36 protein-coding genes and 1 tRNA gene are annotated in these 42,271 nt (G+C 65.1%); 14 read left to right on the forward strand and 23 right to left on the reverse strand.

Annotation, left to right across the window (positions count from 1 at the left end):
* From QE494_RS14905 to QE494_RS14920, 4 genes are all read right to left on the reverse strand, one after another.
* The coding region (locus tag QE494_RS14905; protein ID WP_300044414.1) for a glycoside hydrolase family 5 protein at positions 1-635 on the reverse strand (635 nt) is incomplete at its 3' end.
* Between the two features lie 293 nt (positions 636-928).
* Positions 929-1,447: a gluconokinase gene (locus tag QE494_RS14910; RefSeq protein ID WP_300044415.1), complete on the reverse strand. Its 519-nt coding sequence runs from the start codon at positions 1,445-1,447 to the stop codon at positions 929-931.
* Positions 1,444-2,394 carry an SMP-30/gluconolactonase/LRE family protein gene (locus QE494_RS14915; RefSeq protein WP_300044416.1) on the reverse strand — a complete coding sequence of 317 codons (951 nt, stop codon included), beginning with the start codon at positions 2,392-2,394 and terminating at the stop codon, positions 1,444-1,446. The genes QE494_RS14910 and QE494_RS14915 overlap by 4 nt, the downstream gene beginning before the upstream one ends.
* Positions 2,391-3,212, reverse strand: a complete 822-nt coding sequence (locus QE494_RS14920) for an NAD(P)-dependent oxidoreductase (protein WP_300044457.1) — start codon at positions 3,210-3,212, stop codon at positions 2,391-2,393. The genes QE494_RS14915 and QE494_RS14920 overlap by 4 nt, the downstream gene beginning before the upstream one ends.
* 37 nt (positions 3,213-3,249) lie before the next feature.
* Between QE494_RS14920 and QE494_RS14925 the strand changes: the two genes are divergently transcribed.
* From QE494_RS14925 to QE494_RS14950, 6 genes are all read left to right on the forward strand, one after another.
* Positions 3,250-4,320, forward strand: a complete 1,071-nt coding sequence (locus tag QE494_RS14925; RefSeq protein WP_300044417.1) for an aldose epimerase family protein — start codon at positions 3,250-3,252, stop codon at positions 4,318-4,320.
* 31 nt (positions 4,321-4,351) lie between these two features.
* Positions 4,352-5,269: a LysR family transcriptional regulator gene (locus QE494_RS14930; protein ID WP_300044418.1), complete on the forward strand. Its 918-nt coding sequence runs from the start codon at positions 4,352-4,354 to the stop codon at positions 5,267-5,269.
* Between the two features lie 183 nt (positions 5,270-5,452).
* Complete coding sequence (locus QE494_RS14935) at positions 5,453-6,481, forward strand: tripartite tricarboxylate transporter substrate binding protein (protein ID WP_300044419.1); 1,029 nt, start codon at positions 5,453-5,455, stop codon at positions 6,479-6,481.
* Positions 6,482-6,512: 31 nt separating this feature from the next.
* Complete coding sequence (locus QE494_RS14940; protein WP_300044420.1) at positions 6,513-8,183, forward strand: arylsulfatase; 1,671 nt, start codon at positions 6,513-6,515, stop codon at positions 8,181-8,183.
* A gap of 248 nt (positions 8,184-8,431) precedes the next feature.
* Positions 8,432-9,586 carry an LLM class flavin-dependent oxidoreductase gene (locus tag QE494_RS14945; RefSeq protein WP_300044421.1) on the forward strand — a complete coding sequence of 385 codons (1,155 nt, stop codon included), beginning with the start codon at positions 8,432-8,434 and terminating at the stop codon, positions 9,584-9,586.
* Between the two features lie 47 nt (positions 9,587-9,633).
* The gene (locus QE494_RS14950) at positions 9,634-10,536 is read left to right on the forward strand and encodes an aldo/keto reductase family oxidoreductase (RefSeq protein ID WP_300044422.1); all 903 of its coding nucleotides are present in this window, start codon (positions 9,634-9,636) and stop codon (positions 10,534-10,536) included.
* Positions 10,537-10,664: 128 nt separating this feature from the next.
* Here QE494_RS14950 and QE494_RS14955 read toward each other — a convergent pair whose 3' ends face one another.
* The 5 genes from QE494_RS14955 to QE494_RS14975 form a co-directional block, all read right to left on the reverse strand.
* Entirely contained in the window at positions 10,665-12,785 is a 2,121-nt protein-coding gene (locus tag QE494_RS14955; protein WP_300044423.1) for a TIM-barrel domain-containing protein, read from the reverse strand.
* A complete protein-coding gene (locus QE494_RS14960) occupies positions 12,782-13,813 on the reverse strand; it encodes an ABC transporter ATP-binding protein (protein WP_300044424.1) in 1,032 nt (343 codons plus the stop codon). Before QE494_RS14960 ends, QE494_RS14955 begins: the two co-directional genes overlap by 4 nt.
* A gap of 33 nt (positions 13,814-13,846) precedes the next feature.
* Positions 13,847-14,896, reverse strand: a complete 1,050-nt coding sequence (locus QE494_RS14965; protein ID WP_300044425.1) for a carbohydrate ABC transporter permease — start codon at positions 14,894-14,896, stop codon at positions 13,847-13,849.
* Positions 14,896-15,873, reverse strand: a complete 978-nt coding sequence (locus QE494_RS14970; protein ID WP_300044426.1) for a carbohydrate ABC transporter permease — start codon at positions 15,871-15,873, stop codon at positions 14,896-14,898. The genes QE494_RS14965 and QE494_RS14970 overlap by 1 nt, the downstream gene beginning before the upstream one ends.
* Positions 15,874-15,942: 69 nt before the next feature.
* Positions 15,943-17,214: an ABC transporter substrate-binding protein gene (locus QE494_RS14975; RefSeq protein ID WP_300044427.1), complete on the reverse strand. Its 1,272-nt coding sequence runs from the start codon at positions 17,212-17,214 to the stop codon at positions 15,943-15,945.
* A 78-nt stretch (positions 17,215-17,292) separates the two neighbouring features.
* Between QE494_RS14975 and QE494_RS14980 the strand changes: the two genes are divergently transcribed.
* Positions 17,293-18,243, forward strand: a complete 951-nt coding sequence (locus QE494_RS14980; protein ID WP_300044428.1) for a S9 family peptidase — start codon at positions 17,293-17,295, stop codon at positions 18,241-18,243.
* Between the two features lie 39 nt (positions 18,244-18,282).
* Here QE494_RS14980 and QE494_RS14985 read toward each other — a convergent pair whose 3' ends face one another.
* From QE494_RS14985 to QE494_RS15005, 5 genes are read right to left on the reverse strand one after another with little or no spacing between them, the layout of a single operon-like run.
* Positions 18,283-19,404: a Gfo/Idh/MocA family protein gene (locus QE494_RS14985; protein WP_300044429.1), complete on the reverse strand. Its 1,122-nt coding sequence runs from the start codon at positions 19,402-19,404 to the stop codon at positions 18,283-18,285.
* 12 nt (positions 19,405-19,416) lie between these two features.
* Positions 19,417-20,685, reverse strand: coding sequence for an MFS transporter (locus QE494_RS14990; RefSeq protein ID WP_300044430.1), 1,269 nt, complete (start codon positions 20,683-20,685; stop codon positions 19,417-19,419).
* A gap of 12 nt (positions 20,686-20,697) precedes the next feature.
* A complete protein-coding gene (locus tag QE494_RS14995) occupies positions 20,698-21,582 on the reverse strand; it encodes an oxaloacetate decarboxylase (RefSeq protein WP_300044431.1) in 885 nt (294 codons plus the stop codon).
* A 55-nt stretch (positions 21,583-21,637) separates the two neighbouring features.
* On the reverse strand, positions 21,638-23,128 hold the full coding sequence (tcuA, locus tag QE494_RS15000) for an FAD-dependent tricarballylate dehydrogenase TcuA (protein ID WP_300044432.1): 1,491 nt from the start codon (positions 23,126-23,128) through the stop codon (positions 21,638-21,640).
* Between the two features lie 34 nt (positions 23,129-23,162).
* A complete protein-coding gene (locus QE494_RS15005; RefSeq protein ID WP_300044433.1) occupies positions 23,163-24,578 on the reverse strand; it encodes an MmgE/PrpD family protein in 1,416 nt (471 codons plus the stop codon).
* A gap of 102 nt (positions 24,579-24,680) precedes the next feature.
* Between QE494_RS15005 and QE494_RS15010 the strand changes: the two genes are divergently transcribed.
* The gene (locus QE494_RS15010; RefSeq protein ID WP_300044435.1) at positions 24,681-26,111 is read left to right on the forward strand and encodes an MmgE/PrpD family protein; all 1,431 of its coding nucleotides are present in this window, start codon (positions 24,681-24,683) and stop codon (positions 26,109-26,111) included.
* A 40-nt stretch (positions 26,112-26,151) separates the two neighbouring features.
* On the opposite strand, the gene QE494_RS15015 is transcribed toward QE494_RS15010, so the two are convergent.
* Entirely contained in the window at positions 26,152-26,817 is a 666-nt protein-coding gene (locus QE494_RS15015) for a GntR family transcriptional regulator (RefSeq protein ID WP_300044437.1), read from the reverse strand.
* Positions 26,818-26,873: 56 nt separating this feature from the next.
* On the opposite strand from QE494_RS15015, the gene QE494_RS15020 reads away from it, so the two are divergent.
* From QE494_RS15020 to QE494_RS15030, 3 genes are all read left to right on the forward strand, one after another.
* Positions 26,874-28,229 (forward strand): MmgE/PrpD family protein, encoded by a 1,356-nt coding sequence (locus QE494_RS15020; RefSeq protein ID WP_300044439.1) that lies wholly within the window; start codon positions 26,874-26,876, stop codon positions 28,227-28,229.
* Positions 28,230-28,274: 45 nt separating this feature from the next.
* Positions 28,275-29,255 (forward strand): tripartite tricarboxylate transporter substrate binding protein, encoded by a 981-nt coding sequence (locus QE494_RS15025; protein ID WP_300044441.1) that lies wholly within the window; start codon positions 28,275-28,277, stop codon positions 29,253-29,255.
* A 344-nt stretch (positions 29,256-29,599) separates the two neighbouring features.
* Positions 29,600-30,187: a hypothetical protein gene (locus QE494_RS15030; protein ID WP_300044443.1), complete on the forward strand. Its 588-nt coding sequence runs from the start codon at positions 29,600-29,602 to the stop codon at positions 30,185-30,187.
* Between the two features lie 173 nt (positions 30,188-30,360).
* On the opposite strand, the gene QE494_RS15035 is transcribed toward QE494_RS15030, so the two are convergent.
* Positions 30,361-31,389 (reverse strand): LacI family DNA-binding transcriptional regulator, encoded by a 1,029-nt coding sequence (locus tag QE494_RS15035; RefSeq protein WP_300044445.1) that lies wholly within the window; start codon positions 31,387-31,389, stop codon positions 30,361-30,363.
* A 361-nt stretch (positions 31,390-31,750) separates the two neighbouring features.
* Here QE494_RS15035 and QE494_RS15040 point away from each other — a divergent pair, with 361 nt between their 5' ends.
* Positions 31,751-32,725: a tripartite tricarboxylate transporter substrate binding protein gene (locus tag QE494_RS15040; protein ID WP_300044447.1), complete on the forward strand. Its 975-nt coding sequence runs from the start codon at positions 31,751-31,753 to the stop codon at positions 32,723-32,725.
* Between the two features lie 193 nt (positions 32,726-32,918).
* On the opposite strand, the gene QE494_RS15045 is transcribed toward QE494_RS15040, so the two are convergent.
* From QE494_RS15045 to QE494_RS15060, 4 genes are all read right to left on the reverse strand, one after another.
* Positions 32,919-34,118, reverse strand: a complete 1,200-nt coding sequence (locus tag QE494_RS15045; protein ID WP_300044448.1) for an acyl-CoA dehydrogenase family protein — start codon at positions 34,116-34,118, stop codon at positions 32,919-32,921.
* A 4-nt stretch (positions 34,119-34,122) separates the two neighbouring features.
* Positions 34,123-34,965, reverse strand: coding sequence for an enoyl-CoA hydratase-related protein (locus QE494_RS15050; protein WP_300044449.1), 843 nt, complete (start codon positions 34,963-34,965; stop codon positions 34,123-34,125).
* Positions 34,966-35,084: 119 nt separating this feature from the next.
* Positions 35,085-36,182 carry an acyl-CoA dehydrogenase family protein gene (locus tag QE494_RS15055; protein ID WP_300044450.1) on the reverse strand — a complete coding sequence of 366 codons (1,098 nt, stop codon included), beginning with the start codon at positions 36,180-36,182 and terminating at the stop codon, positions 35,085-35,087.
* A gap of 39 nt (positions 36,183-36,221) precedes the next feature.
* A complete protein-coding gene (locus tag QE494_RS15060; protein WP_300044452.1) occupies positions 36,222-38,360 on the reverse strand; it encodes an acetate--CoA ligase family protein in 2,139 nt (712 codons plus the stop codon).
* Between the two features lie 93 nt (positions 38,361-38,453).
* Here QE494_RS15060 and QE494_RS15065 point away from each other — a divergent pair, with 93 nt between their 5' ends.
* Entirely contained in the window at positions 38,454-38,672 is a 219-nt protein-coding gene (locus QE494_RS15065) for a hypothetical protein (RefSeq protein ID WP_300044453.1), read from the forward strand.
* A gap of 4 nt (positions 38,673-38,676) precedes the next feature.
* Here the strand turns inward: QE494_RS15065 and QE494_RS15070 are convergent, their stop codons facing one another.
* The 3 genes from QE494_RS15070 to QE494_RS15080 all read right to left on the reverse strand — a co-directional run bounded on the left by QE494_RS15070 (position 38,677) and on the right by QE494_RS15080 (position 39,472).
* Positions 38,677-39,009: a type II toxin-antitoxin system RelE/ParE family toxin gene (locus tag QE494_RS15070; protein WP_300044454.1), complete on the reverse strand. Its 333-nt coding sequence runs from the start codon at positions 39,007-39,009 to the stop codon at positions 38,677-38,679.
* Positions 39,009-39,284 (reverse strand): type II toxin-antitoxin system Phd/YefM family antitoxin, encoded by a 276-nt coding sequence (locus tag QE494_RS15075; protein WP_300044455.1) that lies wholly within the window; start codon positions 39,282-39,284, stop codon positions 39,009-39,011. The genes QE494_RS15070 and QE494_RS15075 overlap by 1 nt, the downstream gene beginning before the upstream one ends.
* 112 nt (positions 39,285-39,396) lie before the next feature.
* Positions 39,397-39,472: transfer RNA gene (locus tag QE494_RS15080), tRNA-Thr, on the reverse strand.
* Positions 39,473-39,608: 136 nt separating this feature from the next.
* Here QE494_RS15080 and QE494_RS15085 point away from each other — a divergent pair.
* The coding region (locus QE494_RS15085) for an AMP-binding protein (protein WP_300044456.1) at positions 39,609-42,271 on the forward strand (2,663 nt) is incomplete at its 3' end.

Genomic DNA, 42,271 nt, shown 5'->3' on the forward strand with positions numbered 1-42,271 from the left:
GCCGCGCCGGGTGCCTGACCCAACGTATCCCGCGCTTCTCCCTCCGGCTCATTGAGCAATTCGAACAGCAGGCGTGGCGGCCGGTCTCGGTAGCGTGCGGCGATCTGCCGCCACAGGTTCACCAGCCGTGCCTCGACCACCGCCGGGTCCACCGCAAACTCGTTCGGGTGTCTCGAACCGCCAGTCAACTGCTTGTAGTGGTGCATGTCCAGGATGACAAAGCCGCCGCCAGCCAGCAGCCGTTCGATCGCCGCATCCACTCGGCGAGCGAAGGTCTCGTCCAGACGCGCCTGTGCGTCTGGCGAGGCATGGTTGCTCCAGCGCACCGGCAGGCGAACCGTCTGAAAGTGGCGGGTCGCCCGGTCGAGTAGCGCAGGCTCCAGCCGGAGGCCCCAGTCGCCTTCGCGCGGCGCGTCCAGCGCATTGCCCAGGTTCACGCCGCGGCCCAGGGCGTGGGCGACCTCGCAGGCCTGGCGGCTGACCGCGTGACAGGCCTGCCCTGCGGCGTGCCGCGGTGGTGGCCTGGGTTCCTCCAAGGCCCAGGCGGAGGCCGCGCTCAGGGCCAGCAGGGCCGCGACCGCTGCCAGGCCCCATCTTTCCGCGCCAGTCCCGCAGAGAAGGTGTCTGTTTTTCATCGGCCGACGCTAGCGCAAGCGCGCCGGCAGATCGCGTCGGCGCGCGCCGCGATATCGGGTAACCCAAGCCGCCACTGTCCCTACCGCGAACAGTTTCGCTGCCCGCTTTTGCGTTTCCACGGCGACCTTGAGGCACTGGGAAAGCGGGGGGCTGGCAACCGCACGGGCCTGCGCTGGTGCTGCTCAATATTGTCAATCACAACCCGAGGGTCGTGATTGACGCGCTGATTGGCTGATCACTCAGCGAAAGTCCAGTAGGACCTTCATCGCCTGCGTGCGCTTGCAGAGGGGCGTCAAGGCGCAGGTTGCGCTGCCATGTGCCGAGTGATGCCCAGCCAGGCAGCGATCGCGTCAAGCTGCTCCTGAGTGGACTGCAAGCCAGACACGCGCAGCACGTCCGCCTCACCCACCGGCGACTCCAGGGCGGCGAACTGAGAGTTCACCAAGGTGGTAGGAAACAGGTGCTCGGAACGACTGCCCACACGCTGAGCGGCGGTCTGGATGTCGATCTCGATGTACACAAAACGCAAAGCGGGATCGGCCGCGCGCAGCAGGCTACGGTACTTTCGCTTGAGTGAGGAACAGGCCAAAACAACACGGCTTTGACGGAGCGCCAGTTGCTCGCCCAAGGCGCGTAGCCAGGGATCACGGTCAGCATCTTCCAAGGGGATGCCGCTGCGCATCTTCTCCTGGTTGGCCGCAGGGTGGTAGTCGTCGCCCTCCAGCATTTCGCAGCCAAGCCGCTCGGCCAGGTGACGCGCCAGCGACGACTTGCCGCAGCCGGCCACGCCCATGACAACCAGATGGGTCACGCCGCGCCCACTGGCGCAGAGGCCGTGTGCAGACTCGGCTTCCACCCGCTGAACGGCACCTCCGCAATCCCCCGAACACCCGGCCGCAGCATCAGCACCGCACCGTCCAGGCTCGCATCAAAACCCGGCGCGGGCTGCGCCGGTGGGATGCTGGTGACAAACAGCCACTCCATGCTCGGCCCACCAAAGCTGCACATGGCCGGCTTGCTCACGGGCAATTGCAGGGAGCGGTCTAGGCGGCCCTCAGGGGTGAAGCGGTGCACCTGGCCGGCGTCGTTGCCGCAGATCCAGTAGCAGCCCTCGGCGTCGACCGCCGCACCGTCCGGTCGGCCGGGGTACAGGTTCATGTCGACGAACTCGCGCTGCCCGTGTGGCACGCCGTCGTCGCCAAGCTCAAAGCGCCAAATGCGTTGTACTTTCGGGTGCGAGTCTGAGAGGTACATCACCCGTCCGTCAGGGCTGAACCCGAGGCCGTTGCCGGTGAGTAGACCTCGCACCAAGGGCTCTGACAGGCCGTTCGTGTCAAAGCGAAGCAGCACGCCGTCGGCAGCAGCCAGCCCCATGTCCATCACCATGGTGCTGGCCCACAGGCGACCCTGGCGGTCACAGCGACCGTCGTTGAAGCGCATGCCAGTGCGTGGGTGGGTCATGGTTTGCAGCAGGCGGGCATCGGCCTTTTCGCCCGCCTCGGGCAGGTCGACCGCGAACAGGCCGCTTTCCATGCCCGACACCAGGCCGCCACCCGCGCGCAGGGCGATGCAGGCCACCCGCTCGTCGGTCTGCCAGCTGCGAGTGCTACGCGTCGCCCAGTCGAACCGGCGGATGAAGCGGCCCTCGATGTCCACCCAGTACAGCGCCTGCTCGGCGGCGTGCCAGACCGGGCTCTCGCCGACCCGGTCGCGGGTGGTGGAGACAACATCGACCGCGGGTGTGAGGACCTGGCTCATTCGAAATGGCCCGAGCGCACGAAGGCGCCGCCCTGATAGAGGTTGGCCGGATCGCTCAGGTCGAGTGTGGGCTGCACTGCCTCGACCTGGTGGCGGAACGCGTCGGCGCTGTCACGCGGCCGGTAGCCAATGTGGCGGGCCTTGGTGTTGTCATAAAAGGCGGTGGCGTTATCCGAGATGCCGTAGATGACGCTCCAGCCCACCACCGGTGCGGTGAGGCCCGCGACCACCAGGCGCTCCAGGTCGTCGTAGGAGAGCCAGGTGGCCAGCATGCGGCGGTTGGCGGGCTCGGGGAAAGAAGAGCCGATGCGCACCACCAGCGTCTCAATGCCGAAGCGGTCCCAGTACAGGCGTGCCACGTCTTCACCGAAGGCCTTGGACAAGCCATATAAGCCGTCGGGGCGCGGCGCGCTGTCGGCGTCAACCACCTGGTCTTGCCGCCAAAAGCCCATCACGTGGTTGGAGCTGGCGAAGATCACCCGTTTGACGCCGTTCTTGCGCGCGGCCTCGTAGAGGTTGTACAGGCCCACGATGTTGCCGGCGAGGATAGGCTCCCAGGCCTGCTCGGTGGACACGCCGCCCAGGTGCACCACCGCGTCGACGCCGTGCAGCAGTTTTTGCGCGGCCGCTGCATCGGCCAGATCCATCTGCACGCATTCCTCACCGGCCTGCGCCGCATCAAGGGGCGCGATGTCGGTCAGGCGCAGCGACTCGCAATAGCGCTTGAGGCGCGGCCGCAAAACGCGGCCCAGTCCGCCAGCGGCACCCGTTAGGAGCAGACGTTGAAAGGTGATGGGTGTGACGGGTTGGTCGAGCATGGCCATGTGTCGGAAAAGAGTTCGGTTATCGTACGACATGGCCATCCCCACCCCTTCGCCACTGGACCCTTCGAGGTTCATTCATGGCGAGTCAGGCCAGAGTGTTTTGTTTCCCATCGCCACGCCCGGCGGGCTGCGTGCCGCCGTGTGCGCGCATGGCGCGAGGCTGCTGCAACTGGTGGTGCCAGACCGTGAGGGCCGTCCCCGGGATGTCGTCCTGGGCCACGACAGTCTGGAGCGGGTGCTGGGGGGCGTTCCCTCACTGGGCGCCTTCATCGGCCGCTATGCGAACCGCATCGGGCAGGCCCGCTTTGCGCTCGAGGGGCGCAGTTGGCAGTTGCCGGCCAATGATGGCCAGCACTGCATCCACGGCGGCCCCAGGGGCAGCCGGCACCAGATGTTCCGCTTGGTGTCCCAGTCCGCGCAGGCGGTCACCTTGGGTTGGACGTTTCGCGAAGAAGAGGACGGATTCCCGGGCGACGTCGATCTGGCCGTGTGCTACGCGCTCTCAGACCCCGGCACCTTGTCCATCACCTGGGAGGCACGGGTCACGGGCCGATCGACCGTCCTCAATTTCACCCCACACCCCTTCTTCAACCTTGAGGGAGATGGTTTGGGAAGCGCGGGCAGTACGCTTTTGCAGACCGATGCCGCGCAGGTTCTGCGGCTCGATGCGACACGCTTGCCCACCGGTGACATCGACCCCGTGGCCGGCGGCCCGCTGGACTTCCGGGAAGGACAGACGCTGGACGCGGCAAGGCAAGTCCTGGGCACCGGCATTGACCATTGCCTCGTCGTGCCGCCCGGCGCAGACGGTGGGCTGCGGCGCATGGCGCGTGCGCACGCAGCCGGCAGTGGCCTGTCGATGGAGGTGTGGTCGGACGCACCGGCCATTCAGGTGTACTCCGGCCACGGGCTCTCAGGGGAGCTGCCCTCCTGCCGGGGCAAGGAGGGCCATATCTACGGCCCTGGCGCGGGCTTTTGCCTGGAGCCCCAGCAGTTCCCCGATGCGCCTAACCAGCCGAATTTCCCGTCGGCCGTCGTGCCCGCCGGTGAGACCCGACGCGGCACGGTTCAATACCGCTTCAGCGCGGGTTCCGCCCCATAAGCTGCGCCTAACCCGTGTCCAAATGAGCGCCATGAAATCACCTCTCTCCGTTGACCAGTGGCAACTTTTTTTGCAGATCGCCGAGCGGGGAAGCCTCACCGAAACCGCTGCGGCGCGCGATGTTGCGCAATCGGCGATCAGCCGGCAACTCGGTGCCATCGAGCGGGCCTGCGGCGGCAAGCTGTTCGAGCGCACTCCGCGAGGCGTGCGCCTCAATGAAGTCGGTCAGAGCCTGTACCCACGGGTGCAGGCCTGGGTGCAGCAAGGCCAAGCGCTCACCGAGGATGCGACGGGGCAGCTTCGAGAGCCGGCGGGGCTGGTGCGCCTGGGCATCATCGAATCGCTCGCCGACGAGGTTTGTGCACCCGTCCTGGCCGAGACCCGGAAGAAGTTTCCCGAGATCCGGCTGCACCTGGTGCCCGGCATGAGCGGCCGCATCTCCGAGAGCCTGGAGCGCGGCGCGCTGGACATCGCCTTGTTTTCCGAAAACACCCGCGGGCGAAGTGGCCGGGGCGATGCCGTCGGGCGCATGCCGCACGTGCTGGTGGGGCCGCCGGGTGATCGCCTCACCGCCAAGAAGGAGCTGCCGTTCGAAGCGCTCCATGACCTGCCTCTGGTCGTACCAGGGCAACCCTACGCCTTCCACAGTGTGCTGGAACACTGGGCCCGGCGCAGCGGCATTCGGCTGAACGTCCAGCTCGAATGCGACGCACTGCATCTGCAAAAGCGTCTGGTGGTGGCGGGTGGGCTCTACGCGATCATGGGTCTCACCGCGGTTCGCTCGGAAGTAGCCACCGGGCAATTGCAAGCCGCACGAATCGTGCGGCCCAGTCTGGACCGCAACATCGTGCTGCGCGTCTCCACACAGACGGTGCCCTCGCAGGCCACCTTGGCTGTGCGGGACATCGTGCGCCGGCAGGTCCGGAAGGTGTTTCCTTCCCACGCCTAAAGGGCGGTGGCGCCTGTTTGCATCTGCTTGCACGTGCTTGAAGCTGTGTCTTTGGTATATCTCCAGAGGCATGACCTGCCTGCCCTGTCAGGTGCTATCAACCTCCTGGGTCAGGGCCTAGATTGCTCGCAGGGGCCGAACCAGGCCTTCGCCTGCCCTCACACCTCTGTTTGGACTTAGACCATGCCGCTGAAAAACACGCCTTCCCAAGCCCAGTCGCTCGCAGCCTTCCTTCCTTCCAGCCAGCGCCGCACCCTCTTGGGCGCGATGGCGACGACGGCGGCAGGTCTTGCACTACCCGCCTCGGGCTGGGCCCAGGCGGCCTACCCTTCGAAGGCGATTTCTCTGATCGTGCCCAACCCCCCGGGTGGCAACACGGACATCCTGGCCCGCATCTTTGCGGCGCCGCTCGCCAAGGCCCTGGGCCAGCCGGTGGTGGTCGACAACCGGGGTGGCGCCGGTGGTGTCATCGGCATCACGGCGGCGGCCCGCGCCGCCCCCGACGGTCACACCATTGCCCTGGGCAACTTGAGCGACCTGGTCGTCAGTCGCTACGCGCAGGCCAATGTCCCCTATGACCCCGCCAAGGATTTCATGCCGATTTCCGCGCTGGCCAAGGTCTCAATCGTGGTGACCGCGCTGCCCACCATGCCGGCGAAAACCTTCCAGGAATTCCTCGCCATGGCCAAGGCCAACCCCGGCAAGTACAAATGCGGCACTGCGGGCAACGGCACCATCGGCCACCTGTGCCTGGAGGCGCTCCAGGCCGCAGCCGGTGTGGACATCGTCCACGTTCCCTACCGAGGCGGGGCGCCTGCGCTCAATGATCTGCTGGGTGGTCACATTGACCTGCTGATCGACGGAACCGCCTTTGCTCAAGTGAAGGCTGGCAGACTGAAGGCGCTGGCGGTCACGGCTGATCGCATCCCCTCACTGCCCAACGTGCCTTCGATTGGTGAGTCGGGTGTGGCCGGCTTTTCTTTTGGCAACTACTGGGGCCTGCTGATGCCGGCGGGGTCGCCGGCGCAAGCGGTCGCCCGGCTCAATGCTGAAGTGCAAAAGATTGCCGAACAACCCGAGATTCGCGCGCAGCTCGAGGGTGCCGGCTTTGCCACTTACGTCTCGACGCCGGCGGAATACGGGCAGGCGCTGCAACGCTCCTACGAACAAATCGGGGCCTTGGTGAAGAAGGCGAAGATCACCTTCGACTGACGCGTTCGTCCTGCCTTACCGCGTCCGCAACATGTCGCGCAAGCCCGACATTGTCCTGGTCATGGCCGATGACATGGGCTATTCCGACATCGGCTGCTATGGCAGCGAAATCGACACGCCCCATATCGACCGCCTCGCGAAAGAGGGGGCGCGGTTCTCGCAGTTCTACAACACGGCCCGCTGCAGTCCGTCCCGCGCCTCCCTCCTGACCGGATTGCACCCGCACCAGACCGGCGTAGGCATTCTGACCAAGGACGACCGCCCGCACGGTTACCGTGGTTCATTGAACGACAACTGCGCCACCCTGGCAGAAATCCTGTCTGATGCCGGCTATGCCACCTGTCTCTCGGGTAAATGGCATTTGGCTTCCAACACCAAGGCGCCCAACGGCGCCTGGCCCACCGAGCGCGGCTTCGAGCGCTTCTATGGAACCCTGGCCGGGTCCTGCTCGTACTTCCAGCCGGCGACCTTGACCCGCAACGAGACCCCTGCCGAAGCCGAAGCGACGCAGGACCCTGGCTACTACTACACCGATGCCATCTCGCGTGAGGCCTGTGCCTTTGTCCGCGATCAGGGCGACAGCGACGATCCTCTCTTTTTGTACGTCGCCTACACCGCACCCCATTGGCCTTTGCAGGCGCTCGAGGAGGACATCGCGAAATTCAGGGGGCGCTATGACGCGGGCTGGGATGCGCTGCGCCAGCAGCGCCTTGAGCGCCTGCGTGAGTCGGGCCTGCTGGCCGGGAGTTTGGACTCCCTCGCGGACTGTCCGCGTGACCCGGGCGAGCCGGCCTGGGAACAGGCCGATCACAAGGCCTGGGAAGCGCGGCGCATGGAGGTGTACGCGGCGCAGCTTCACCGCATGGACCAAGGCATTGGCCAGATCCTGGACGCGCTCGATGCAGCGGGGCGTCTCGACAACACCCTCGTCATCTTCCTCTCCGACAACGGCGCGTGCGCCGAAGTGCTGCCCTTGGATGGGAGCGCTGAGGCCTTCAAGAAGCGCAGGCCCGATCTGGACAGGCTCAAGCCCCGCAATGGCAATGAGTTGCAAGTTGGCAATGAGCCGTCGATCAACCCCGGCACCGAAGACACCTTCGCCAGCTACGGGCGAGCCTGGGCCAATCTCTCGAACACTCCCTTTCGGCTTTACAAAAGGTGGACCCATGAGGGCGGCATTTCCACCCCGTTGATCATCCGCTGGCCAGCCGGTCATCTGCCGGCGGGCGCCATCGTGCGCGGGCCCTTTCAGCTCACGGATATCTTGCCAACGGTGCTCGAAGCCGCTCAGGTGACTTACCCGCGTCAACTCGGTGGGCGGGACTTACCTGCTTGCGAGGGAGTCAGCTTCCTGCCTTCGTTGCGCGGGCAGGGTGCGCCTGCTGCGACGACTGGGACGACCCCTCCGACCGATTCAGCCACATCAGCCTGCCACACCCTCTTCTGGGAACACACCGGCAATGCCGCCGTGAGGCGCGGCCGCTGGAAGCTGGTGCGTGAGTACCCCAAGCCCTGGGAGCTGTACGACATGGACACCGATCGGGCCGAGACCCGAGACCTCGCCTCCGTGCATCCGGACACCGTCCGTGAACTGGCCGATGCCTGGCAGGTGTGGGCCGACCGCGTCGGGGTGGTGCCTTGGGACCAGGTGCTCGCGGGCTACCGGGCCTTGGGTAAGAGTGAGGAAGAGGCGGCGGGTTGATCCAGGGGCGTTCTGCCTCGGGGCAGGCTTCATCCTGTTGCCTGCGCCGACAAGCCGGAGTCGCCCTGGTGGCTGCCGGTCCGTGGAGCGGCTTTCGCTGCGTCAGTCCTTCGGCGTGAAGCCCTCCGGCGGAACTGCCTGCGGTTCCTGCCGCCGCCCGGCGTGAGTCGCGGGCTCCTCTATCATTCAATTACTTCAAGCAAGGCTGGACTTTTGGCCTGTTCGGGCTCTATCCCAGAGGTGTTTTCATGAGCATTGTTCCGGTCCGCGGTGCGGACATCGAGGGCGCAGAGGTCGCGTGGTTCGCGCCCCTGTGCTCTGATGATTTCCGCTATCTCGGCGTTCCCGAGGGCGAGTTGCGCAGCAGCTGGGCCCACACCAGCCGCATCACCCAGCGCGCCGAGGAACTGGGCTTTCGCAACATCTTGTGTCCCTCGTCCTATCAGGTTGGCCAGGACACGCTGAGCTTCGTCGCCGGCATGGCCCCTCGATTGAAGGCGATGAGCATGTTGGCCGCCATCCGATGCGGCGAGGTGCAGCCGGCCATGCTGGCCCGCACGGTCGCCACGCTGGACCACATGACTGAGGGGCGCCTCACGCTGAACGTGATCTCGTCGGACTTCCCCGGCGAGGTGGCCGACAGCGCCTTCCGCTACCGCCGCTCCTGGGAGGTGGTGGAAATTCTCAAGCAGGCCTGGACTCAGGACAAGATCGATTACGCGGGCGAGATCTACCAGATCAAGGGCCTGTCCACCGACCCAGTGCGCCCCTACCAGAGCGGTGGCCCGCTGCTGTACTTCGGTGGCTACAGCCCCGACGCGCTGGAGCTTTGCGGCGCGCACTGCGATACCTACCTGATGTGGCCCGAGCCCAAGGCGCTCATTGCCCAGCGCATGCGTGACGCTCACGAACGTGCCGCCAAATACGGCCGTATGCTGGACTACGGCCTGCGGGTGCACATGATCGTTCGTGACACCGAGGCCGAGGCCCGCGAATACGCCCGCGAGTTGGTCTCTCGCCTCGACGACGGCAAGGGCGCTGAAATCCGTGGCCGCGCGCTGGACGCCGTGAGCCTGGGCGTGGCCCTGCAAAGTGCCAACCGTGACCGCGCCGATGACGAAGGCTATGTGGAGCCCCACCTCTGGACCGGCATCGGCCGCGCCCGCAGTGGCTGTGGCGCCGCCATCGTGGGCAGTGTGGACCAGGTGCTTTCCGAAATTCAGGAGTATCAGAAGATGGGCATCCGCGCCTTCATCTTCTCCGGCTACCCACACCTGCAGGAATGCGAAATCTTCGGCACCAAGGTGCTTCCGCAGCTTAAGACCGTCAACCTCGCACAGGCCTATGGCCGCGTGCCCACACAGACCCCCGCCACGCCTCTGGGCGTGGGCAGACGCCAATGACCTCTCCCAACCCCTCCACTTCATCCACGTCCACTGCCATCGGACGCATGACCCTTCCCAACGGCCGCTCGCTGTCCCGCCTGGCCTATGGCGTGTGGCGCCTGTCGGAAGCCGCCGACAGCTCGGTGCACGCCAACGTGGCCCGCATCGAGGCCTGCCTGGCGCAGGGCATCACCACCTTTGACCACGCCGACATCTACGGCAACTACAGCTGTGAGCAGCTCTTTGGCCAGGCCCTGCGGGCGCAGCCCTCGCTCAAGGACAAGATCGAGGTGGTCACCAAGACCGACATCATGCTGATGTCGGACCAGTGGCCTGGTACTCGCGTCAAGCACTACGACACCAGCGCCCAGCACGTTCGTAGCAGTGTCGATCGTTCGCTCGCGCGTATCGGGGTGGACGTGATCGACCTGTTGCTCATTCACCGCCCCGACCCGCTGATGGATGCTGGCGAGCTCGGTGCGTGTCTCGACGGCCTCATTGATACGGGCAAGGTTCGCGGCGTGGGCGTGTCCAACTTCATGCCCTGGGATGCAGACCTGCTGCAATCGCGCATGAAGCACCGTTTGCAGGCCCAACAGATCGAGCTCGGCCTGCTGCACACCGCGCCTTTCACCAACGGCCAGCTGGCCCACGCGCAGCAGCACCGCATGCCGGTGATGGCCTGGTCGCCTCTCGGGGGCGGCCGGCTGCACACACAGGCCGGCCAAGCGGGTACCGCCGCCGCCCGGCTCGCGCCCCGGCTGGCGGCGCTGGCGCGGGAGGCTGGCACGGATACCAGCGCTGTGGCTGTCGCCTGGTTGCTGCACCATCCGGCTGGCATACAGCCGGTCATGGGCACCAACCAGATCGAACGCATCGTCCGCATCGCCGATGCGCTGAAGGTTCCGATGGACCGCCAGACCTGGTTCGAGCTTTACACCTTGGCCAACGGCCACGAGGTGCCCTGACTCACGGCCTTTTCAGGAACAGCCCGGGCACGCGACGGGTATTTGCGGGCCATCTGCGGGCCATCTGCGGGCCACGCGTGCAGGGCATGACCCAAGTCCCGGCGAGACCCGGCGGCCGCCCGATGGTGTCAGAAGCGGCGGATCTCGCTCACCGGGTCGTCATGCCGCGCGACCTGGCCGGGGGCCGGGGCGGCGCAGGCAATCGCAGCCCCCGAGCGCGCAAACAAGGGCAGCTTGTCCAGCGCTGCGTCCACCGTGTGCCACTGGCCGCTGGCGTAGGCCTGGCCTGTCTCGAAGTCGAACCACTGGCCGCCCTGCGGCAGTTGGGGCAGATAGATGTGGCGGCGGGTTGCGCCTTCTTCCACCACCGGGGCGACCAGCAGGCTGCTCCCCAGCATGAAGTCGTCGCACCCTTCCAAGCACTGCGCGTCTTCGGGAAAGTCGTAAAAAGTTGGCCGGATGATGGGCTCGTGCTGGCTGGCGGCGCGCTCGAAAAGAGACCACAGATACGGCATGAGCCGGTAGCGCAACTCGATGGCGCTGCGGGTGATGGCGCTGACCTCCGGGTGCAGCCAGGGCACGGTGGTCACCCCGTCGGCCTTCCAGGAGTTCATCACCATGCGCGGGTTCAGGCAGCAGGCCTGCACCCAGCGCGCCAGCAGCTCGGGGCCGGGGCTGGGGCCGAAGAAGCCGCCCACATCGTGGCCGACGTTGAACATGCCCGAGAGCGACATCTGCAAGCCGGTTCGGAGGTTCCACCGCAGGTTGCGCCAGTCACTGCTGTTGTCGCCTGTCCAAGTCTGGGCATAGCGCTGGATGCCGGGCATGCCGCCACGGGTGATGGTGTAGACCGGCGCCTGCGGCGAATGGGCCTGCTGCGCCTCGTAGGTGGCCCGCGTCATCAGCAGCGGGTGCAGGCCGCGCGAGCGATGCATAGGCACGGGCCGCCCGAAGCCGCTGGACTGTGCGTAATCCTCGTTGATCGCGTACTCGTTGTTGTCGTTCCAGCCTGCGTCAATGCCGTAGTTCAGCACCATCCGGGTGAGGCCGTCTTTCCACCAAGCCAGAGTGGTCGGGTTGCTGAAGTCGAGGTGTGAGCCCTGGCCATCCCAGAAGGGTTCGAGTACCGGCTGGCCGGTTCGCGCGTCCTGGATGAAGCCGCCAGCAGCCTCCACCGCACCGAAGGCCGGGTGGTCGTCGAGCAGACAGGGCTTGGTGTTGGCCACCAGCATCAGGCCTGCCTCGTGGAAGCGGGCGTTCAGCGCCTTCGGGTCCGGGAACTTGCTGGCGTTCCAGGTAAACACGTAGCGGCGCTTGCCGCGGCTGGAGTAGCCCGAGCCGTAGTGGAAAGAGGACACCGGCACCCGGTGGGCGATTGCCTCGTCCAGAAACTTGCCCAGTTGCACCTGCGCGTCGGGCGCATCGGCCAGCCCCATGGCGGTCTGGGCAAAACCCGCGGACCAGCGCGGAGGCAGTTGCGTGCCGCCAATGAGCTGCACGAATTGGGCGATCACCTCCGCCGGGCTGCGACCCGCGATGACGTAGTAGTCCAGGTCACCATCGTCGATCTCCACGTAGCGGTAGAAGTCGTGGTAGTTGTCGTGCTCGCAGCCCAGGTCGAAGGTGCAGGCTGCCAGGGTGTCGTAGTACAGGCCCACCCACTGACCATTGCCGGCGCGCTTGATCATGAAGGGCCAGTGTTTGTACAGGGGGTCGCCGCGCTCGGGGTCATAGCCCAGAGCGTCCAGGCCGGCGGTGCGCAGGCGCCGGCCGTGCAGGTCCAGCGGGCCGGTCTTGTCACCGAGCCCGTAGTAGCGGTCAGCGCGGTCGCGCGCCTGGTAGTGGCGCACCAGGCCGCCGCGGCCCTGGCGCAGGTAGGCGGTGGTGGCGCGGTCTTGCAGCACCGGAGTGTCTGCGCCGAAGGCGTGCCAGCACAGACCCAGCGGACCGGTGGCTAGAGTGACGGACAGTTGCGAGGTGCCAAAGCGGTTCTCTTCGGCCCCGGTGGCGGGCAAGTTGAAGCCGGACAGGTCCTCCCGTTCACGCCCTTCCCAGGGGGCCTGGCCTTGCGGCGCGACAGCCCAGGTGCGCGGCTCGCGCCAGCCGCCTGCCGGGCGCAGCGACACCCGCGCCAGGGTCTCGCCCAGAAAGCGCACCTGCATCTCGCCGCCATCGTCCAAACTGGTGGTGGCCACGCGGCCCGCGTCGTCGCCCTGGAAACGCCAGGCAGTGGCTTGCCAGGGTGTCATGCCAGGTTCTCCAGGCGCAGTCCTTGTGCGTCGAATGCGTGAATGTGGTGGACGTCTGCCTGCAACCACAGGGTCTGGCCGATGCCGGGCGCAGGGCCTTCGATCAGGGTCTCGATACGGGTGCCATCAGCCAGATCACCCTGCACCAGTGAGTTGGCGCCCATGTACTCAGCGGCGCGCAGGGTCAGCGCCAGACCCTGGCCCTGTGGTGCCAGGTGCAGATGCTCCGGGCGTACGCCCAGCTGCGAGGCTTGACTTGGGCCGCTCCCGGCGCGGCCCAGAGCGGCGGCATGGCTCGCGGGGATGAAGTTCATGCGTGGGCTGCCGATGAACCCGGCCACGAAGGTGTTGCAGGGACGTTCATAGAGCGCCTGCGGGGTGCCCACCTGCTCGATGCGGCCGTCGCGGAGCACCACGATCCGGTCGGCCATGGTCATGGCCTCGACCTGATCGTGGGTCACGTACACCATGGTGGCGCCCAGTCGCTGGTGCAACTCGCGCAGCTCGGCGCGCATCGAGACGCGCAGTTCCGCATCCAGGTTCGACAGTGGCTCGTCGAACAGGAAGATCTTCGGGTCGCGCACGATGGCGCGGCCGATGGCCACCCGTTGGCGCTGGCCCCCCGAGAGCTGGGTGGGCTTGCGATCGAGCAGCGGGTCTAACCGCAGCAGGGTGGCGGCCTCGCCCACCAGACGGTTGATCTCCTGGCGTGCCACCTTGGCATTCTCGAGGCCAAAGGCCATGTTGGCGCGCACCGTCATGTGCGGGTAGAGGGCGTAGGACTGAAAGACCATCGCGCATCCGCGGTCGGCTGCACCGATGTCGTTGACGCGCTGGTCGTCGATCAGGATGTCGCCGCCACTGGCGGTCTCTAGGCCAGCGATCAGCCGAAGCAGGGTGGACTTGCCGCAGCCCGAGGGTCCGACAAACACGACGAATTCGCCGTGTCGGACCTGCAGGTCGACGCCGCGGATCACGTCGACCTGTTGGAAGCGCTTGGTGACGGAGCGTAGTTCGAGGGTGGACACGTGTGGGACTTCAGGAGGATGTCGGGGTGGCGCTCACTTGACCCCCGCGCTGGCGATGCCGGTGGTGATGTAGCGCTGAAGGAAGGCAAAGACGACGGTCACGGGCAGCAGCGTGATCACGGTCATGGCCAGGAGGTAGTGCCACTGGGTATTGAGCTCACCCTGGAAGGAGTTGAGCGCCAGCTGCAAAGTGAAGAATTCGGACTTGGACAGCACGATCAGCGGCAGTAGGAAATCGTTCCAGCGCCACATGACCGAGAAGATGGCTAGCACCGCTAATGCGGGCGCCGACAGCGGCAAGATGATGCGCCAGTAAATGCGCCACTCGCTGGCGTGGTCCATGCGCGCCGCCTCGATCAGCTCGTCGGGGATGGTGAGCATGTACTGGCGCAGCAGGAACACGCCGGTGGGCGTGGCCACGGCTGGCAGGATCACCCCCCACAGAGAGTTGAGCAACCCGGTGCTGTTGATCACAAGAAAGACGGGCACCAAGATGATGGTGGGCGGAATCATCAGCGTCGCGATGATCAGCAGAAACACTGCCTTCTGACCGGTGAAGCGGTATTTAGAAAGAGCGAAGGCCGCCATCGAGTTGAACAACAAGGTGAGCAGGGTGGCCACGACGGTGATGAACACCGAATTCCACAGGTACTTGCCGAAGGTGAATTTGCCGAACAGGTCGGTGTAATTGGAAGTGGCCCAGGTGATTTTTTCTACCGGAGTCCGCTCCTTGATGTTGACCTGGATCTCGGTGCTTGGCTGTGCCGGATCGACCAGGGTGGCCATGATGCCGATGCGGCGCACCTGGGCCAACTCGCGCGGCTGGCCCTGTTCGTCCTTGACCGTGAACAGGGGCAGGGGCTTGTCATGCCCCTCGACCTTCACCGTCTTTTGCGAGTAGGGCAAAAAGGTGGGCGGAAACTTGCCGATGGCCGCTTCGGTCTTGAGCGAAGACATCACCAGCCATAACACCGGGGCGAACATGGTGAAAAGGCCCAGCACCAGGTAGGCGTAGCTGGCGGTATCGGTCCAATGCAGGCCCCGCCGTCCCCGGGTCGCGGTAAGAAATTGCCAGATGGACATCAGCGTACCTTCTGGCCGGCCTCGCTGGCGCGGGTCAGTTTGAGTTGTATCAGGGTCAGCACGATGAGCAGCAGCGCCAGTGACAGCGAGGCCGCAGCGGCCAGCCCATACAGGTGAATCTGCTCAGCGAAGCCGGTCTGGTAGATGAACTGCACGATGAAGGTGGTGGCCGAGCCCGGGCCGCCGCCGGTGAGGATGAACACCTCATCGAAAATTTGCACCGCGCGGATCATCGCTAGGACGAGCACCACGATCAGATTGGGCATGAGCAGGGGCAATGTGATGCGGGTGAGCGTGCGCCAGTGCGAGGCGCGGTCCATCTCGGCGGCCTCGTACAGGTCACGCGGGATGGCCTGCAGGCCGGCCAGCAAAATCAGGGTGTAAAAGCCCATGTGGGCCCATATCGAGACGAAGATAGTCCAGAAAAATGCCCATGAGCTGTTGGTGAGCCACTCCACCGCTTGGGCGCCCTGGGCCACCAATACCGCGTTGAAAACGCCCTGGCTTTGCAGCAGCCATTTCCAGATCAGGGCCACCACCACCGGCGAGAGCAGTACCGGATAGAAAAACACCCCACGCCAGAAGCCGCGGCCGATGATCTTGCGATTGAGCACCAGCGCGGTCACCAGCGACAGCCCCACCATGAGGGTGACCTGGACCACGCTGAACTTGAGCGTGTTGCTCATGGCGCGCCAGAACACGTCCTTGCGGCAGGTGGAGATGTCCAGGTAGTCGCGGCACTCGTAGAGGATCTGAAAGTTTTCCGCACCGGTGAAGGGCCGCTCGGCGGGCATCAATTGCACGCCGCCGGTGACGGCATACCAGAGGTTGATCAGGATCGGCAGGAAGGTGAACAGGCCGAAGACGATCAGGTTGGGGGCGACGAACAGCCAGCCCAGTCGCGACAGGCCAAGCCAGCGCTGCCCGAGGCGAAATAGCGGCTCGAAGAGGTTGAAGAACCCGGCGAGAAGACGCATAGGGAGGGGTAAAAATGACCCGCGGCGCCAGGGGGCGCCGCGGGTGTTTGGAGTGCGGCAGGCGCCGACTTACCTCTGGGCCTGCTTGACTGCGTCCTGCATGTCGGCGTTGATCTTGTTCAGCGCCTCATCCACGCTCATTTCGCCCACCACCGACTGGGTCACTCGGGCCACTGTGGGCAGCATCATCGCGCGGTTGAACCTGTAGCCCTGGAACTGGAATGCGACCGGGGAGAGATTGGCCACACCCGCGCTGAAGGCGCCGAGGGCCGCCTTGGCGCCCGGCAGGGCCTTGCCGTAGTCGATGCCCTTCTTGGCCAGCCCGGCGTGGGCTGGAATGTTCTCGGTGCGGGCGGTGAACTCGGCGTAGGCCTGCTCAGAAGCCATGAACTCGAGGAAGGCCGCAGTTTCCTTCGGGGCCTTGCTGGTCTTGAGCGCCACCCAGGCGGCACCACCAGGGATGCCAGAGCAGGCGGCCGGACCGCAAGGGTTGGGAACGGCCACCCAGTCGAACTTGGTGCCCACGTCCTTTTGCAGCCGGTTGATCTGCCAGGAGCCGGAGAGCACCATGGCCACGTTGCCGTTGACGAATTCACCGATCGAGTCTGCATACGTCGATCCGCCCGAACCGGCCCACACCTCGCGCAGCATGGTGCCGTCCTTGTGCCAGCCGACGAACTTGGTGACCGCGGTCCTGTAACCTGGGTCGATCACTAACTCGCCCTTGGCGTCGAAAATCTTGGCGCCGTAGCTGATGGCCGGGCCGGCAAAGCGATGGCCGGAGCGATCCCAGGCCATGCCAGCCTTGGTCTGAGTGGCCTTTGACACCTTGCGCACGGCGTCGGCCCAGTCGTCCCAGGTGGCCTTGGGGCCGGGGAGGGCGACCTTGGCCTGATCAAACAGGGTCTTGTTCACATAGGGGCCGGTCATGGTCAGCTGGGACATGAATCCGTAGATTCCCCTGTCGCTTGCCGAGGGGCGCAGCCAACCGGCCGTGGCGCCGAAGTTGTCGTCGAAGTACTTGCGGTTCTTCAGGTTGGCGGAGATGTCCAGGTAGTGCTTGGACAGTCCGCCGAGGTCTGTCACCCGGGCAATGTCCGGGCCCTGGCCGGCAGCCAGTTGCACGGGCAGCTGCTCGACGATGGTCTTGTAGGGGACGGTGTCGACGATGATCTTGGTGCCTGGGTTCTGGGCCTCGAAACGCTTGGCCAGTTCGCTGGTCACTTCGCACTCGATACCGTCCTGGTAGCACATGACACGGACATCGGCAGCCGAAGCGGCGCCGGCGCCGGCAGCCAAGGCGGCCAGCAGAGCGGCGCGGGACAGGGTGGTGGTTTTCATGGGGTCTCCTGTGGGGCGGATCAGCCCTTGTGAAAATGTTGCATCGCCAGCTTGTGTGCCGGCCCGGTGGATCCATCTATGAGCATACCCAATGAAGACCCCCTGAACCTACTGGTAGAAATCCTGTACGGCGGCCTGCCCCCCGACCCGGGGCCGGGTGCCTTGCAGGTGCACCTGCTGCATGAATCCCTCCCTCCTCGGTGGCCCGGCGCCCGCTTACAGACTTGGCGTTGGACGCTGGCCGATGCCCCAGGCCTCGGCTGTGCGGTGCAGGTGCTGTTGCCGGTCGGCGCCGGGCCCGTGCCGGTGCTACTTTCGGGCGACGCCTGCTGGGCCTACCTGGGTGACGACGCCCGCCATGAGGCCCTGGCGGGCGGCTTGGCGCTGGCCTGGTTCAACCGCACCGAGCTGGCCTTTGACGCCCCGCAGGGTCAGAGGGCCGGGCCACTGTTCGAGCGCTTTCCCGAGGCGCGCTTCGGGGCCCTGGCGGCCTGGGCCTGGAGTTTGTCGCGGGCGCTGGACCTGTTGCGGCAGGTGCCGGGGCTGGATGCGGGGCGCGTGGGCGTCGTAGGCCATTCGCGCGGGGGCAAGGCTGCCCTGCTGGCGGGTGCCTGCGATGAGCGTTTCGCCCTGGTGGCTGCCCACAACAGCGGCGCGGCCGGAGCAGGCAGCTCCTGGGACAACGGCCCCGGCAGCGAAGGGCTGGAGGACCTGGCGCAGGCCTTTCCGCATTGGCTGGCACACGAGGGGCAGGCGGGCCGGGTCGAACTGGCCGCCCGCGAGCTGGATCAGGACTTGCTGCTGGCGGCAGTGGCGCCGCGCCACCTGCTGGTGCTGCAGGCCGACAGCGATGCCTGGGCTGACCCCGAAGGTACCCGCAAGATGGTGACGCGTGCCGCCCGCGCCTGGAACGGGCCAGCTGGCGTGGTGATGCCCGGGGTGCGCCTGGTGCGGCGTGCCGGCGGCCACCCGATGGGACTGGCCGACTGGCAGCAGGTGTTTGGCGCGATGCAGGCCCTGGGCCGCTGAAGGAGAGAGCTCACCTGGGCTCGCTCACCCGGGCCCGACCTACCAGCGGAAACGCTCGTCTTTGCGCAGGTCGATCGCCTGTCCGCTGGCAATCGACTCTTGGGCTGCCAGGCCCATGACCACTGCCGCCAGGCCATCGTGCAGGTTGACCTCCACCGGGCCCTGGCCGCGCACCGCAGCCAGGAAACGCTGGTGCTGATAGAGCGTTGAGCCATTGTGGTCGCCGGCGTCCAGTGCCACCGGGTCGACCGGCACCTCGAGTTCGCGCGGGCCCTTGGGGTCGCGCGGGCTGATGATCACCTTGGGTACCGGCGGCTCGCCCAGGTGGGCGGGCCAGAAGCGGCCTGGGCCGGGCACCAGGCACTCGACCTTGGCCTGCGGCCCAACGACTGAGATTTCTTCCTGGTAGCGGGAGCCCTCGGCAAACATGCACAGCTCCAGCAGCCCGCGCTGGCCGCTGGCGAAGTCCACGATCACAAAGGCATTGTCCAGGATGTCGGGTGTGCCCTCGGGGTAGCGCTCGTCCTGGTGGTTGTGGGCGGCCGAGCCGGAGGCAAACACCCGCACCGGCTCGCTTTGCGTCATGTGCCGCATCAGGTCGAAGAAGTGGCAGCACTTTTCCACCAAGGTGCCGCCGGTGTAGCGGTTGAAGCGGTTCCAGTCGCCCACCTTTACCAGGAAGGGAAAGCGGTGCTCGCGGATGGACAGCAGGGTCACCGGACCCGTATGGGTCTGGCGGTGCACCTCCTCCACCAGGCGGGCCACCGGCGGCATGTATCGGTACTCCATTGCCACCCACAGCGGTGCGGCGTAGCGGCTGCCCAGAGCGGCCAGCGCGCGTACATCTTCGATGGTGGTGCAGGCGGGCTTTTCCACCAGCACCGGCAGGCTGCGCAGGGCCGCGATTTCGTGCAGCTGCTGCGCGTGCCGGAAGTTGGGGCTGGTGATGACGAGGCAGTCGACATCGCTGGCGGTAACCACCGCGGCTAGGCTGGAAACGCGTCGGGCGCCAGGTGCCAGGGCCAGGCTGCGTCCAGCCATGCCCTCATCGGGTTCGAAAATACAGGTGACTTGGGCCTCGGGAAGCAGGGCGATGTTGCGCAGGTGCTCCTGGCCCATCATCCCGCAACCGATCAGGCCGTATCGAATGGGATGGCTCATGGTGGCGCTTGGTTACTGCCGCACTGTATCTTCCTGGCCGGTCCCGCTTTCTGGCGCTGATTGCTGGTAGGTATCCCGCCTTGCCAGCACCGGAAACATCCGGAACCAGAGCACGGCCACCACTAGGGTGCCGATGGCACCGCTGACCACCGAGGCCACCGGCCCGAACGCCGCTGCCACCGCGCCTGACTCAAACTCACCGAGCTGGTTGCTGGCGCCGATGAAGATGGTGTTGACCGCACCCACCCGGCCCCGAATCTCGTCGGGCGTGTCCAGTTGCATGAGGGTCTGGCGAATCACCACGCTCACCATGTCGCCAATGCCGGAAATGGTCAGGGCCACCAAGGAGAGCCAGAAGGAGGTGGACAGGCCAAAGACCAGCGTCGACAGTCCGAATACCACCACACCGGCGAACATCCAGCGCCCTACATGCCTGTGCAGCGGATCGCGCGCCAGGAACAGGGAGCAGGCCACCGAGCCCACGGCCGGGGCCGCTCGCAGTGCCCCCAGGCCCTCCGAGCCCACGTGCAGGATGTCCTTGGCATACATGGGCAGCAAGGCGGTCGCGCCGCCCAGAAGAACCGCCATCAGGTCCAGCGAGAGCGCACCCAGCAAGATGGGACTGGCCTTCACGAAGCGCAGGCCGGCGAGCAGGGCGTCCAAGCTTATTGGCTGTGAGGGGGCAGCACTCTTCGAGGGGGTCATGCGCAGCGAGAGCGCCAGTGAGCCCGCCAGTAGCAACAGGGCAATCGCATGCACGGTGACCCCGGTCTCCATGAACAGCAGGCCGGCGATAGCCGGTCCGGCAATCACCGTCGACTGCATGGTGGCGCCATTCACGGCGGCGCCGCGCGGAAGAATGCTGGCCGGTAGAAGCGCCCCGATCAGCGAGCCCTGGGCCGGGTGCTGGAAAGCCCGGGCGACACCCAAGATCACCGAGATGACGAAGATGTCGCTGCGCCCCAGGTCTCCGCTGAGGGTGGTAGCGAGCAGGATGGCGGCCACCAAGGCCTGCAGCGCGGTGCAGACCGCGATGATGCGGGTGCGCGGGTAGCGGTCGGCGGTGTGTCCAGCCAGCAGGGTGAGGGCCAGCACCGGCAAAAATTGCAGCAGGCCCACCAGGCCCAGGTCCCAGGCGCTGCCGGTCAGGTTGTAGATCTGCCAAGCCACCGCCACCATCAACATCTGGTTGGCCGTGGCGCCCAGGAGGCGCGACGCCAGCAGGCGCTGAAAGTCGATGTACGGGGCGAAATCGCCGCGACCGAAGATTCTTCGGAGCATCGAGGGCGGTGCTCAGTCGCCCTGCGCGTATTGCTTTTCCATGGCGTCGAAGCGCGGCTTGTCGACCAGCCGCTGGCGCTCCATGAAGGGGATCACCAGGCTGGGGTCTTCCCGCAAGATTCCCTTGGCCTGCAGTTCACCCAGTGCGCGCTGCATGCCCAGCACCGCGCCTTGCAGTGCGGTGTTGGCGTAGAGCACCAGGCCGAATCCCAACTCGGCCAGTTCAGACTGCGGCAGCTGCGGGGTTTTGCCGCCAATCACGATGTTCATCACCTGCGGCAGCGGCAGCAGCGCCGGGAGCTTGCGCACCTCATCGACCGACTCGGTGGCTTCGACGAAGAGCAGGTCTGCGCCGGCCTCGGCCATGCGCGCCGCGCGTTCAACGGCGGCGTCGAAGCCGTGCACGCTGCGTGCATCGGTGCGCGCGACGATGAGGAAATTGGGGTCGGTGCGCGCATCGAGCGCGGCCTTGATCTTGCCGATCATCTCGCCCAGTGGCGCCACGTCCTTGCCGTTGAAGTGACCGCAGCGCTTGGGGAAGACCTGGTCTTCCAGCTGGATCGCGTCGGCGCCGGCGCGCTCGAGGGTGCGCACCGTGTGCGAGACGTTGACCGCGTTGCCAAAGCCCGTATCACCGTCCACCAGCATCGGAAGGTCTACCGTGCCCCGGATCTGCGAGGTGGCTTGCGCCACATCCTGCAGGCCGATGAAGGCCAGGTCTGGCATACCCAATTGCATATTGGTCAGGCCCGCGCCTGAGAGGTAGACCGTCTCGAAGCCCATGTCGGCAATCACGCGGGCCGACAGGGCGTTGAAGGCGCCGGGCATCAGCAGGCCCTGACGGGCTTCGACGAGTTGGCGCAGGCGGGCACGGCGGGCGGCGGTGGTGTTGGTCATGGCAGATTTCTGGGAGGGGTCTTCAGGGGTGCAGGGCCTTGAGAAGTCCCTGCGCTCAGCTCATTGCGGCACGGCCTGCATTGTCTCCTGCGAGGCGGCCGAACACCGCGCCCGAAACCAGGCCGGTGCCGCTGGGGTAGCTGAAGTAGAACAAGCCGCCCACCATCTCGCCGGCGCAGTACAGGCCCTCGATGTTCTGGCCGGTCACGTCGCGCACCTGGCCGCTGGCCGGGTTGATGCTGAGGCCCCCGAAGGTGAAGGTGATGCCGCAGGTGGTGGCGTAGGCGTCGTAGGGCGGGGTGTCCAGGACCTGTGCCCAGTTGCTCTTGGGCGGGCTGATGCCTTCGGTGGCCTTGCCGTCTTTGATGGTGTGGTTGAACTCCACGTCCTTCTTCACCGCCGCGTTGTAGGCGTACACGGTGTCCAGGAAGGCCTTGGCGTCCACGCCTTCGAGCTTTTCAGCCAGTTCTTCCAGCGTGTTCGCACTGACCTTGGTCATCATCTTGATGCGGTACTCTGACCGTAGCAGCTTGCTCACCTTGCTGTCGAACACCTGCCAGGCGAACTGGCCGGTTTGCTTGAGCACTTCGCCGCCGTACTTGGCGTAGGTGAAGGAGTGGAAGTCCCACCCTTCGTCAACAAAGCGCTTGCCCTCGGCGTTGATCAACAGGCCGAAGATGTAGGAGTGCTTCTGGAACTGGTCGCCCACGCTCAGGTCGCCATAGGGCGGGGCGTTGAGGTCCCAGCCGGTGGCATGAGCCCCCGACCAGTTGCCGTGGCTGCCAGCGCCAATGTCCATCGCCATCTTCAGGCCGTCACCCTGGTTGAAGCGGGTGCCGCGCACCTTGGCCAGCTCCCAGCCCGGGCCCAGGTAGCGGGTACGCATCTCGGGGTTGGCCTCAAAGCCGCCGCAGGCCAGCACCACCGACTTGGCGTGAAAGTTGACCACCTGGCCGCCGTGGCTGGCGCGCACACCGGTGACCCGGTCGCCGTCGAGCAGCAGGCCCTTCGCACGGGTGCTGTAGTGAATGTCAATGCCGGCCTTGCCCGCCGCCTTGTCCAGAAATTCGACCAGGCCATAGCCACCGCCCGACACCTCCACGGGCATGCGACCGAAGAACTTGCGCCTGCCATTGACGACAGCCGACTGCCGGCCGTAGTTGGCGACGAACTTCACGCCCTTGCTGCGCAGCCAGGTCATCACGTCAAGGCTTTGGGTGACCAGAACCTCGGACAGTTCCGGGTCGGTCCGCAGCTGGGTGAGACGAAACAGGTCGTCAAAGAATTCTTCGGTGGTGTTGGTGCCCCAGTCGGCGTCGGCCTCTTCCTGCTCGGTGATGTCGATCACCTGGCGCAGTTCTTCGACACTGTGAAAGGCAAAGCGCATCACGCCACCGGCAAAGCGGCTGTTGCCGCCGCTTTCCTCGGGGTGGGCCGCTTCGAGCACGCCGACACGCGCGCCCTTGTCGTGCGCTGCGAGCGCCGCGCACAGGGCAGCGTTGCCCTTACCGACCACGATCACGTCGTAGTGAATGTCTTTTTCCATGGTGTTACTTCCTACTTGCCTTGAACGATTGAAATCAGGGTTGACGCAGCTGGGCCAGGTGCTGGCCGAGCGCGCTCAGATTGGCGGCTTGCTCGAGGTGGGCCACCTCGGCGGCGACGCCCTTGACGCCCGCGTCGGTCAGCACCGACGCCGCGCACAGGGCAAACTTTTCTTCCAGCAGGTCTTGCGGCAGGGGGTGGTCTGAGGTGCGGCCCAAGGGCTGATGCACCCGTGCCTCGTGCACCGTGCCGTCGGCCAGCGTCACGCGGGCAATACCGCCAAAGTGGTTGTCAGCCGGGAACTGGTCTTCGCCATAACCGGCTACTTCAACGCGCGGCATGAGGGCTTGCACGCGCGGGTCTTCATACGCCTGGCCTTCGAAGTGCTCAAGCGACACGCAGCCGTCAACCAAGCCGCGTGCCAGCACGTACTGCAGGCTGAACTTGGCGTCGAGTGCGCTCTTGGGTTGCGGCCGGTTGGTGTGCTTGAGGCGGCGCGGATGCACCCAGGCCTGCACGCGGGCCACCTGCGCGGGGTTGTAATGGTGCTCGCGCACGAGCGCCAGCAAGCAGTCGATGGCCGGGTGGGTGCTGCCGCAGCAGGGGTACTGCTTGATGGCAATGCCGGGGCGCACGATGTCCAGGGGCGCGGCCCAGGCGTCTAGGGCGCGGGCGGTGTCATAGGTGCCGGGGCCGTTGAACACGTCCAGGAAGCCCTGCTCGTGCTCAAACACGCTGGCGGCGTTGGCAGTGAAGCCTTGCTGCGCGAGCCGCGCGGCAAACAGGCCGTTGCGCGCGCAGTGACCCACGTGCAACGGCTTGGTCATGGTGCCGAAATTGGCCTTGATGCCGCTGGCAAAAGACGCTGCCAAAGCCAGAGCCACGGCGGTGCGCTCGCTGTCCAGCCCCATCAGGCGGGCACAGGCCGCGGCTGCGCCGAAGGTCCCCAAAGTGGAGGTTGGGTGCCACCCTTTTTGGTAGTGGTGAAAGTTGACCGCCAAGCCGATCTTGGTCTCGACCTCGAAGCCGACGATATAGGCCAGCAAAAAGTCGCGGCCGCTGGTGGGGGCCTGGCCCTGCGCATCGCGCTCGTCGGCCAGCGCCATCAGCGCGGGCAGCACCGGTACCGAAGGGTGACCGCCCAGGGTGTTGTTGCAGTCGTCGAAGTCCAGTGCATGCGCCGCCGTGCCGTTGATCAGGGCCGCGTCGAGCGGGCCCACGCGCTGCGCGCTCCCGAGCACCAGCGCCGGGCCGCCCACCAAATCCAGACCGCGGGCGGCCAGGCGGGGCGCGTCTTCGCGGCTGCCCGCCAGTGTCACGCCCAGGGTGTCGATCAAGCCGACCTTGGCCCAGTGCACCGCCTCAGGAGGCAAGTCGTCCCATTGCAAATGAGCGCTGCGTTCGGCCAGGGCACGTGCGAAGCCGGTCTCTGTGGGCATGTCGTGTTGCATGGGAAGAAGTGAAAAATCCATTAGGTATGCCACGGTATACTATCAGCATTCCATTCCCGGCTATCCACGGCCGCCCACCGCTTTTTCACCAGCGACACCCCTATGGCGCAATCGACCTCCCACGCAGGCGCGGACATTCACCACAACCCCTACACCGGCGGCATTGCCCGCTTTGTCTCGGGTTTGCAGTACGAGGCAGTGCCCGAAGCGGTGCGCACGCGCATCAAGCTTCTGATTCTTGATTCGCTGGGCTGCGCGCTTTACGGAGCAGACCTGCCCTGGACCCGCATCCTCCAGCAAACGCTCTCGGGCCTGGAGGGCGGCGGCATGGGCGACGGCGGCTCGAGCATCTGGGGCACGCCGCTGCGCCTTTCTGCGCCGCATGCGGCCCTGATCAACGGCACCCAGGTTCAGGGCTTTGAGCTCGACGACGTGCACCGCCAGGGTGTGATGCACGTGGGCGCGGTGGTGCTGCCGGCGCTGCTGTCGGTGGCCGAAATGCGCCCCGGTATGAACGGGCGCGAGTTCCTCGCTTCTGCGGTGGCGGGCTATGAGATCGGGCCGCGTGTGGGCATCTGCATGGGCCAGGAACACATTGCCCAAGGCTGGCACTCGGGCGCAACGCTGGGTGTGTTCTCGGCGGCGGCGGGCGCAGCGCGTGGCCTCAAGCTCGATGCCGAACGCACGGTGCATGCCCTGGGCATTGCCGGCACACAGTCTAGCGGGCTGATGGCCGCCCAGTACGGCGCCATGGTCAAACGCATGCACGCGGGCCGCGCCTCGCAAAGCGGCCTGTATGGCGCGCTGCTGGCCGACCAGGGCTTTACCGGCATCGTCAACGTGCTCGAAAGCGAGTACGGTGGCTTTTGCACCACCCTTTCGCGCTCGCAGGACCGGTTCAACCTGGCCGAACTCACCGCCGGTCTCGGCGAGGTCTGGCAGACCATGGGCATTGCGCTCAAGTTCTACTCCTGCGTCGGCAGCAACCACACCACGCTCGACGCGATCCGGCTGATGCAGGAAGAGCGGCCCTTCGGTGCCAACGATGTGAAGCGCATCGTGGTGCACGGCTCGCAGGTCACCATGGACCATGTGGGTTGGAAGTACGTGCCCCAGGGCTTGACCTCGGCGCAGCTGAACCTGCCCTATTGCGTGGCCACCTGGCTGCTCGATGGTGACTGCTTCGTCGACCAGTTCACAGAAGACAAGGTGGCCGACCCCGAGCGCATGCGCATTGCCGACAAGGTGGAGGTTGAGCACGACGCCGAGATCACCGCCTTGGGCTCCAAGTCCCGCCACAAGGTGCGGGTGGTGTGCGAATTGAATGACGGCACCCGCATGGAGCGCACGGTGGAGGCGGGGCGAGGTAACGAGAAGAACTTTGCGTCGCAGGCGGATGTGGTCGAGAAGTTCGAGAAGCTAGCGGTCAAGTCCTTGCCGCTCGAGCGGGTGACCCGCATCCGTGACTGGGTGCTGGCCATGGAGAACCAGACCGATGCTGCCGATCTTGCCCGCCTGCTCTCCGGCCGTTGATGTCGGAGAGGCCGGACGCGGCGCGTCCGACGCCAGCCGCTTAGCCCGCTGGCGTCGCCCGCTGCACCGCCAGCCGCGCATCCAGCGCGCCGCGAATGTGGCGCAGGGCGGCTTCGCGCGCGCCAGCTTCGTCTCGGCGGGCGATGGCTTCCACCAGGTCGCGGTGGTCTTGCAGCACCTTCTCGCGGCGCTCCGGCTTGACCAAGGTGGAGACGCGGCGGTGAGCAGAGAGCGTGTCGGAGAGCGACTGCAAAAACTTCACCAGGTAGCGGTTGCGCGCGGCCTCGGCGATCAAGCGATGGAATTCGAGGTTGTGCTCGAACATGCGCGTGGGCGAGTCGGCCAGCGCCGCTTCGCGCTCGAGCATGTGCTTGAGTGTGCTGATCTCGGCGTCGGTGGCAAAGCGTGCCGCCATGCCGGCCACCATGCTTTCAAGCAGCTCGCGCGCCGCATACAGCTCGTGAATCGCGGCCTCGTCGAAGTCGGCGACCACCAGTCCGCGCTTGGGGTGGGAGGTGAGCAGGCCTTCGCCCTCAAGGCGGCGCAATCCTTCACGCGCAGGCGTGCGGCTGATCTCCAGCCAGTCGGCAACCATGTACTCGGACACGCGGTCGCCCGGCTTCATCTTGTTGCTGGTGATCGCGTCGCGGATCGCCTGGTAGGCGGCATCCCCCAGCGAGACGTTCGGTTTGCGTGGCTTGGTCACGGGCGCGATTGTGGCACGCCCCCCGGCCGATTCACCAGGATCAGGAGAGATCACCCATGACCACTGCGGCGCAAGAACTGGCGCGCTTTGCCACCGGGCTTCGGCTGGAGGACATCCCCGAGCCAGTGAAGGAAAGGGCCCGCGCCTGCATCGCCGACGCGGTGGCCTGTGCGGTCTACGGCGCAGGCTTTGCCTGGAGCCAGCAGGTGGCGGATCTGGGCCGCCGCTACGGCACGGGCGGCAGCTGCGACATCTTCGGCAGCCCTGGCGCCACTGTTCACGCACCGCAGGCGGCCCTGGCCAATGCCTCTGCGGTCCATGCCTTCGAGCAAGACAGCCTGCGCTTTCCCGGCGCCGGCGTGCACCCGGGCGCGGCCCTGGTGCCAGCCCTGGCCGCCGCCTGCCAGGAGACCGGAGCCGACGGCGCGACCGCGCTGCTGGCCTTTGTCGCGGGCTGCGAGGTGTTGTTTCGCATTGGCGCGGCCACTCACCACACCAGCGAGAAGCTGGGCTTTCATGCACCGGGTTTGACCGGTGTCTACGGCGCTACCGTCGCTGCCGGTGTGGTCTATGGCCTGTCCGCGCACGACCTGGCGGGTGCACTCGGCGCAGCCGGCTCCATGTCGGCGGGGTTGCTGGCTTTCAGCAAGGCCGATGGCGGGGCTGCGGTCAAGCGCCTGCACATGGGGCGTGCCTGCGAGGCCGGTATCGTCGCCGCCCGCCTGGGGCAATCGGGTTTTCATGGGCCCAGCACCATCCTCGAAGGGCGCTTTGGCTTTCTGGAGGTGTATGCCCGCGAGGGTGATGCGGCCCTGCTCACGCAGGGGCTGGGGGCGCAGTGGGAGACCTTGCGCATTTGCATGAAGCGCTATGCCTGCCACGTCACCGCGCAAGCGCCGGTTCAGGCGCTGCGCGCGCTGATGGCGCAGGAAGGGTTCAGCGCTGCGGACGTGAGGGAAATGGCTCTCGACTGCGCGCCCAAGGTCTGCAGCCATCACGACATCCGCGCGCCCAAAGACGTGATGCAGGCTCAGTACAGCGTGCCCTTTTGCCTGGCCCTGGCCCTGCACCGGGATCCATCTGACCCCCGCGTGTTCGACGACGCGGCGCTGGCCGACCCGGCAATAGCCCAGACCTGCCAGGCCATCGTGCTACGCCCGGCCACCGACCTGCCCACCGCCTGGAGCGCCCGCCTGGAAGTAACGCTGCGTGATGGCCGGCGCTTTGCGCGTGAGGCGGGGGCTTTCCGCGGCATGCCCCAAGACCCGATCGGCCCCGAGGACGAGCGCGCGCGCTTTCTCTCGCTGTGCCAGTCGCTGGGCCGCCCGGCCGCCGATGCCCTGCATCAGCGCCTGTCTGCGCTGGAGTCCCAGCCGGCCTTCCCGCGGGTGCCTACCCCCCTTGCAAGCTGATGGGATACCACGGCATACTTAATCAAAACGGAGACAAGTACCACCATGACCCTTGTACGCAGAACCTTCATTCAAGGCGCAGCCTCGGCGATTGCCTTGCCCGCCTGGGCCCAGCGCGATCCGGCGGCGGACTACCCGAACCGGCCGATCAAGCTGATTTGCCCCTTCGCGCCCGGCGGCGGGGTGGACCTCACCGCTCGCACGCTGGCCCAGCGCCTGAACGAGTCGTGGGGCCAGCCGGTGGTGGTGGACAACAAGGCCGGTGCCAACGGCACCATCGCGGTTGAGGCCGTGGCCAAGTCGCCGGCCGACGGCTACATGCTGACCATGATCTCCTCGAGCCACTCGGTCAACGTGACCCTGCAGTCGCGCCACCCCTATGACCTCGAGAAGGACGTCATCCCCATCACCCAGGCCACGACGCAGCCCTATTGCCTGGTGGTTAACCCGGCCCTGCCAGTGAAGAACCTGCAGGACCTGATCAACCTCGCGCGCCAAAAGCCCGACACGCTGACCTACGGCTCCTCGGGCATCGGTGGCTTTAGCCACTTGGCCGGTGCGCTATTTGGTTCGGTCACCGGCACCAAGCTGATGCACATTCCCTACAAGGGCGGCGCACCGGCCATGGCTGATGTGATCAGCGGCCAGATCAGCATGCTCTTTTCGACCATCCTGCAGTCGCACACGCACATCAACTCGGGCAAGCTGCGCCCGCTGGCCGTCACCACCACACGTCGCGCCAACGCCCTGCCCGAAATTCCCACCATGCTCGAGTTGGGAGTCAAGCTCGACATGGCCGGCTGGTACGGGGTGATGGCGCCCAGGGGCACGCCCCAGCCCATCGTCGACAAGTTGAACCGCGAGATGTCCCGCATCCTCAAGCTGCCCTCTACACGCGAGCGCCTGGCCGCAGACGGCTCCGAGCCGGTGGGCAACACGCCGGCTGAATTCGGCGCTCACATCGGCTCCGAGATCCGCCGCTGGCGCGCCCTGATCAACGAACTGGGCATCAAGGGCGAGGGCTGATCCTGGCAGGGGCTTGAGGGCCGGCCTTCAGGCCGCCCCTCAGGCCGCCCCAGGGCGACCCGTCCTCAGGTGGCAGGGTGCGTGGAGCGCTCGCGCCGCACCCGTGTGGCAAAGCGGCGCATACAGACCACCCCCATCACATCTGCTGGGCGGTGCTGCCTAGCACGCGAGCGCCCAGCAGGCGAAGGCAGTCGGGCTGGCGGAGAATGGGCGCAGAGGGAACAGCATCGTATTGGAGTGTGGCCAGACTAGGCGCGGCGAGGCCTAGCTCAAGATGAGTATCCTTCGCTAGGCTGCCGAGCACTCGGATCGGCCCCCCAGTCCACCTCTGGAAAGTTCGCGACATGAGCACAGACACCCCTGAAACGCCCGCCGCGCCGTCCGCCGCGGCAGCGCCCACTGCGCCTGCCACGCCCGCAGGGCCCGAGCTCAAGCGCGTCACCACCGAGTATGTGGATGCCGAGGACCGCCTGCGCATATCTGGCGAGACCGGCGACGGCGGCGTGCTGGTGCTGTGGATGACGCAGCGCATGGTTAACCGCCTGATCGGCGCGCTGGCCCAGTGGCTGGAAAAGCAGTCTGGCGATGTGCTGCCGGTGGAGGTGGCCCAGGGCGTGGCGATGAAAACCGCCATGTCCTCACTGCCGCCCTCGCCGCCGGTCAAGCCCAAGGAGAACGAAACGGTCGCGGCCTATTTGGTGCAAACGGTGGACCTCAACTTCTCGCCCGCCCGCTGCGTGCTGAAGTTCAAGACCTCTGCCACCGGCCCGGAGCAGGCCCGGCTTGCCTTTGACGCCAAGCACCTGCGCTGGTGGCTGGGCATTCTTCGCAATCTCTACGGTCGTGCGGAGTGGCCGACGCAGAGCTGGCCGGACTGGTTGGCGGAGAACAAGAAGCCGGCGGGGGAAGAGCGGCCTTTGGTGGTGCATTGAGGCGTATCCCGGTCTCGGATAGATCACCGCCCGGTGTCAACGCATGTCATCAATCTGGACTCCGCAGCGCAGGAGGGATGGCTTGCTTTTTGAGCCTAAGGTTCAGGCGCTGCTACCCTCGCTCGACCTCCCGGGTCTATCGACAAGATCGATGGGCCTCGGGTTTGGTCGGTTCACGCTGGCGGTACCGGGCCGGTGGACGCCCGAACGATCAGGTCGATTTCGACCTCGGCAACCCTCGGCATGGGTACCTGATCAATGCTGGCGATAATCCGGTCCGCGACCATCTGCCACATCCGTTCGGTTGGCACATGCATCGTCGTAAGGGATGGGTGGATATGGCGCGCCATTTCCAGGTCATCGAAGCCGGTCACCGAAACCTGCCCGGGCACCTCGATTCCCATCGTCGCGGCTTCCAGCAGGGCGCCAATAGCCAGCACATCGATCGCGCACAGCACGGCTGTCGGTCGCTCGGGAGCTTGCATCAGCCTGCGAAAGCCTTCACGCGCTCGCTCCAGGGAATAGGGCATCTCGATCACACATCGTGGATCTAGCTGCAGGCCTGCCAGCGCCAGTGCCTGGCGCACACCGCCAACCCGGTCCGCTGCACGGTCGTTATGAACGGTGACGCCAGCCAGCATCCCGAAACGACGGTGTCCGAGATCCAACAGGTAACGCACAGCCTTCCCAATGGCAGAAGCGTTGTCGTAGCCAACGCAGACCCGATCCGGCTCTGGGCTGATCGTCATCGTGTGCACTGTCTTCAGCTTCCTTTGGCGCAGGAACTGTAGCAACTCCGGACTCTGTCTGTTACCGCAGAGAGCCAAGGCATCCGCGCCACTTCGGGCCAGATGGATCGCTTGGCGCATTTCAACCTGCGGGTCGTAATTACTCGTCGCAATCAGCAACTGCCGACCGGAGTCGGCGAGTCGCTGTTGAAGTGCGTCGATAGCCTTTGCAAAGATCGCGCTATCGATTGTTGGAAACACTGCACCGACTGTGCCGCTTCGTTGCAGCTTTAGCGCTCTGGCTCCTGAATTGGGTACGTAACCCAAGCGCATCACGGCTTCGAGCACGCGCCCACGCAGCACCTCCCTTACCGCATCCGGCCGATTCAACACACGCGAGACGGTGGCTGTCGAGACCCCTGCATCGCTGGCAACGTCTTCAATCGTCGGTAACCCGACTTTGTGGATTTCCATTCGCAGAAATGTAAGCGATTGCTGCACTGAAGCAACGCCCACCTAAACAGGTTGCCCCCCAAAAACCCCTTTTCAAAATCAGTTCTCAGTTGACTAGGTAGATTCGATTTGCAAAAATTTTAAAAAAACATGCAATCGTTTACATTCGCTTCACTAGGTAGATTCGGGCGGACAACTGCCTGAGTCTCGGCCTCTTGATCCCAGACAGAACCTCCAATTCATGATTCTTTGACCATCCAAAACCTCAGGAATACGGATCGGATCGCAAGGCCATATGCGCTCTGCGGTCGACCAGATCGCCCCGAGCTTGTTCCTTTTGTTCACCACTATTTGCAGTTCTAGACTGATACACGGAGACCTTATGAAGTTTTTTTCGATGGCATCGCTGGTATCGCTTGCAGTCGCACTTGCGCTCTCCGGTCCGGTCTCGGCACAGGATTTCCCTAACCGACCGATCACACTCGTCGTTCCTTGGCCAGCCGGCGGCATTGCTGATCAGGCGGCCCGCGTCTTTGGTAAGTCAATGTCCTCCACCCTGGGTAAGCCCGTGGTGATCGACAACAAGCCTGGCGCCGGCGGGATTGTTGGCGGAAGCTTTGTCGCCAACGCGAAGCCAGATGGCTACACGATGTTTTATGGATCTGACACCGCAATGGTCTCCTACCCATTCGTGACCAAGAGCCCGCTTTATCTGCCGGAAAAAGCGTTCGCGCCTGTGCATGGATTGTCCGAGTCACCGCTCATGATCGCGGTCCGTAGCGATGCACCCTACAAGACGCTTCCCCAGTTGATCGACTTCGCGCGAAAGAACCCCGGAAAGGTCAATTACTTCACCTTGGGGCAGGGGTCGTTACTGCATGTGCTGATGGAACTCCTCGAGAAAGAGGCCAAAGTGACGATGACCCAGGTGCCGTACAAGGGCGGGCCGCAGGGTTACCAGGACTTCCTTGGCGGCCAGATCGATGTCATGGTCGACTATCAGTCTGGATTCAAACCCTTGGAGGCCAATGGGAGGGCCGTCGCCATCGCGGTGGCTTCCTCCGCTCGTCTGGCTGGCATGCCAAATGTGCCTACCTTCTCCGAGCAGGGTTACCCCGGCGTGGTGCTGGGGCCGTTTGCCTTGCTGGCAGTGCCGGCCGAGACACCCAAGCCGGTGATCGACAAGCTCGCAGCGGCGGCAGCCCAGGCGCACAAGGACCCTGATGTCGTTAAATATCTTGTCGAACGAGGTTCAGTCCCGCTCAGATCCGGGCCGGATGAGACGAAGATGTACCTGGATAAGCGGCGCGTGATCACCAAGCAGCTGCTCGACGCAGTCGGCATCAAGCCGGAATGAACTAGCCAGCGGCAAGCTTGGCGTCTATCAGGTCCTGGAACGACTCTTGCGCCGCCCCCTTGCAGGCCGTATCAGCCTGAGGTGAGCGAAGTCGGCTAATCCACCGGTTGTCAGCAGGGCCCACCTGGCTTCCATGTGCATGGTTCACTTGGGCGCCTTGGTCTGTGACAACACATAACCGCAGCGATCAGCGCTACGGCTTCGCGTCTGGCAGTCCAAGTATCCGCTTGGAAATGATGTTGTTCTGGATCTCGTGAGTGCCCCCGTATATTGACCCTGACTTCCCCCGAAGCCAGAGCCTCACCGATTCGAGGGCTTCCTGGGGATAGGCATCGCCGTCCCAGCCCAGGCCATCATGCCCGAGCAATTCGATAATGAGCTCCATGCGGGTCTGATCTGCAGCGATGGTCGCATTTTTGAGGATTGACGTTGCCGCGCCAGCGTCAAGGCCAGCCCGGTTTTCGAGCGCGATTCTTTGGTTTGTGAGCGCGACGGCCCGTGCATCTATCTCGTGTGCGGCTAGGCGGGCTCGTAGATCGGCGTCTGCCAGCCTGCCATCTGAGTCAAAGGCGCCGTACTCCCGCACGACGTCTGCCAGCCTCCGGACGCTCCGTGCGCGACGGGTGTCGCCGATCCCGCTCCGCTCGAACTGCAGCAAGCGCTTTGCTATTGCCCATCCGCCATTGAGTTGACCGACAAGGTTGGCCTTGGGAACGACCACATCCTTGAAAAATACCTCGCAAAACGTCGAGCCGCCATAGATCAACTTGATTGGCTGGGCTTCTACACCCGGCGAGCGCATGTCGATCAGAACGAAGCTGATTCCACCCTGCTTGCGCGTCCGGTCGGTGCGGACCAAGCAGAAACACCAGTGCGCAAAGTGCGCGCCGCTTGTCCAGACCTTTTGGCCGTTGATCAGGAAACTATCGCCCCGATCCTCGGCGAGGCACTGCAGTGAGGCAAGATCAGACCCCGCGCCGGGTTCGGAATAGCCTTGGCACCATCGAACTTCGCCGCGGGCCACGGGCGGCAGATGCTGCAGCTTCTGCTCTTCGCTTCCAAATTCCAGTAGTGTCGGACCCAGAAGGTTCACGCTCATCCCTTGTACCGGGTTGGTCGCGCCGATTCGCCCCATCTCGTGAGTCAGTACCTCTACCTGTGCTTCGGATAGCCCGCCACCGCCGTAGCGCTGGGGCCAACGGGGGACCGTCCACCCCTTGGCACCTAACCTGACCTTCCACAAGAGGAAATCAGGATTGCAATTGTCGGGCCCGAAGATATCGACGGCTTGCCGAGCGGGGTTGTCTGCGAGGCTGGTCGGGAAGTTCTCCGCGAGCCAATCCCGCACTTCCAGACGAAACGCCCCGGTGTCGGTATCTTCTTCGGGATTCATGGTTCTACCTGTGGCGCGGTGGTACTTGGAGCACGGACGGCGAGTCCTTGGACTTGGACATGGTCCACTTTGGCGGCCTGCGCTCCAGGAACGCCGACACGCCCTCGCGGGCATCGGGTTGCTGGCCTGTCCAGGCAAATACCTCACGTTGAAGCTGATCGGCTTGTTGCCAATCCCGGTTCAGAAAGTCGTACATCAGCCGCTTGGTGATCGCGACTGAGACTGGGGCAGTGTTTTCAGCGATGTCGTTTGCCAGCGCCATCGCGGTGCTCAGGACGTCGGCGCGAGGCACGGATCGGTTTATGAGCCCAAGTTCCTTGCCCTCGGCACCCAGGAAGATGCGCCCCGTCAAAAGCAGGTCCATCGCGGGGCCGTAGCCGATCATGCGGGGAATCGTCCACAGGAGGTCTGCATCTGGCATGACCCCCCGACGATTGAAGACGAAGCCCAACTTCGCGTCCTCTGCCGCGACGCGCAGGTCCCAGGCCATGGTCTGAGTCAGCCCAGCCCCAACAGCTGCGCCATTGATCGCAGCGATGATGGGGGTCTTGGTTTGGCGGGCCTGGATCGCCTCTCGTGTGCTGCGCCGGTCGTCGTCGTTGCCGGTTGCTCCACCACGTCCCGAGAAGGTATCTGATCCGCCACCCAGATCGGCGCCAGCGCAAAAGGCATTTCCATGCCCGGTGACGACGACGGCCCGAACCGCATCGTTCGCATCCGCCTCAGCGAAACTATGTAGCAGTTCATGGGCCATGCGAAAGGTCCAGGCATTCATCCGCTCTGGCCGGTGCAGGGTGACCAGCTGAACCGGCCCTTGGCGCTCAACCAGAATCTGTTCATATTTCATCGCGATGACTCCCAGTCATGGAAACGAGAGCCTCGCTCCGGTTGAAAAAGGGCGGTCTGAACCGCAGGCCTAGATGTTCGATCCGACCACCCTGCGCTGGTAGTGGAATCCCCTTCGGATCAATACCCCTGCAATCTGGCATACCGATCCCTATGAAACGCCTGATTGCCGAAAACTGCTTCCGCAGCACGGGCTCGCTTCAAAAAAAACCCTGCGTCATGAGCGTCGGTCATCGCGATCCCGCCATGCATCTGAACCATTTCGTTGCTCACCAAGCGGAACGTATCGCCAACCTTGACCTTTGCCAAGCTGACCAACGCTGCAGTGTCGGATGATTGGGCGTCAATCGCCATGCAGGCGGCCTCGACGGCTGACTGCGACAGTTCCAGTTCAGTGAACATTTTGGCTGCCCTGTGCTGCAAGGCCTGGAAGCTGCCAATGGGCTGATCGAACTGCACGCGGGTTTTCAGGTAGTCCAGTGTGATGGCGAAAGCTTGGCGGGCGGAGCCCAGCATTTCAGCGCAAATCCCCGCGCGTGCCCTGTCCAAGACCTTGTCCAGCAGCTCGGTACCGCCCGTTAGCATGTCGGCATTGGTGACAGCGACGTCCTTGAAAGTCAGATTTGCGGCGCCTCGGCTGTCCGCCAGGAAGAGCCTCTGGCGCGACACCCCTTCTGCATCGGCATTTACGAGGAACAGCTCCAGAGTGCCAGCGGATCGGGCGGAAACCACGAAAAGGTGTGCCGCCATGCCTTCAAGCACGAAGACCTTCTGGCAAGACAACTTGCCATCCTTCACCTCGGCCTCCACCCTGAGCGGGTCGTGGTGCCTAGTCTCGTCAACGGCAAGCGTCACGATAGCGGTCCCGTCCGCCACACTTGGCAGCCAGGTCTGTTTCTGTCTGGCACTTCCGCCCAAGACCAAGGCTGATGCGCCAGCAAGGCCGCAGGCGATTAGCGGCGACGCCGTTAGCGTTCGTCCGAGCGCTTCGATCACGAGAGCAAGATCGAGGCATCCTAGGCTCGAACCGCCATACTCTTCAGGAACGATCGTACCGATCCAACCCATCTCAGCGATTTCAGCCCAGACCGCCGGTTCGAAACCCAACTCGGAGCCCTGGTCGCGCAGGCTGCGCAAGGCGCGGATGGGTGACCTTCGCATTGCCCATTCCTCGGCTGCATCGCGCAGCATTTGCTGCTCCACGGTCAGGACGGCCATCGTTCGTTCCTCATTGTCTGCGCCTCTGGGTGTTCTCGCTCAGCTGCGCCGTACGATCAGTGCGTCTACGGCGACTACTCGTGCGCCGCTACAGATCAAGGGGTTGACGTCGAACTCGGTGACCAAATCTCGCTGATCTTCTGAGAACTCCGATATCCGGGCAATGACATCGGTGAGCGAACGTTCATCGACTGGCGCCATGCCACGAAAACCCTCTAGTGCCTTGCGGCCTTTGAGACGGCTCAGCATGCGGCCCGCTTCGCTGCTGGTCACCGGTGCTAGTTCCAGTGCGGTGTCGTTCATCAATTCAACCATGACTCCGCCCAGGCCGACAACGATCTGTGCGCCGAACTGTTCGTTCGTGCGCCCGCCCACCATGATCTCGATGCCTTTCGGGGCCATGGGCTGGATCAACACGCCGTTGATCCGCTCCTTGCGTGCGTTCTGAAGCGCATGGGTCATCACGACTTCATAGGCTGCGCGGACATCGGCCTCGGTGCGTAAATCGAGGCGGATAACGCCGGCTTCGGTTTTGTGAGCAATGTCCGGAGACTCGACCTTCATCGCCACCGGATAACCGAGCCGTGTAGCCGCCTCGACCGCCGCGTCAGCGTCTTGCACCAAGTGCTCGTCCGTCACTGGCACGCCGTAGATCGCCAACGCTGCTTTGGCCTCGCGCTCGGTCAGGGTCGTATTCGGAGATTGGCGGATCAACGCTGCGGCGCGCTCCCTGGCATCCGGAGGCGACAGGCGAATTCGTTGCTTCGGCTGTTCCCGATTTTGATCCTCGCGCCAATGCCAGGCGGCGATGGCGGCGAAACACCGGCTATGAGAGCGGAACAAAGCGACATTCGGATCCATGGTCGCTTCCCGGCTGCCTGGTCCGTCGCTCCACTGGGTACTCCATGTTACGCAAATCATCTTGCGATGCTGGCGCGCAAGCGCGCTGTACAAGGCAATCGCAGCAGCCTGATTCTGGGTGGCAGTGCCTAGATTCACCACCAGGGTCCCGAAGGCGGGGTCGCTGAGCAGCGCGTCAGCACAGATACGCGTCATATCGGGTCTCGATACGATCTGCGCGGTCACGTCACAGGGATTACGCGGCGAGCCAAACTCCGGGATGGTGGCAAACAACGTCTTGCTTGCCTCTTCGTTCGGCTGGGGCAGCGGCACGCCATGCAGCTCCGCCTTGTCTGCGGCGATGATGCCCGCTCCGCCAGAGGCACTCAAAACGGCCACTCCCTTGGCCGTCAGCGCAGGGAGCTTGGCGAAGAATGCGGTGGTCTCGATCAGGTCTTCGAGGTTGTCCACCACGACCATGCCTGCACGCGTAAACAGGGCGCGATAAGCCGCAGTCGATCCGGCCAAAGACCCGGTGTGGGAAATGGCGGCAGCAGCTCCCAACTCGCCCGTGCCCACTTTGTAAACTACGACAGGCTTGTTGAACGCCCTGGCTCGCTCGCCGGCCTCGAGCAGGCGAAGCGGATCCGGCATTCCCTCGAACACGCAAGCGATGGCCTGGCAGGTTGGCTCCTCCGCGAGGTAGGCGATAGCATCAGCCACATCGAAGTCGCAGGAGTTCCCGGACAACAGCAGATGGCTGATCGACACACCGGTTTCGGCCGCCTGACACAAGGACACGCCCAAAGCCCCCGACTGGCTCACCACGCCGATGCCGCGCGCGCCCAGCATGCGTGTTCGCAAGGTGCTGACGAAACTGACCAACGCGCCGCTGGCAAAGTTGAACTGACCCATCACGTTGGGGCCGATGATCGGGATTCCAGAAGCGCGCGCAATCGCGGTGAGGCGCGCCTGCTGTGCAACTCGTTCTGCCTTGCCCGTCTCCGCATAGCCGGACGCATAGACCACGATTCCGCCGACCTTCCTGGCGACGCACTCATGGATGATGGGCTCAACCGACTCCCGCGGCACCGCGACGACAACACAGTCTGGCGACTCGGGCAGGTCTGTTATCGACCGATAGCAGGGGCGATCATCGATGCTGGTGTACTTGGAATTCACCAGATGGAGGCGGCCAGCGTAGTGGGCAAGGTTTGCCAACGTCAGGGCACCAAAGGAAGACGCCGTCGGCGATGCCCCGACGATGGCGATGCTCTCCGGTTGAATGAGGCGGGCCAAGCCAGCACGGGAAAAGACTTGGCGGTGCGACGGGGACACGCAATTGCTCCTTGTACTCACCAGCCGGGGGCGATTCGACGGAAAGGATAGGCTTCACCAAGTAGTGAGGTGCTTGAACGAGATTGTAATCGATTGCAAATTGGAGTCTGCCGAGGGCTGCTCAAGTTCAAGACCACCACCACCGGGCCGGAGCAGGCCCGGCTGGCCTTTGACGCCAAGCACCTGCGCTGGTGGCTGGGGATCTTGCGTAATCTCTATGGGCGGGCAGGCTGGCCGACGCAGAACTGGCCGGACTGGTTGGCGGAGAACAAGAAGCCTGCGGGGGAAGAGCGGCCGTTGGTGGTGCATTGAACGCTCAGGCACCCAACAAGCGCCGCGTCAATAAGGCTTGCATGTCACGCCGCCCATCTGCGATCACATAGACCAGGACGGCGTCTCCGGCGACTCGATAGATCAAGCGATAGGGCTTAAAGAACACCTGCCTGTACTCTTTGATCCCCAGCGCCACCAGTTCCTTCGGATAGCTGCCTCGTTCTGGCAAGACAGACAGCTTTTCAGCCGCGGCCGCCAACTGTTCCAACACGTACTGCGCCTTGGCCGGGGCGTCAAACTCGGCGATGTAGTCATAGATCGCCTCGATGTCCTGCTCCGCCCCGTGGGTGAGGAGGACCCGGTGCCCGCCAGCCATCAGCCCTGTGCCTTCTTGGCCTTGAGGCGGGAAATCACCTCACCGATAGGTTTGACCCTGCCAGCAGCCACCTCCTCGTTACCGAGTGCCAGCATTTTCAGCAGAGCCAAAGTTTCCTGTGTTGCCTCGAAGCTCGCCACATCCTGCAGTACCGCCTTGGCCTCGCCGTTTTGCGTGATGATCAGCGGCTCTCGCTTTTCACTGAGTGTGGTCAGCACCTCGGCGGCATGGGCCTTGAGAAAACTGATGGGTTTGACCTGCGTTGAATAGCGCATGGGACTTCCTTAGGGAGGACTGAATATAGTCCTTAAAAAGTCCCGTCACAAGGACCCAAGCCGAGATCCGCAAGGCCAAAAAAAAGACCTGATCAAGTCAGGTCTTTCAATGTGGTGCCGGAGAGATGAATCGAACACCCGACCTTCTCATTACGAATGAGCTGCTCTACCGACTGAGCTACACCGGCTTTCCGGTCGCGATTATATCGCCAGCCTCCCCCGGCCCTTTCGCGCCAGCCCGGACGAAGCCCGCGCGCATGGGCCGGGCGCGCGCTGCGGCGAGGCACCGGCCGGCAAACTGGCTGGCAGGGAGTCCTGCCGCTCATGTCCACCCCATCACCCTCTCAGATACCCTCTCAGATCGCCACTTTTGCCGTCGCCCTGTCCGCCGCCAGCGGCCAGGACCTGACTGCGCCCCCCGCCCTTCAGGCCTGGGCCGTGCGCGAGTGGCCGGCCTTTTGGCGCTTTTTCCTCGGTTGGTGTGACCTGCAACCGGGCAGGCCCGGGGTCGAGGGCGACACCCAGCCCACCTACCTAGGCAAAGGCATCGAGCAGACGAGCTTCTTCCCCAACCTGCGCCTGAACTGGGCCGATCGGCTGCTGGACCTCTCTGTGGCCGAGGCAGCGCAACCCGCGCTAGTGGCCTGCCATGGCAACGGCAGCCGCGAGACCTGGTCGCGTGGTGCGCTGCGCGATCGGGTAGCCCGCCTGGCCGATGCCTTTACCACCCAGGGCCTGGCCCCCGGCGACCGGGTGGTGGCGGTGCTGCGCAACGACGCCGAGGCGGCAACCTTGGCCTTGGCGGTGGCCGCAGTCGGTGCCACCTTGTCGGTGGCCGCGCCCGAGATGGGGCTCGAAGCCCTGGCCGATCGCTTTGAGCCGCTGGCACCGCGCTGGCTGCTGGCCCATATTGCGCCGCGCCTGCACGACGCGGGCGACCCGCTGGACGACAAGGTTGCGGCCCTGGCCCGGCGCTTACCGACGCTGCAAGCCGTGGTGGCGGTCGACGGTGCGTCGCCCCAGGGCCCCTGGCAGGAGTGGACGCTCGAGGCCCTGGCTGCCACCGGCCAGCTGGCGCGCTTCGACTGGCCGCTTCAACCCTTCAACCATCCGCTGTTCATCCTCTTTTCTTCGGGCACCACCGGTCGGCCCAAGGCCATCGTGCACGGGGCGGGCGGTACGCTGCTCGAGCACCTGAAAGAACACCGGCTGCACTGCAACCTGCGGTCTGGCGAGCGCATGTACTTCCACACCAGCTGCAGCTGGATGATGTGGCAGTGGCAGTTGGCAGCCCTGGCCAGCGGTGTGACCCTGGTCCTTTACGACGGGCCAGTGGACGGTGCAGAGACGCTGTGGTCGCTGGTGGCGCGTGAGCGGGTACAGGTTTTTGGCACCAGCCCGGCCTACCTGCGGCTGGGGCAGTCCTGCGGGCTGGAGCCGGCGCGCGAATTCGACCTGGGGGCCTTGCGCGCCATCTTGTCCACGGGCGCCATCTTGCAAGACGCGCAGTTTGATTGGGTGGCGCGCGCGGTGGGGCCGCAGGCACTGCAGTCGATCAGCGGTGGCACCGACATTCTGGGCTGCTTTGTGCTGGGTCATCCCGACCTGCCGGTGCCGCGGGGCCACGCGCAATGCTGCAGCCTGGGGCTGGACGTGCAGGTCTGGCGCGACGGCCGGCCGTTGTCCGGGGGGGAGGACGCGGTCAGTGGAGTGAGCGCAGGTCGCGTAACGACCGCAACAAACGCAACAAGCGCAACGAGTGGACAGAGCCGGGTGGGCCAATTAGTCTGCGCCAATCCCTTCCCTTCGCGGCCACTGGGTTTTTTTGGCGACGCAGATGGCGCGCGCTTTCACGCTGCCTATTTTGCCGAGCACCCCGGGGTGTGGACGCATGGTGACCTGATCGAGTTCGGCCCTGAAGGCGGCGTGCGCCTGCACGGGCGCAGCGACGGTCTGCTCAATATCCGCGGCATCAAGCTGGCGCCGGCAGAGATCGCGCGCGCGCTCGCCGACGAGCCGGAGGTAGCCGAGGTGATGGTGGTGGAGCAGGCCGGTGAGCCGCCTCGTGTGGTGGCCTTGCTGGTGTTGGCGGGGGCCGCAACGACAACAGCAGCGGCTCCATCAACGGCAATGTCGCCAAGAGCAGCGTCATCATCGGCAGCATCGTTGGCGGCAGCGATAGCCCCAAGAGCAACAACGGCAACAGCAGCAACAACATCAGTAGCAACCGGATCCGCTCCCCGGAGCGAGCTTGCCCTGCTGGCGCGGCTGCGGCGCACCATCGCCCAGCGGCTGTCGCCCGCGCATGTGCCAGACCGCCTGCTGCTGGTGCCCGCGCTACCGGTCACCCACAACGGCAAGCCGTCCGAGGCGGCAGCGCGAGCGGCGCTGTGCGGTCAGGCGCCGGCGAACCTGCTGTCCCTGCGCAATCCGGAGTGCCTGGCCCTCATTGCCGCAGCGGCAAGGCCCGACCCGGCCCTGGCCATGGCCCGGGAATCGAGGCTTGACCCCACCTTCGAATCGGGGTTCGAGCCGAGGCCTGACGTGGGGCCTCACCCGCAGCCTCTGGGCGCAGCGAACGACGCGCACCCGGCCCTTGAACTGCTGCCTCGCCTGCAGGTCTTGTGGGCCGAAGTGCTGGACCTGCCAGCCGTCGGTCCCGACGACCACTTCATGGACCTGGGCGGTACCTCGCTGCATGCGGCCATGGTGCTCTCCCGCTTGCGCCCGCTGGCCGGCTGCAGCCTGCCGCTGGCCAGCCTGCTGCACGCGCCCACGCCGCGCCAGTTGGCGGCGCTGGCGCTGCAAGCCCCGGCGGGTGTTGACAGCGCGGTCCCTCTAGGCCACCCGGTGCATCCGGTTCATCCACTCTGGGTCGACCTCCGGGCTGGCCAGGGGCGGCCGCTGGTGTTGGTGCATGGCCTCAGCGGCACGGTGATGGAATGCTGGCCCCTGGTGCAGGCGCTGCGCGGGCCGCGTCCCTTGGC

The sequence above is a fragment of the Ramlibacter sp. genome (assembly GCF_029866045.1).
In the GTDB taxonomy this organism is placed as follows: domain Bacteria; phylum Pseudomonadota; class Gammaproteobacteria; order Burkholderiales; family Burkholderiaceae_C; genus Ramlibacter.

Coding starts and splice junctions, on each gene's coding strand:
- QE494_RS15070 (WP_300044454.1), bottom strand. CDS start 39,009: ATGGCTGGCGGGCACCGGGTCCTCCTCACCCACGGGGCGGAGCAGGAC.
- QE494_RS14930 (WP_300044418.1), top strand. CDS start 4,352: ATGAAATCACCTCTCTCCGTTGACCAGTGGCAACTTTTTTTGCAGATC.
- QE494_RS14965 (WP_300044425.1), bottom strand. CDS start 14,896: ATGTCCATCTGGCAATTTCTTACCGCGACCCGGGGACGGCGGGGCCTG.
- QE494_RS15010 (WP_300044435.1), top strand. CDS start 24,681: ATGGCGCAATCGACCTCCCACGCAGGCGCGGACATTCACCACAACCCC.
- QE494_RS14920 (WP_300044457.1), bottom strand. CDS start 3,212: ATGCTCGACCAACCCGTCACACCCATCACCTTTCAACGTCTGCTCCTA.
- QE494_RS14935 (WP_300044419.1), top strand. CDS start 5,453: ATGCCGCTGAAAAACACGCCTTCCCAAGCCCAGTCGCTCGCAGCCTTC.
- QE494_RS15005 (WP_300044433.1), bottom strand. CDS start 24,578: ATGCAACACGACATGCCCACAGAGACCGGCTTCGCACGTGCCCTGGCC.
- QE494_RS14980 (WP_300044428.1), top strand. CDS start 17,293: ATGAGCATACCCAATGAAGACCCCCTGAACCTACTGGTAGAAATCCTG.
- tcuA (WP_300044432.1), bottom strand. CDS start 23,128: ATGGAAAAAGACATTCACTACGACGTGATCGTGGTCGGTAAGGGCAAC.
- QE494_RS15030 (WP_300044443.1), top strand. CDS start 29,600: ATGAGCACAGACACCCCTGAAACGCCCGCCGCGCCGTCCGCCGCGGCA.
- QE494_RS15050 (WP_300044449.1), bottom strand. CDS start 34,965: ATGAAATATGAACAGATTCTGGTTGAGCGCCAAGGGCCGGTTCAGCTG.
- QE494_RS15045 (WP_300044448.1), bottom strand. CDS start 34,118: ATGAATCCCGAAGAAGATACCGACACCGGGGCGTTTCGTCTGGAAGTG.
- QE494_RS15055 (WP_300044450.1), bottom strand. CDS start 36,182: ATGGCCGTCCTGACCGTGGAGCAGCAAATGCTGCGCGATGCAGCCGAG.
- QE494_RS14970 (WP_300044426.1), bottom strand. CDS start 15,873: ATGCGTCTTCTCGCCGGGTTCTTCAACCTCTTCGAGCCGCTATTTCGC.
- QE494_RS14950 (WP_300044422.1), top strand. CDS start 9,634: ATGACCCTTCCCAACGGCCGCTCGCTGTCCCGCCTGGCCTATGGCGTG.
- QE494_RS14955 (WP_300044423.1), bottom strand. CDS start 12,785: ATGACACCCTGGCAAGCCACTGCCTGGCGTTTCCAGGGCGACGACGCG.
- QE494_RS15075 (WP_300044455.1), bottom strand. CDS start 39,284: ATGCGCTATTCAACGCAGGTCAAACCCATCAGTTTTCTCAAGGCCCAT.
- QE494_RS14925 (WP_300044417.1), top strand. CDS start 3,250: ATGGCCATCCCCACCCCTTCGCCACTGGACCCTTCGAGGTTCATTCAT.
- QE494_RS14985 (WP_300044429.1), bottom strand. CDS start 19,404: ATGAGCCATCCCATTCGATACGGCCTGATCGGTTGCGGGATGATGGGC.
- QE494_RS14945 (WP_300044421.1), top strand. CDS start 8,432: ATGAGCATTGTTCCGGTCCGCGGTGCGGACATCGAGGGCGCAGAGGTC.
- QE494_RS14975 (WP_300044427.1), bottom strand. CDS start 17,214: ATGAAAACCACCACCCTGTCCCGCGCCGCTCTGCTGGCCGCCTTGGCT.
- QE494_RS14915 (WP_300044416.1), bottom strand. CDS start 2,394: ATGAGCCAGGTCCTCACACCCGCGGTCGATGTTGTCTCCACCACCCGC.
- QE494_RS14995 (WP_300044431.1), bottom strand. CDS start 21,582: ATGACCAACACCACCGCCGCCCGCCGTGCCCGCCTGCGCCAACTCGTC.
- QE494_RS15020 (WP_300044439.1), top strand. CDS start 26,874: ATGACCACTGCGGCGCAAGAACTGGCGCGCTTTGCCACCGGGCTTCGG.
- QE494_RS15040 (WP_300044447.1), top strand. CDS start 31,751: ATGAAGTTTTTTTCGATGGCATCGCTGGTATCGCTTGCAGTCGCACTT.
- QE494_RS14990 (WP_300044430.1), bottom strand. CDS start 20,685: ATGCTCCGAAGAATCTTCGGTCGCGGCGATTTCGCCCCGTACATCGAC.
- QE494_RS15035 (WP_300044445.1), bottom strand. CDS start 31,389: ATGGAAATCCACAAAGTCGGGTTACCGACGATTGAAGACGTTGCCAGC.
- QE494_RS15025 (WP_300044441.1), top strand. CDS start 28,275: ATGACCCTTGTACGCAGAACCTTCATTCAAGGCGCAGCCTCGGCGATT.
- QE494_RS14940 (WP_300044420.1), top strand. CDS start 6,513: ATGTCGCGCAAGCCCGACATTGTCCTGGTCATGGCCGATGACATGGGC.